Origin of the sequence: Salinisphaera sp. Q1T1-3 (assembly GCF_003602005.1) — a bacterium.
Taxonomy (GTDB): Bacteria; Pseudomonadota; Gammaproteobacteria; order Nevskiales; family Salinisphaeraceae; genus Salinisphaera.
This window is the reverse complement of sequence record NZ_QZWD01000015.1, coordinates 1-57,671: the sequence shown is the minus strand read 5'-3', so window position 1 is coordinate 57,671 and position 57,671 is coordinate 1. Positions and strand designations below refer to the sequence as shown.

At 65.6% G+C, this 57,671-nt stretch carries 51 protein-coding genes and 1 pseudogene (1 of these 52 running past the window's edge); 17 read left to right on the top strand and 35 right to left on the bottom strand.

Annotated features, from left to right (window positions below; translation table 11 throughout):
* From D3260_RS13560 to katG, 5 genes are all read left to right on the top strand, one after another.
* On the top strand, positions 1-534 hold the 3' portion of the coding sequence (locus D3260_RS13560; RefSeq protein ID WP_120099144.1) for a uroporphyrinogen-III synthase. Its footprint begins 306 nt before the window's first position; 534 of the gene's 840 nt are visible here — the last part of the coding sequence; its start codon lies beyond the left edge, outside the window; the stop codon is at positions 532-534.
* 10 nt (positions 535-544) lie between these two features.
* Entirely contained in the window at positions 545-1,033 is a 489-nt protein-coding gene (locus D3260_RS13555) for a DUF3429 domain-containing protein (RefSeq protein WP_233544080.1), read from the top strand.
* A gap of 4 nt (positions 1,034-1,037) precedes the next feature.
* Positions 1,038-1,889: an alpha/beta fold hydrolase gene (locus D3260_RS13550; protein ID WP_120099143.1), complete on the top strand. Its 852-nt coding sequence runs from the start codon at positions 1,038-1,040 to the stop codon at positions 1,887-1,889.
* Between the two features lie 86 nt (positions 1,890-1,975).
* Complete coding sequence (locus D3260_RS13545; RefSeq protein ID WP_120099142.1) at positions 1,976-2,434, top strand: Fur family transcriptional regulator; 459 nt, start codon at positions 1,976-1,978, stop codon at positions 2,432-2,434.
* A gap of 87 nt (positions 2,435-2,521) precedes the next feature.
* Positions 2,522-4,768 carry a catalase/peroxidase HPI gene (gene katG / locus D3260_RS13540; protein ID WP_120099141.1) on the top strand — a complete coding sequence of 749 codons (2,247 nt, stop codon included), beginning with the start codon at positions 2,522-2,524 and terminating at the stop codon, positions 4,766-4,768.
* 153 nt (positions 4,769-4,921) lie between these two features.
* Here katG and D3260_RS13535 read toward each other — a convergent pair whose 3' ends face one another.
* The 4 genes from D3260_RS13535 to D3260_RS13520 all read right to left on the bottom strand — a co-directional run bounded on the left by D3260_RS13535 (position 4,922) and on the right by D3260_RS13520 (position 11,705).
* Positions 4,922-6,286 carry a 3-oxoacyl-ACP reductase gene (locus D3260_RS13535; protein ID WP_120099140.1) on the bottom strand — a complete coding sequence of 455 codons (1,365 nt, stop codon included), beginning with the start codon at positions 6,284-6,286 and terminating at the stop codon, positions 4,922-4,924.
* 408 nt (positions 6,287-6,694) lie between these two features.
* Positions 6,695-7,933 (bottom strand): alpha/beta fold hydrolase, encoded by a 1,239-nt coding sequence (locus tag D3260_RS13530; protein ID WP_120099139.1) that lies wholly within the window; start codon positions 7,931-7,933, stop codon positions 6,695-6,697.
* Between the two features lie 4 nt (positions 7,934-7,937).
* Positions 7,938-9,200 carry a serine hydrolase gene (locus tag D3260_RS13525; RefSeq protein ID WP_120099138.1) on the bottom strand — a complete coding sequence of 421 codons (1,263 nt, stop codon included), beginning with the start codon at positions 9,198-9,200 and terminating at the stop codon, positions 7,938-7,940.
* Between the two features lie 3 nt (positions 9,201-9,203).
* Entirely contained in the window at positions 9,204-11,705 is a 2,502-nt protein-coding gene (locus tag D3260_RS13520; RefSeq protein WP_120099137.1) for an acyl-CoA dehydrogenase, read from the bottom strand.
* A 137-nt stretch (positions 11,706-11,842) separates the two neighbouring features.
* Between D3260_RS13520 and D3260_RS13515 the strand changes: the two genes are divergently transcribed.
* Positions 11,843-12,559, top strand: a complete 717-nt coding sequence (locus D3260_RS13515; protein WP_120099136.1) for a TetR/AcrR family transcriptional regulator — start codon at positions 11,843-11,845, stop codon at positions 12,557-12,559.
* A gap of 66 nt (positions 12,560-12,625) precedes the next feature.
* Here the strand turns inward: D3260_RS13515 and D3260_RS13510 are convergent, their stop codons facing one another.
* The 4 genes from D3260_RS13510 to D3260_RS13495 all read right to left on the bottom strand — a co-directional run bounded on the left by D3260_RS13510 (position 12,626) and on the right by D3260_RS13495 (position 17,250).
* On the bottom strand, positions 12,626-14,452 hold the full coding sequence (locus D3260_RS13510; protein ID WP_120099135.1) for a long-chain-acyl-CoA synthetase: 1,827 nt from the start codon (positions 14,450-14,452) through the stop codon (positions 12,626-12,628).
* A gap of 117 nt (positions 14,453-14,569) precedes the next feature.
* A complete protein-coding gene (locus D3260_RS13505; protein ID WP_120099134.1) occupies positions 14,570-15,319 on the bottom strand; it encodes a hypothetical protein in 750 nt (249 codons plus the stop codon).
* 73 nt (positions 15,320-15,392) lie between these two features.
* Complete coding sequence (locus D3260_RS13500; protein WP_120099133.1) at positions 15,393-16,646, bottom strand: DUF445 domain-containing protein; 1,254 nt, start codon at positions 16,644-16,646, stop codon at positions 15,393-15,395.
* A 106-nt stretch (positions 16,647-16,752) separates the two neighbouring features.
* Positions 16,753-17,250, bottom strand: a complete 498-nt coding sequence (locus D3260_RS13495) for a GbsR/MarR family transcriptional regulator (RefSeq protein ID WP_120099132.1) — start codon at positions 17,248-17,250, stop codon at positions 16,753-16,755.
* Between the two features lie 205 nt (positions 17,251-17,455).
* Between D3260_RS13495 and D3260_RS13490 the strand changes: the two genes are divergently transcribed.
* A complete protein-coding gene (locus D3260_RS13490; protein ID WP_120099131.1) occupies positions 17,456-18,109 on the top strand; it encodes an HAD-IA family hydrolase in 654 nt (217 codons plus the stop codon).
* Between the two features lie 9 nt (positions 18,110-18,118).
* Here D3260_RS13490 and D3260_RS13485 read toward each other — a convergent pair whose 3' ends face one another.
* From D3260_RS13485 to D3260_RS13475, 3 genes are all read right to left on the bottom strand, one after another.
* On the bottom strand, positions 18,119-18,439 hold the full coding sequence (locus D3260_RS13485; protein ID WP_120099130.1) for a hypothetical protein: 321 nt from the start codon (positions 18,437-18,439) through the stop codon (positions 18,119-18,121).
* Complete coding sequence (gene crcB / locus D3260_RS13480; RefSeq protein ID WP_370456307.1) at positions 18,436-18,840, bottom strand: fluoride efflux transporter CrcB; 405 nt, start codon at positions 18,838-18,840, stop codon at positions 18,436-18,438. Before crcB ends, D3260_RS13485 begins: the two co-directional genes overlap by 4 nt.
* Positions 18,841-19,001: 161 nt before the next feature.
* On the bottom strand, positions 19,002-20,063 hold the full coding sequence (locus tag D3260_RS13475; protein WP_120099180.1) for a YeiH family protein: 1,062 nt from the start codon (positions 20,061-20,063) through the stop codon (positions 19,002-19,004).
* A 97-nt stretch (positions 20,064-20,160) separates the two neighbouring features.
* Between D3260_RS13475 and D3260_RS13470 the strand changes: the two genes are divergently transcribed.
* From D3260_RS13470 to D3260_RS13460, 3 genes are all read left to right on the top strand, one after another.
* Positions 20,161-21,054 carry a LysR family transcriptional regulator gene (locus D3260_RS13470; protein WP_120099129.1) on the top strand — a complete coding sequence of 298 codons (894 nt, stop codon included), beginning with the start codon at positions 20,161-20,163 and terminating at the stop codon, positions 21,052-21,054.
* A gap of 118 nt (positions 21,055-21,172) precedes the next feature.
* Positions 21,173-21,949, top strand: coding sequence for a hypothetical protein (locus D3260_RS13465; protein WP_199671510.1), 777 nt, complete (start codon positions 21,173-21,175; stop codon positions 21,947-21,949).
* A gap of 273 nt (positions 21,950-22,222) precedes the next feature.
* The gene (locus D3260_RS13460) at positions 22,223-22,957 is read left to right on the top strand and encodes a DsbA family protein (protein WP_120099128.1); all 735 of its coding nucleotides are present in this window, start codon (positions 22,223-22,225) and stop codon (positions 22,955-22,957) included.
* A 128-nt stretch (positions 22,958-23,085) separates the two neighbouring features.
* On the opposite strand, the gene D3260_RS13455 is transcribed toward D3260_RS13460, so the two are convergent.
* Together D3260_RS13455 and D3260_RS13450 are read right to left on the bottom strand one after the other, a co-directional pair.
* Positions 23,086-24,603 (bottom strand): DUF3482 domain-containing protein, encoded by a 1,518-nt coding sequence (locus D3260_RS13455; protein WP_120099127.1) that lies wholly within the window; start codon positions 24,601-24,603, stop codon positions 23,086-23,088.
* Positions 24,587-25,996, bottom strand: a complete 1,410-nt coding sequence (locus D3260_RS13450; RefSeq protein WP_158583542.1) for a DUF2868 domain-containing protein — start codon at positions 25,994-25,996, stop codon at positions 24,587-24,589. Before D3260_RS13450 ends, D3260_RS13455 begins: the two co-directional genes overlap by 17 nt.
* A gap of 185 nt (positions 25,997-26,181) precedes the next feature.
* Between D3260_RS13450 and moaA the strand changes: the two genes are divergently transcribed.
* Positions 26,182-27,207 carry a GTP 3',8-cyclase MoaA gene (gene moaA, locus D3260_RS13445; RefSeq protein ID WP_120099125.1) on the top strand — a complete coding sequence of 342 codons (1,026 nt, stop codon included), beginning with the start codon at positions 26,182-26,184 and terminating at the stop codon, positions 27,205-27,207.
* Here the strand turns inward: moaA and tsaA are convergent.
* Positions 27,192-27,977, bottom strand: a complete 786-nt coding sequence (gene tsaA, locus D3260_RS13440; RefSeq protein ID WP_199671509.1) for a tRNA (N6-threonylcarbamoyladenosine(37)-N6)-methyltransferase TrmO — start codon at positions 27,975-27,977, stop codon at positions 27,192-27,194. The genes moaA and tsaA overlap by 16 nt on opposite strands.
* 243 nt (positions 27,978-28,220) lie before the next feature.
* On the opposite strand from tsaA, the gene ybaK reads away from it, so the two are divergent.
* Complete coding sequence (gene ybaK, locus D3260_RS13435; RefSeq protein WP_120099124.1) at positions 28,221-28,694, top strand: Cys-tRNA(Pro) deacylase; 474 nt, start codon at positions 28,221-28,223, stop codon at positions 28,692-28,694.
* Here ybaK and D3260_RS13430 read toward each other — a convergent pair.
* The 4 genes and pseudogenes from D3260_RS13430 to D3260_RS13420 all read right to left on the bottom strand — a co-directional run bounded on the left by D3260_RS13430 (position 28,669) and on the right by D3260_RS13420 (position 31,364).
* Positions 28,669-29,007: a hypothetical protein gene (locus D3260_RS13430; RefSeq protein ID WP_120099123.1), complete on the bottom strand. Its 339-nt coding sequence runs from the start codon at positions 29,005-29,007 to the stop codon at positions 28,669-28,671. The genes ybaK and D3260_RS13430 overlap by 26 nt on opposite strands.
* A 20-nt stretch (positions 29,008-29,027) precedes the next feature.
* Positions 29,028-29,545: pseudogene (locus D3260_RS18155) on the bottom strand (hypothetical protein); the annotation flags it as partial.
* 203 nt (positions 29,546-29,748) lie between these two features.
* Entirely contained in the window at positions 29,749-30,684 is a 936-nt protein-coding gene (ligD, locus tag D3260_RS13425; RefSeq protein ID WP_120099178.1) for a non-homologous end-joining DNA ligase, read from the bottom strand.
* A 62-nt stretch (positions 30,685-30,746) separates the two neighbouring features.
* Complete coding sequence (locus tag D3260_RS13420) at positions 30,747-31,364, bottom strand: DNA polymerase ligase N-terminal domain-containing protein (RefSeq protein WP_120099122.1); 618 nt, start codon at positions 31,362-31,364, stop codon at positions 30,747-30,749.
* Between the two features lie 282 nt (positions 31,365-31,646).
* Between D3260_RS13420 and D3260_RS13415 the strand changes: the two genes are divergently transcribed.
* Positions 31,647-32,090 carry a nucleoside deaminase gene (locus D3260_RS13415; RefSeq protein ID WP_120099121.1) on the top strand — a complete coding sequence of 148 codons (444 nt, stop codon included), beginning with the start codon at positions 31,647-31,649 and terminating at the stop codon, positions 32,088-32,090.
* Positions 32,091-32,107: 17 nt separating this feature from the next.
* Here D3260_RS13415 and D3260_RS13410 read toward each other — a convergent pair whose 3' ends face one another.
* From D3260_RS13410 to D3260_RS13400, 3 genes are all read right to left on the bottom strand, one after another.
* Positions 32,108-32,422 carry a hypothetical protein gene (locus D3260_RS13410; RefSeq protein ID WP_120099120.1) on the bottom strand — a complete coding sequence of 105 codons (315 nt, stop codon included), beginning with the start codon at positions 32,420-32,422 and terminating at the stop codon, positions 32,108-32,110.
* Between the two features lie 202 nt (positions 32,423-32,624).
* Positions 32,625-33,434 carry an HAD-IIB family hydrolase gene (locus D3260_RS13405; RefSeq protein WP_158583541.1) on the bottom strand — a complete coding sequence of 270 codons (810 nt, stop codon included), beginning with the start codon at positions 33,432-33,434 and terminating at the stop codon, positions 32,625-32,627.
* Positions 33,435-33,498: 64 nt separating this feature from the next.
* A complete protein-coding gene (locus D3260_RS13400) occupies positions 33,499-35,628 on the bottom strand; it encodes an ATP-dependent helicase (RefSeq protein WP_120099118.1) in 2,130 nt (709 codons plus the stop codon).
* A gap of 230 nt (positions 35,629-35,858) precedes the next feature.
* On the opposite strand from D3260_RS13400, the gene D3260_RS13395 reads away from it, so the two are divergent.
* Positions 35,859-37,049 (top strand): amino acid aminotransferase, encoded by a 1,191-nt coding sequence (locus D3260_RS13395; protein WP_120099117.1) that lies wholly within the window; start codon positions 35,859-35,861, stop codon positions 37,047-37,049.
* A 548-nt stretch (positions 37,050-37,597) separates the two neighbouring features.
* Here D3260_RS13395 and D3260_RS13390 read toward each other — a convergent pair.
* From D3260_RS13390 to upp, 3 genes are all read right to left on the bottom strand, one after another.
* Positions 37,598-38,986 (bottom strand): GntP family permease, encoded by a 1,389-nt coding sequence (locus tag D3260_RS13390; RefSeq protein ID WP_120099116.1) that lies wholly within the window; start codon positions 38,984-38,986, stop codon positions 37,598-37,600.
* 517 nt (positions 38,987-39,503) lie between these two features.
* Complete coding sequence (locus D3260_RS13385; RefSeq protein ID WP_233544076.1) at positions 39,504-40,796, bottom strand: uracil-xanthine permease family protein; 1,293 nt, start codon at positions 40,794-40,796, stop codon at positions 39,504-39,506.
* Positions 40,797-40,812: 16 nt separating this feature from the next.
* Entirely contained in the window at positions 40,813-41,445 is a 633-nt protein-coding gene (upp, locus tag D3260_RS13380; protein WP_120099115.1) for a uracil phosphoribosyltransferase, read from the bottom strand.
* Between the two features lie 328 nt (positions 41,446-41,773).
* Here upp and D3260_RS13375 point away from each other — a divergent pair, with 328 nt between their 5' ends.
* Positions 41,774-42,193 (top strand): GFA family protein, encoded by a 420-nt coding sequence (locus D3260_RS13375; protein WP_120099114.1) that lies wholly within the window; start codon positions 41,774-41,776, stop codon positions 42,191-42,193.
* 37 nt (positions 42,194-42,230) lie between these two features.
* On the opposite strand, the gene D3260_RS13370 is transcribed toward D3260_RS13375, so the two are convergent.
* Together D3260_RS13370 and fdhD are read right to left on the bottom strand one after the other, a co-directional pair.
* On the bottom strand, positions 42,231-43,250 hold the full coding sequence (locus D3260_RS13370; protein WP_120099113.1) for an NADP-dependent oxidoreductase: 1,020 nt from the start codon (positions 43,248-43,250) through the stop codon (positions 42,231-42,233).
* Between the two features lie 122 nt (positions 43,251-43,372).
* Positions 43,373-44,227, bottom strand: a complete 855-nt coding sequence (gene fdhD / locus D3260_RS13365; RefSeq protein WP_120099176.1) for a formate dehydrogenase accessory sulfurtransferase FdhD — start codon at positions 44,225-44,227, stop codon at positions 43,373-43,375.
* 200 nt (positions 44,228-44,427) lie between these two features.
* Here fdhD and D3260_RS13360 point away from each other — a divergent pair, with 200 nt between their 5' ends.
* Entirely contained in the window at positions 44,428-45,375 is a 948-nt protein-coding gene (locus D3260_RS13360; protein ID WP_120099112.1) for an AEC family transporter, read from the top strand.
* Between the two features lie 69 nt (positions 45,376-45,444).
* Here the strand turns inward: D3260_RS13360 and D3260_RS13355 are convergent, their stop codons facing one another.
* Complete coding sequence (locus D3260_RS13355; RefSeq protein ID WP_147418199.1) at positions 45,445-46,203, bottom strand: hypothetical protein; 759 nt, start codon at positions 46,201-46,203, stop codon at positions 45,445-45,447.
* Between the two features lie 631 nt (positions 46,204-46,834).
* On the opposite strand from D3260_RS13355, the gene D3260_RS13350 reads away from it, so the two are divergent.
* Positions 46,835-48,730, top strand: a complete 1,896-nt coding sequence (locus tag D3260_RS13350; RefSeq protein WP_120099110.1) for a protease pro-enzyme activation domain-containing protein — start codon at positions 46,835-46,837, stop codon at positions 48,728-48,730.
* Positions 48,731-48,916: 186 nt separating this feature from the next.
* Here the strand turns inward: D3260_RS13350 and D3260_RS13345 are convergent, their stop codons facing one another.
* From D3260_RS13345 to D3260_RS13315, 8 genes are all read right to left on the bottom strand, one after another.
* Positions 48,917-49,924 carry a 2-hydroxyacid dehydrogenase gene (locus tag D3260_RS13345; protein ID WP_120099175.1) on the bottom strand — a complete coding sequence of 336 codons (1,008 nt, stop codon included), beginning with the start codon at positions 49,922-49,924 and terminating at the stop codon, positions 48,917-48,919.
* Positions 49,925-50,463: 539 nt separating this feature from the next.
* Positions 50,464-50,766, bottom strand: a complete 303-nt coding sequence (locus D3260_RS13340) for a helix-turn-helix domain-containing protein (protein WP_120099109.1) — start codon at positions 50,764-50,766, stop codon at positions 50,464-50,466.
* Entirely contained in the window at positions 50,756-53,101 is a 2,346-nt protein-coding gene (locus D3260_RS13335) for an FdhF/YdeP family oxidoreductase (RefSeq protein ID WP_120099108.1), read from the bottom strand. The genes D3260_RS13340 and D3260_RS13335 overlap by 11 nt, the downstream gene beginning before the upstream one ends.
* Positions 53,102-53,255: 154 nt before the next feature.
* Positions 53,256-53,399 carry a hypothetical protein gene (locus D3260_RS17540; RefSeq protein WP_158583539.1) on the bottom strand — a complete coding sequence of 48 codons (144 nt, stop codon included), beginning with the start codon at positions 53,397-53,399 and terminating at the stop codon, positions 53,256-53,258.
* Positions 53,400-53,453: 54 nt separating this feature from the next.
* Positions 53,454-54,818, bottom strand: a complete 1,365-nt coding sequence (locus tag D3260_RS13330; protein ID WP_120099107.1) for an OFA family MFS transporter — start codon at positions 54,816-54,818, stop codon at positions 53,454-53,456.
* 123 nt (positions 54,819-54,941) lie between these two features.
* Positions 54,942-56,207 (bottom strand): gephyrin-like molybdotransferase Glp, encoded by a 1,266-nt coding sequence (glp, locus tag D3260_RS13325; RefSeq protein ID WP_233544075.1) that lies wholly within the window; start codon positions 56,205-56,207, stop codon positions 54,942-54,944.
* 232 nt (positions 56,208-56,439) lie between these two features.
* Positions 56,440-57,042 carry a molybdenum cofactor guanylyltransferase MobA gene (mobA, locus tag D3260_RS13320; protein ID WP_158583538.1) on the bottom strand — a complete coding sequence of 201 codons (603 nt, stop codon included), beginning with the start codon at positions 57,040-57,042 and terminating at the stop codon, positions 56,440-56,442.
* 80 nt (positions 57,043-57,122) lie between these two features.
* Positions 57,123-57,671 (bottom strand): HNH endonuclease (locus D3260_RS13315; RefSeq protein ID WP_199671508.1); only part of this gene is annotated, 549 nt, incomplete at its 5' end.

Sequence of the window (57,671 nt, the reverse complement as noted above, 5' to 3'; positions counted from 1 at the left end):
ACGCGCGGGCCCAAGCCGGTGCGCGAGCTGCGCCCCCGCGGCATCGGGAGCGATCTGCCGGCCACCGAGCCCACGACCGCCGGCGTGATCGCAGCCCTGGCCGGCCAGGATCTGAGCGGCCGACGTGTGGGCATTCAGCGCTACGGCACCGAACCGAACACTCCGCTCATGGATGCCGTCGCCGAAGCCGGCGGACAGGCCCTGCCGGTCGCGCCCTATGTCTATGCCGACGAGGCCGAGGACGACGATGTTGCCGGCTTCATCGATGCCATCGTCGGCGACCGACTCGATGCCGTGGCGTTCACGAGTTCGCCGCAGGTCAAGCGACTGTTCAAGGTCGCACGCCAACGCGATTGCGCCCCGGCACTGACCGACGGGCTCAAGCGGCTGTGTGTTGCAGCCGTCGGCCCGCTGATTGTCGATACACTGGCAAGCTATGGCATCGAAGCCGATCTGGTGCCGGAAACGAACTTTTTCATGAAACCGTTGGTCCGCGCCCTGTCGGCACACTTCGCAGACCAGCCCGCAGCCTGAGCCGTTTCCCATGGAACAACCCAAGTCATCGCAGAAGCATTTCCTCGGCCTGACGGTCGCGCCCTGGCACATGGCCTTCGCCCTCGGGGCGCTGGCGGTCCTGCCGTTCGTGCTCGGTATCTATTACGCCTACTCGCACGGGCCTTTCTTCGCCTCGCGTGCATTGACGTGGCTGCTGGCTTATCTGGGGGTCATCGTCGGTTTCGTCGGCGGCATTCAGTGGGGCCGCATGCTTGCGCGCAACGCCGCGCCGCCCCAGGACATGGTGCTGGCCATCGTCCCGCCGCTCGTGGCCTGGGCCGGCCTGTTGATGAACAGTCCCTGGTCGCTGTTCCTTTTGCTCGGCGCGCTCATCCTGGGCTGGCTGGTCGACGAACACGGCTATCGCAGTGGCTGGCAGGGCTGGCTGTTTCTCCAGCTGCGGCGCGTGCTGACAGCCGCGGTCATCCTCTGCCTCATCATCATCAGCTGGCGCGTATTGCGCGGCGGCGGCATCTGAACCGATGACCGCGGCCGCGCCGGCCGTCCGACTGACGGCCGTCGATGGCGGCGTGTGTCGGCTGACCTATCTGGCCGGTGCCGCTCCCCATCGGGCACCGGTGGCCCTGCTGCACGGCATGTTCACCGACCGCCGTTTCTGGCTGTCGGACAAGGGCATCGGTCTGGCCGCCTATCTGGCCACCGCCGGTCATCCGGTCTATATCCTGCAACGGCGGGGCCTGTCCGACAGTCCCCGCAGCCGTGTCCGCTGCGGCCTTGACGAGCATCTGTATCACGACGTGCCGGCACTTGCCGCGCGGATCCTCGCCGAGCAGGCACGCGCGGCGACCTGGATCGGCCATTCCTTCGGCGGTGTGCTCGCTGCCCGGGCCGTGGCCGAGGTACTCCCGGAAGACGCGGTCGCCGGACTTGTGCTCATCGCCAGCCAGTTCGAATGCGGCAAGCGGCTGCTCGACTGGCCGGGCAATCTGCTGACCCGCGCGATCACCGCCCTGGCCGGGCGTCTGCCGGCACGCCTGGTCGGCCTCGGCCCGGTCGACGAGCCGGCGGCGGCCGTGCACGACGCCTGCACCTGGGTCGAGACCGGCCGACGCGCACCGATACTGAAACAGTCGCTGAGCCGGATCACAGTGCCGGTCCTGGCGATCAGCGGCGCCGCCGACCGGGTCGATCCGACGCCTGGCTGTCGGCGGTTTGTCGCTCATATGCGCAGTCGCGAGCTCACCTTCATCCATGCCGCGCGCCACTCCGGACTTGCCCGGGATTACGATCACGCCGGTGTCGTCGTCTCCCACGACGCCCGGCGCGAGATCTGGCCCCGGATCACCACGTGGCTCGATGCGCCACGCGCTTGAGCCTCCGAACGCACGCCAGGCCGTGCCGGCAGGCGAGCGGCTGCTTTCTTGACCTGGTCCAGAAAATGAACCACCATCGCTTTGCAATGAAACCCAAGACGACAGAAGAACTCCGGGCCGCTGGGCTCCGTGTCACCCGCCCGCGACGCGCCGTTCTGGACTGGCTGGATGACAATCCGCATGCCACGGCAGAACAGGTGCACGAAGGCGTGCGTCCCATGCTCGGCTCGGTATCGCGCCAGGCGATCTACGACGTGCTTTCGGCCTGTGCGAGTGCCCATCTCATCCGGCAGATTCGACCGGCGGGCCATCCGGCGCGTTTCGAGCGTCGGGCCGGCGACAACCACCATCATCTGGTGTGTCGTTGCTGTGGTGATGTCTTCGACGCGGAATGCCACACCGGCCACGCCCCCTGTCTTCACCCCACGCACGATCAGGGCTTTCATATTGATGAAGCCGAAATCGTGTTCTGGGGCATCTGCCCGTCGTGCCAGCCGCTCCAGGCCAGCGCGACGCCGGATGACGACAGGGCGGATGTGCCATGAACGGATGGCCGATGGTCGTGTCCGATCCGGGCATGTTCTGCACGTTGTCCATTTCTGACTGAAATCTCTGATTTGGCAGGATTTGTTATGAGCGAAGAAGTGAAACTGGAAGGCAAGTGCCCGTTCGGTGGTGATCGCATTGGCGGCGCGAACGGCACCGGCCCGAATGCCGACGAACTGTGGTGGCCGAACCGCCTGAAAGTCGAGACCCTGCACCAGGATCCGCCCGAAGCCGATCCGCTGGATCCCGACTTCGACTACGCCGCCGCCTTCAACAAGCTGGATCTCGAAGAGATCAAGGCCGATATCAAGGCGCTGCTGCGTTCCTCGCAGGACTGGTGGCCGTCGGACTACGGCAACTATGGCCCGCAGATGATTCGTATGGCCTGGCATTCCGCCGGGACGTACCGCATCGCCGACGGTCGCGGCGGTGCCGCGCAGTCGATGCAGCGTTTCGCCCCGATCAACTCGTGGGAAGACAACGGCAACATCGACAAGTCGCGTCGCCTGCTCTGGCCGATCAAGAAGAAATACGGCAAGTCGCTGTCCTGGGGCGACCTGATGATTCTCACGGGCAACTGCTCGCTCGAGATCATGGGCTTCAAGACCTTCGGTTTCGGCGGCGGGCGCATCGACGCCTGGGAACCGGATCGGGCGACCTACTGGGGCCCGGAGACCGAAATGCTCGGCCGTGATCGCTGGGAAGGCGAGCCGTACGACGAGCACTACGATCTCGAAAACCCGATGGGCAACTCGGAGTACGGGCTGATCTACGTCAACCCGGAAGGCCCGGCCGCCAACAACGTGCCGATCGACTCGGCCCGCGAGATCCGCATGACGTTCGGCCGCATGGCCATGAACGACGAAGAGACCGTGGCGCTGATCGCCGGTGGCCACGCCTTCGGCAAGTCCCATGGCGCGGTCAAGCCGGAAAACGTCGGCCCGGCCCCGGAAGCCGCCCCGATGCAGGCCCAGGGTCTCGGCTGGATGAACGCCGCCGGTACCGGCTTTGCCGAGTACACGATGACCAACGGCATCGAGGGCTCCTGGACGCCGAACCCGACGCAGTGGGACAACTCGTATCTCGAGAACCTGTTCAAGTACGACTGGGTCCAGACGCATGCCCCGTCCGGCGCCACGCAGTGGAAGCCGGCCGATGAAAACGCGCCGAAGACGCCGGACGCGCATCGTCCGGATGTCAATCATCCGTTGATGATGATGACCTCGGACATCGCGCTGAAGGAAGACCCGTCTTATCGCGAGATCTGTCAGAAGTTCCTGAATGACTTCGATTATTTCGCCGATGCCTTCGCGCGTGCCTGGTTCAAGCTGACCCATCGCGACATGGGGCCGAAGAACCGCTATCTCGGCCCGGAAGTCCCGGCAGAAAACCTCATCTGGCAGGATCCGGTGCCGGAGCGCGACTATGAGCTCATCGACGACAGCGATGTCGCCGAGCTCAAGACCAAGATCCTGGAATCCGGCCTGAGCGTCTCCGAGCTCGTCGGTGTGGCCTGGGGTTCGGCTGCCTCGCACCGCATCTCGGACAAGCGCGGCGGCGCCGACGGTGCCCGCATTCGACTGGCGCCGATGAAGGACTGGGCGGTCAACAACCCGAACGAAGTCACCCACGTCGTCGAGACGCTGGAAGGCATCAAGTCGGACTTCGACGGCGCACAATCGGGCGGCAAGAAGGTCTCGCTGGCCGATCTGATCGTGCTGGGTGGCTGTGCGGCGGTGGAAAAGGCCGCCAAGGATGCCGGCATCGACACCCAGGTGCCGTTCACGCCGGGCCGGACCGATGCCACCGACGAGCAGACCGACGTCCAGAGCTTCGAGTGGCTGCGTCCGATGGCCGACGGTTTCCGCAACTATCGCGACGACTCGGTTCGCTACAACGTCTCCCCGGAACAGGTCTTCCTCGACCGGGCTGGACTGCTGGGCCTGACCGCGCCGGAATGGACCGTGCTGACCGGCGGCCTGCGAGTGCTGGACATCAACGCCGGCGGCTCCAAGGACGGCGTGTTCACCGATCGGCCGGGCGTGTTGAGCAACGACTTCTTCACGAACCTGACGACGATGGACTACTACTGGCACAAGGCCGACGACGACGGGCTGCACTTCGAGCTGCGTCGTCGTGACAACGATCAGCAGGCGTTCACTGCAACGCGCTGTGATCTGGTCTTCGGCGCCAACAGCCAGCTGCGCCAGATCTCCGAGGTCTATGCCTCGGACGACGGCCACGAGAAGATGGTCCGCGACTTCATCAAGGCCTGGAACAAGGTCATGATGCTGGACCGCTTCGACGTGCATAACGTCGATCTCGCGGCCTGATCGATGCAGGATGCGACATCGCCCCGCCGGGCGGTGTCGCCACCGGCGCCTGCGCAGCACGCGCCGAGATCAAAAAAGCCGGCCATCCGCAAGCGATGGCCGGCTTTTTCATGGGCGCCGCTGCAACGCCCCCGTGACGAGTGACGAGGCCGCTCAGGCGCCGATCAGGCTCTGGCCACAGACACGCAGCACGTTGCCGGAGATGCCGCCGGCCGCCGGGGTCGCCAGAAACGTGATCGCCTCGGCGACATCGCGCGGTGTGCCGCCCTGACCAAGCGATGACAGACGCCGCCCACCCTCGCGAACACCGAACGGCATCTCTGCCGTCATGCGCGTCTCGATGAAGCCTGGCGCCACGGCGTTGAAGGTCACGCCGCGGTCTGCTGCCATCGTCGCGCGTCGCTCGACGAAACCGATCAACCCGGCCTTGGTCGCCCCGTAGTTGGTCTGACCGCGGTTGCCGGCGATACCGCCGATCGAGCACAGACAGATCACGCGCCCATCGGAGTTGATGACCTGCTCGTCGGTCAGTACCGCATCGACGGCCAGAATGGCCTCCAGATTGATCGCCAGCACCATGTTCCAGTAGTGCTCGGGCATGTTGGCCAGCGTCTTGTCGCGCGTCACACCGGCGTTGTGGACGACGATATCCACGCCGCCGAATTTCTCGTTCAGAAAGTCGGCGATGCGACGCGGCGCATCGGTGTCGGTGATGTCCAGCGGCAACGCCGTGCCGCCGAATCCGCCAACGGTTTCGATCAGTGTCTCCTCGTCCTGCGGGATATCCAGACACACGACGTGCGCACCTTCGGCAGCCAGCCGTTCGGCCGTCGCGGCCCCGATGCCCCGTGCGCCGCCGGTCACCAGGGCTGTCTTGCCAGACAGCGGCTGGGTCAGCGGCAGCTCGGCCGGCATCTTGCCTTTGGCCGTCACGGTGATCGCCTGGCCATCGACGAACGTGCTGTAGTCGGACAGAAAGAACCGCAGCGGCCCGGCCACGCGGCTCTCGGCCCCCGAGGCGACGTAGATCAGATTGACGGTCGAGCCGAACTTGCCGATTTCCTTGGCGAACGAGCGCGTGAACCCTTCGACCGCCCGTGCGGCCGCGGCCGCCGCAAGCGTTTCCTGCGTTTCCGGCTGGCTCGCGAGCACCACGACCCGGGCATTGCGATTCAGGCGCCGCGCGACCGGATGGAAGAAGTCGTACAACGCCTTGAGGTCGGATGCCGAGGTCATGCCGGTCGCATCGAAGACCATGGCATCGAACGTTAGCTTGTCGTCGCCGGCTCCGGCCTCGGCGCCGACGAGTGCGGCCCCGGTCGTTGCCAGCGCAGCACCAACCGCTTCGCGGGCGGTGGCATGCGCCCCGTGACCGACCAGCACGCGCTGGCCTTCCAGAAACGCCTGCTGGTACGTGCCGTCGGCGCGTGCCAGCTCGGTCGGCGTGGGGATACCCACCGATTGCATGACCTTGCGCATGGCCGGCTTCGAGGCCGCATTGACCAGATAATCGCTCATCGATAACTCCTCGTTTTTAGGGCATATTGTCAACGGATCGGCATCCGGGGCCGGCCGGCGACCACGTCGGTGTTAGGGCCTGTCATTAATCCGGCACCAAAACAGCTGACGACCTCAGCTGTTTTCAACGCCATTGAAAGAAACGCCGGCACTCGTCCGTCTTTTTATCTTCAATGGCTTCACGGCCGTTGGCCGTGGCGCGCGTGCTGTCGCACACGCGCGTTATCACCCCGAAAAATCATCTATTTTTAGGCCGGGTCAATAACACGCACCGACGTGGCGCAACCGCGTAATACAACGGCCGATCGTTTGACGATACCCCCGGATTCCTCTGCCGATCCAAAAATCGATAACGCCCTGATGCTGCCGAATCACGCCGACCGCTGCCTGAATCGCCGGCCCGATGGCTCACTTGGTCCGTGCACGGCGGCCGGCCGACGTGGCCGGGCGGTCGTCCAGCCATTGCCGAAGCACGTCGTAGACCGCCTCGTCGCCGAGCAGGTCAAAGTGGTGGCGTCGCGCGAACACGCGCGCGGTGATATCCGGCGCCGCGCCGGCATGGCGACGGTCGGTCGCGCTGTCGATGCCGACCAGCAGGTCACCAAAACAGCGATCACGGACATCACCGCGCCGCTGACCAAGGGTAGCCGCGAGCAACAGATAAGCCGGCCGATGCGCCTCGATACGCGCATCAGCCGGCACGCCACCGCCGCGCAGATCCTGAATACCGGCGCTGCGGGCCTGCCCGATCGCCGCGAACGGGCGTGTATAGGGTGTCCAACCCAGGGCACCGGTGGTCGCATGGGCCAGTCGCGCCAGCGGTGCGCCCCGATGCGGCGAGCCGAGACACACGAAGGCATGACAGCGCTGTGGCCAGCGCAGGCCAGACGCTGTCGCCTGAGCGAACGCGTGATGCGCGACCAGGCCACCCATGCTGTGGCCCACGAGCACGATGTCATCGAGCCGGCCGGGCCAGGCCGCCAGGAGAGCTTCGAGCTGCACGGCCAGTTCGCGGCCGTTATCGGCGATCGCCCGGCCGGTGTTGTAGCGCAGGCGCAGCGTCGTGGCATTCCGATCGACGGCCAGCCGATCACCGATATCCGGCTCCTGACCGCGTCGCCACTGGCGGTCATTCATGCCCAGCCCATGAATCAGCAGGACGAGCCGGGGCCGCGCCGAGGCGAGCCGCGCGGCCAGAGCCGGCCGGTCGCCCGTCGGCAGCGCATCATGCGATGCGTCGTGGCAGGTCATGGTCAATGCCAGCTCGTTGCCGCTGGCCGCCAGATAATCGCCACAGGCGCCGTTGAGCGCGCTCTGGAAACCGAGCGAGACATCGTGCGGGCCCGGCCGGGCCGGCCACGGCGCCACGGCACGGGTGAGACCCACGCCCGTCCGGGCAATCGCAAAACTCAAGGCACCGATGTCGCGCACCTGGCGATAAACCAGGCCCCGCACCGGGCGAGCGATCGCGACCGTCGGATTCCACGCGGCGCCGGTCTCGCTGACCGCGTCGTGTACGCCGGCCACGATATCCACGGTGCCACGATAGACATCCGCCGCCACGCCGATGCCGCCCCGCAGCCAGAGGCCGGCGGTGGCCAGTGTGCCCGGCCCGGTCGATTCGGCAGATGATGGGCGCTCGTTCATGGGCTCAACCGGCCGCGCCACAGTGTCGGTTGATCGTCGCGAGCAACTTCGACAGCGCCAGCAAATGCCCGCCGAGCACGGCCTTGCCCGTGGTCAGCAGACCACAGGCGATATCGCGGGACGGATCGGCCCAGCCGAGAATATTCATGAAACCGAGATGACCGTAGCTTTCGCCCGACATCGGTCCGTACAGACCGATCGGCGTGGTACCGAGCATCAGGCCTTCGCTGTAACGAAGCGGCACCTTGAGCATGGGGTCGGGCCAGGCATGACCGACCGCGCGTCGAGCCCGGGCCACGGTGGCCGGCGCGAACAGGCGCTGTCCCTCGTAGCAACCATCGTCGAGCAGCAGCTGGTAGAAGCGGGACAGCTCCTCGGCGGTGGCGTAAAGGTTGCCCGAGGGGATGACCGCGTCCATGAACATGTCGCGATTGGAGATATCCACCACGTCGTCGAACGAGACGCCGAGGGCGGCACGGGCCCAGGCCGAGATCGGCCAACGGACCGGCATGCCCGCCACGTGGTTGACGGCCACCCGGCCGCGCGAGCGCCCGTCGAGCCCATAGGTGAAGTAACGCATGCCGAGCGGGCGGCGCAGGCGACTGTTCAGATAATCGGTCAGCGGCGCGCCGGTCACGCGCCGGATGACTTCGCCCAGCACGAAACCGCCGGTCATGGCGTGATACACCGGCCGCCCGTGCCGGCCGCTCGCCGGAGCCGCACAGATTCGCTCGATGCAGCCGTCCCAGTCGGCCAGGATTTCCGGCCCCTGGCCGGCAATCGGGAACTGCGGGAATCCGCCGCGATGCGACAACACATCGGCCAGCGTGATCGCCGATTTGCCCTCGGCGGCAAAGGCCGGCAGATAGCGGGCCACCGGGGCATCGAGCGATACACCGCCCTCCTCGGCCAGCTTGTGCGTCAGCAACGCGATGATGGCCTTGGATGCCGAGAACAGACAGACCGGCGTATCCGGCAGTGCCGGTCGGGCATCCTCGGCCGGCGGACGCTCCGGGGCCAGCCCGCGTGCATAACCGATCGAGCGATTCAGCACGACGCGCCCCCGATAGCGCAGACAGAACGTCAGCGCCGGATGCACACGCGTGCCGTAGAACGCCTCGACGGCGGACCAGATGGCCTCGATGCGCTCGCCGGACAGCCCCGTGCGCCACGGCGCGACCTCCATGTCCCGATCGACGTGCACCCAGGGCGCCGGCCCCGCGTCGGGCAGACGAATCCGGCGTGTACCGGGCAAGCCCCAGTCCATGTCTCAGGAGACCTTGCGCAGGGTGTCGGCTTCTTTGTCCTCGGCGCGTCGGGCCGCCTCGGAGTTCGGGTTCATCAGATATTCCTTGGAGAAATCGTCGGTGAGCAGCACGTCGTAACGCAGTCGATCGTACTCGCGGATAGCCTCGGCCTGGGCCTCGTCGAGCCGCCCCCTGGTCACGGCATCGGCCAGCTGTTCGGCGATCGTCTCGCCCACGATCTCGCCCTTCTTCACACCGCGCAGGAAATCACCGTAATACGGATCGACGTCCTGCAGCTTGTCGAAGGCCGCCATCAGTCGGCCGGTCGGATCGTTCTCACCGCGACCCACGAAGATGTCGTAGCTCATGCGCTTGCCGAAGGGCGAATCCAGTGACATCGAGGCCATCTGATCGCACAGCCGCGCGTTGATTTCGTCGGTCGGCCCGGCGAAGCGACGGCCGGTCGGCAGCGCCACGATCGACAGCAACGGCCGCAGCCGAGCGATCGGATAGTTGCGGATGAAATCGTGGAAGGCTGCTTCGATCTCATGCAGGTGATATTCCAGTGCCCAGGTCGCATGCACCGTGTCCTGTTCACTGGCTTCGTTGTCTTCGCAGGCCTTGAGCGTGGCCGAGGCCATGTACAGATGCGACAACACATCGCCCAGCCGTGCCGAGGTCGACTCCTTGAGTTTCAGCGCGCCACCGAGACTGCCCATCGCCAGGTCGGCGGAAAACGCCAGCGCGGCCGAGAAACGCTCGAGGTGACGATAGTAGTCGGCCATTTCGCCCTCGACCGGCGCCCGGGCCAGGCGCGCCCCGGTGATACCGAGCGTGAATGCCCGCACCATGCGGTTGATGGAAAACCCGATGTGAGCGAACAACAGCTTGTCGAAATCGCGCAGCCCCTGCTTGAAGTCGTCGCTGTGCGCGGCCTCCATCTCCTTGAGCACATAGGGATGGCACCGGATCGCCCCTTGCCCGAAGATCATCAACGAGCGCGTCATGATGTTCGCACCCTCGACCGTGATCGCCACCGGCAGGGCCTGGTAGGCCGCAGCCAGATAATTGCGCGGTCCCATGATGATGCCGCGCCCGGAGTGGATATCCATGGCGTGGTTGATCACCGTGCGCATCATCTCGGTGGCGTGGTACTTGATCATCGCCGTCACCACGCTCGGGGTGCAATGATCCACGCCCGAAGCGGTCAGATTACGCACATTCTCCAGGATGTAGGCATAGCCGCCGATCACCCCGAGGCCTTCACGCACACCCTCGAAGTTGCCGATCTCGGTACCGAACTGGCGTCGGATACGTGCATAGGCCGAGGTGATGCCGTACATGCCCTTGCCGGTCGCCGTGGACAACGCCGGCAGCGAGATGCCACGGCCGGCCGACAGGCATTCGACGAGCATGCGCCAGCCCTTGCCGGCCTGTTCGGGCCCGCCGATGATCGCATCGAGCGGCACGAACACGTCCTCGCCGTGGATCGGCCCGTTCATGAACACCGCACCGGGATAATGGCGGCGCCCGATGTGCACGCCGGGCGTATCGGTCGGCAGCAACGCGGCCGTGATGCCGTACTCGACCTTGTCGGGATCCCCCAGCAGGCCGTCCGGGTCCTTGAGCTTGAACGCCAGGCCCATGACCGTGGCCACGGGTGCCAGCGTGATGTAGCGCTTGTTGAAGGTCAGGCTGATGCCGAGCACGTCCTCGCCGTCGATCGTGCGCTTGCACACGATGCCGCGGTCCGGCATCTGGGTGGCATCGGAGCCGACTTCCACGCCGGTCAGGGCGAAACAGGGAATCTCCCGGCCGCTGGCCAGCCCCGGCAGCCATGTGTTCTGCTGGGACTCGGTACCATAGTGGACCAGCAACTCGCCCGGGCCGAGCGAGTTCGGCACCATGACCGTGACCGCCGCGGTGAGTGAGCGCGTGGCGATCTTGGCGACCACACAGGACTGGGCATAGGCGGAGAAGCCGAGCCCGCCCTTGTCCTGCGGAATCAGCATCGCGAAAAAGCGATTGTCGCGGATGTATTGCCAGACATCCTCGGGCAGATCCTTCAGTTCGAAGTTGACCTGCCAGTCGTCGATCATCGCGCAGAGCGTCTCGGTCTCGTTGTCGAGAAAGGATTGCTCGGCGGTGGTCAGCTCGGTGAGCTTGAAGTCCAGCAACTGTTGCCAATCCGGCCGACCGCGGAACATTTCGCCTTCCCACCAGACCTCGCCGGCGTCGATGGCTTCCTTTTCGGTCGCGCCCATCTCGGGAAGAATCTTGCGAAAGAGCGTGTACAGGCGCTTACTGACCAGAGCACGGCGCAGGGGCACGAGATTGAACAGTACAGCCGGAATCGCGAACAGCACTCCGACGAGCGTCACACCGATCGGCCCGAGCACGCCCACGCCCCAGAGGGCGGCGATGACCGCGGCCGTGACGGCCGTGAACACGACCCGCGACACACCGCGATACAGCAACGTCCAGTACAACGCGATGAGTATCAACGCAGTAATCAGTCCGAACATGATGACCTCTTAGAAACGCGGCAGGCGCGGCGCTCGGTCGCCTCCAGTGGTCGGCCGATTGCGAAACGCCCCTTTTCAAAAAGATTGGTTTTCAGATAATACCAAGGCATCGATAGCCGTCAAGCAGGAACCCGATAGTGTCCGACTCCTCTCGACATACCGGTGGGAACACCACCTCTCGCAGTCGCCGCCGCGGATACCGCGGACTCTCCGCGGAAGAGCTTCGAAAGCAGCGACATCAAAGACTCATATCCGCGGGCACCGCTCTTTTCGGCGAGCGTGGCTACGCCGCGACACCGATCGAGGCCGTCTGTAGCCAGGCCAAGGTCTCCACACGCCATTTCTACGAGCAGTTCGGGGGCCGCGAGTCGATCCTGCACGCGGTCTATGACGCACTCGTCGCGGAAATGGAATCCATCATCCGCAATTCGCTGACCAGCGGGCGGGAAACGCTCACCCAGCGCGTGGCCGACACGATCGAGTCGAGCGTCTTCTTTCTGCTGGACGACCCCCGGCGCGGGCGCATCGTATGCATCGAGGCCGTGGGCGTATCCGAGGCGATGGAAAAGAAAAGGCGCGAGACCACGCATGCCCTGGCCGAGATCATTCGGCGCTATGCCGAGCTGATGGCCGACGCCGGTACGCTGCCGCAGCGCGACTATCGCCTGCCGGCAGTGGCGCTGGTGGGCATGTTCAACGAACTGGTCGCCGAATGGCTCACCGAGCAGACCGGTCTGTCCGCCGCCGAGATGGCACGCGAGGCCAAGATCCTGTTCCGGGCGATGATCTTCGGCGCCCAGCACTACGAGGCGACCGACGGCAGCGCGCCGCCGCTGGACGAGAACTCCGCCTGAGGGCCGCTGCCGACTCGATATCGCACCGGGGCCGGCTGCGATATCGAGCCGGCCGAATGGCCGGCGTCAGAGTGTGAGTTCGCCGGCGTTCAGGCGGGCACGCGTGGCCTCGTCGATCGGGGTGTAATCCCGGCCCGAATCGGCGCGCATGTACACGATATCGCCGCTGGCCGGGTCGTAGCCGTCTTCCTTGAGATCGACCTTGCGGTACTTCAGGGTGCCGGTCATCTCCTGCTCCGGCTTGATCCGCGCAAATACCGGCACGGCGTAGGCCGGCAGCGTGTCCTGGAGGTGTCGGGCGAGACCGGTCCAGTCGAATGCATCGGCATCCCCGGTCGGCGTGATCGCGACCATGCCGGCCCGGCCGTCCGTGCCGGGCACGGCCACCCCGTAGACCACGGCTTCGGATACGCCGGAGAACCCGTTGACCGCGTTCTCGACCTGCGTGGTGGCGACATTCTCGCCCTTCCAGCGAAACGTGTCCCCCAGGCGATCCGCGAAGGCGATATGCCGCATGCCCTGACGCCGCACGAGATCGCCGGTGTCGAAATAGCAGTCACCATCCTTGAACACGCCGTGATAAAGCTTGGCCTTGCCGGCTTCGGGATCGGTATAGCCCTCGAACGGCGCGAAATCCGTGACCTTGTTCAACAACAGCCCGACCGACCCGCGCGGCACTTCGCGCATGCGACCGGCCTCGTCAGTGACCGGTTTCTCGGTCTCCGGGTCGTAGTCGACGACCGCATAGGGCAACGGACAGAAACCGGCCGTCCGTTCCACGTTGAAGCCGTTGACGAAGACCAGGTTGCCCTCGCTCGCGCCGTAGAATTCGCAGATGCGCGCGATACCGAAACGCGATTTGAAATCGTCCCAGATATCCGGGCGCAGCCCGTTGCCGATGACCGCCCGCACCCGGTGGTCGCGATCGCCGGCCGCCGGCTCGGCACTCAACAGGTAGCGACAAAGCTCGCCGATATACGAAAAGACGGTGGCCTCGTGCCGACGGATGTCTGCCCAGAAATCGGAAACCGAAAACCGGGGTGCCAGACAGAACGTGGCACCGGCACACAGCACCGAGGCCCACGACACGGTCAATGCGTTGTTGTGATAGAGCGGCAACGGGCAATAGAACCGGTCGTCCGCCCCCAGCCGGAGCCCGAGCAGGCCCAGGCCGGCGCCGCCGCGCAGCCAGCGCCGATGGCTCATGCGTGAGGCCTTGGGCATACCGGTGGTGCCCGAAGTGAAGATATAGAAACAGGTATCGCTCGAGACGATCTGCCGACCGCCGGGCAGGCCATCGGTTTCGGGCCGCGCCGCAGCTTCCGCGCTCAGATCCGGATACGCGCTTGCCGGCGCCTTCCCCTCGCCCGCCGGCATGCGCCAGATCCGCGCCAGACCGGCGACAACCGGCGTCTGCGCGATCTCCTCGAAGGCCTCGGTCAACTCGTCCCCCACAATCAGTGCCTTGGGCTCGACCGTCCCCAGGCTGTGGGCCAGCACCTCGCCGCGTTGCTTGGTGTTACACATGGCCGCCGGCGCCCCGAGCTTGGCGAGCGCGGCGACCAGGATCAGCGTCTCGGCCCGGTTGTCCATCAGCAACGCCACGACATCGCCGTGTGTGATGCCGGCGCCGGCCAGCGTCGCGGCCAGCCGGTCGGCCTGGGCGTTGAACTGGCGATAGGTCCAGACCTGGCCGTCGAAGACCAGCGCCGGATGCGCAGGACGCCGCCGGGCATGCGCCTCGACCAGGGTGGCAATGGTCAGCCGATCGTTGAAACGGGACCGCACGAGCATGGCGATGCCCCGAACCACAGCACCCAGCCGTTCGAACTGGCCCGCGTTGGGCTTGAGCACATCCCAGGCGTTGACGGTCTGACGTTCGGCCTCGCTCATGAGTACTCCTCCGCAGGAAACGGCCGCAGCCCGCGGCCACGACCGAAAAGATATCTTTTTCTGTCGGGCCAGTGTCGCGCCGACAACGGCTGGCGTCCAGTGCAGGGCGCAGGCGTCTCAGTAAGGCATATGTCTTGCGCTCAGGGCTTCGGCGGCCGGAAAGCAGTCGCGCCACAGCGCCCGACCCAGCGGGCTCAGCGAGACCGAATGCCGCCCCACCCGGGGATACAGGCGATGCTCGTGGCGTATCGTGTCCATCGCCCGACGGACGTGCGTATCGGCGAGCAACAGTTCGTAGTCGGCGGCCAGGTCATCGCGCTCGGCGCCGATCGTGGCCAGGCCGAGATCCAGCAGCTGTGTCATGTAGTACGGCGTGTACTCACGCAACAGTACGCCCGCTGCCTGGCCGAGAGAGGTGGCATTGCGCAGGTGCATGACACTGATCGTGCCGCCGGCCGGCAGGCGACTGCCACCGATATGACACAACGGTGCGGCCTGGCGCGTGGCCAGCACGCGCAGCATCCCGACTTCATCGGGCACGAGCCGACCGAGAATGCGTCGATAGAGATCGTCCCGGGCCAGATCCGGATCGACACTGCGCCCGCGCACCAGGAGATCGGCGAGCATTCGCGACGGCGATTCCGGCGGGATGTAGGCCGCCTCGTCGTCGGCGATCGCGGCAGACTCGTGGCCGGCGTCGAGCGCATCCAGGCGCTGCTTGAGCTCGCTCAACGCCCGACTCTCGGCGTCGTGCACGCGTCGCACCGCGCTGCCGGCCAGCGGCCAGTCCTCGGCATCGCGCCAGACGTCCCGCAGCCGGTCGAACGTCCTCGTGGCGCCGCGTCTGACGGCCTTGCTGTCGGTCATGCGCTCTCCCGGATGTGCTGGCGTGACGGCATCAGCTTCCGACGACGCACGACATGTGTGCAAGCCGATCTCGTCAGAAAAGCGCCCCGAAGCGCTCGGCGAACACGTCGTAGAACACCACGATCAGCTGGAACCAGCCGACCGCCATGCCGAGCGCTGCACCGACCGCGACGAGAATCCATTCGTCCTCTTCGAAGGCCGGTCGCAGCATCGCCTCGAACTGGTGCGGCGTGAGCCCGCGCAGGCGCTCGGTCAATGTCTCGCGAATCCGCAGCACGCGGCGCAGATACGGTTCGGCATTGGCCACCACGTCGGGCATCCGCGCGATCGTCTCGGCCTCCGCCTCAGCCTTGATCTGTTCGTAATCGAGGGCACCGAGCGTCCAGCCGACGCCCGGTCGCGAGACGGCCAGCGCCTCGTCGATCGCCTGGTCCACCTCGGCACGCACCATGGCATGCAGCTTGTCGGCGTACGGCCCGTGCAGCAGCTCCTCGATCAGGGCACCGGGCGTGAGCACGCGTTCGGCCACGAGCCGGCCGTAATCCTCGGCGACCTCACTCTGTCGTCGGAAGAACAGCCCCTGGATACGCCACGGCCCGATACGACGCGCGCGTCGCGGCGAAAAGATCATCTTCAGTGCCAGCCAGTTGGTCGCCCAGCCGACGAGCAGACCAAACAGCGGCAGCAGCCACCAGCCGTGCCAGACCAGCCAGGCGGCCATCTGCACCAGCCCGAACATGAAGCCGAACACCAACCCGGACCGGGCGATGAATACGAACTCGGCGTGCCCGGTCTGCAGAAAGATCTGGTTGAGCAGCTCTTTTTCCCGCACCAGCGCACGGACGATCATGCCGTCCAGATCGAACAGATACGTCAGATTGGCCCGCATGTCGTGATTGACGGCCGCCACGATGCGCCCGGTCCGGACCTTGAGCCGGTGCTTGATGCGAGCCTTGACCACGCTCGGCAGATGCGACCAGAGCCAGGGGTGATGGCGCATCATGATCGATTCCGCCATGGCATCGATCTCGCGGCGCATGGGCCCATCGAGCACGGCACCGATTTCCTCGCTGTCGATGCGCGAGAAGATCTCGTGCTCGTTGATCAACGCATCGGTAAGCGTATCCACGGCAACGCCGGTCATCTTCGAAGCCTTGCGCGGCACGATGCCCTGCCAGCCGAGATAAGGCCGCAGCACGCCCCGGAACTCGATGGGATAGAACATCATGCGCAGCGCGACGAGATTGGTGGCATAGCCCACCACCGCGCTAATCACCGGCAGTGAGGCATATCGCCAGACATCGCCGCCGAGCCAGCCGAGATCCATCAGACGCGCCGCGGCGGAAGAATGCGCCGTCTGTCTCGTCGACGAGGCGGCCTCATGGCGCGTGCCGAGTTGCTGGCAGGATCGAGCAGGCGGCCATGGCGGGCGACTACGACTCGTCCCGGCTTTGCAGCCGCTCGATCAATGCCCGGGTCTGGGCTCGGGCCGTGGTCACGAACGAGCGCATGTCGGCCAGCCGGGCCTGGGCATCGACATGGGCATCGTCGATCTCCCGCTCGGCCTGGGACAACGACTCGCCAAGCGCGCCCATGCGGTGCTCGTAGTTTTCCAGCACACGCACGTAATGCCGCGGCGCGAGCTGATAATAGTCCTGTCGGTCGCCCGGCATCGCCGTGGCCTCGAGAAAACCGAGATCCCGGAGCAGGCGCGCGTTGGTGCTGATGCTCGCGCGCGAAACGGCCAGCCGCCGGGCGAGCACGCCGAGCGTGGTCGGCCCACCGTGAATGATGAAATATCCCAGAATGCGGCCGGCGATGCGCGGCAGCCCGTCGCCCTGCGCGGACAGCCCCATGCGCTCGATGAACGCGCTGATCGCGCGCCCATCCGCCGCCGACGTCTCGAACGCCGCATCCCCCGAATCGTTCATACCGATCCTGCCATGACCTTCACAGGTTTCAGAGCGTTCAATGCTAACCGGTTTGCGCCCCTCGCGTCGCTCGTGGCGCCCTCGATGCCCGCGCCTGATCGCGTCCGCACACCGACCGCCGGCGTCCCGAATCGCGTAGACTTAGCGAACGTGTCCGGACCGGCCGAACGGGCACCGAGGCCATTGCGACAGGTGCTGACCCACGATGACACCGCCCATCGCCGCCATCATTTACGACTGCGACGGCACGCTGGTCGACAGCGAAGGGCTCAACGCCCGAAGCTTCACCGATCTGATCGCCGCCGATCACGGGCTCGCGCTCGACCCGATCGCCGTCGAGGCCGAATTCCGCGGGCGTCGATTCGCCGAGATGTGCGACACGCTTGCCACGCGCCACGGGCTGCAATTCGATCCCGACTTCGTGCCGCGTTATCGCACCCACACGGCGCAGCTCTTCGAGCAGTCGCTACAGCCGATTCCCGGGGTCGCCGCCGCCATCGAAGCGCTCGGCACGCCCCGCTGCGTGGCCTCATCCGGCCCGCCGGACAAGATGGCGGTGGCGCTGCGCGTCACCGGTCTGGCCGGCTATTTCGGCCGCCATGTGTATTCGGCCTACGACATCGATGCCTGGAAACCGGCGCCCGATCTGTTCTGGCATGCCGCCGCGGCGCTGGGCGTGGCACCGGCAGCCTGTGCGGTCATCGAGGACAGCGATGCCGGCGTCGAGGCCGGGCGGCGCGCCGGCATGCCGGTCTTCGGCTTCAACCGCGCCGGCGGCATCGGCGCCCATCCGGACGCCGACCTGACCCTGTTTACCGACTATGCCGATCTACCCGGGCTGATCGCGGCCCGGCGCTGAGCCACCCGGTCAGTCCGCGTTGCCGAACTGCCAGTAGTCGATTGCACGACGCACGCAGAAAGCGGTGACACCGGCGTCCTCGACGGCACGCAGCAACACATCGGTCTCGCCGCCGTCGAGTACGAACATCAGTTCCTCGGGCTCGTCGGTCGCCTCGAAGAAGTGTGCCGAATGCGGATGACCGTTGGCACCGACGCCACCGGCGTCATCGCGACGCGTGTAGCGTGTGATGTCGTTTTCCTGCGCGATGTCGACGATCGCATCGAGCACGCTCTGGCCGTGATGTCGGCGCGAGCGCGGCGCGATGAAGATGACTTCGAAACCTTTCATGAGGTCGCCCCCGTGAGATGTCGCACCCCGACGAAGCAGGCCATGCCGAGCGCGACCATCACCAGGGAACCGGCGACATGCGCGGCAATACCGGCCAGCGCCCAGAACAGACGGCCGTCCTGCAGCTGCGCATAGATTTCGGACGAGAACGTCGAGAACGTGGTCAACGCCCCCAGAAACCCGGTCACGACGAGCAGCCGCCAGAACGACGACAGCTGTGGCATGGCCGTGAACGCGGCCACGGCGATACCGATGAGAAAAGCCCCGATGAGGTTGGCCACGAGCGTGCCCGGCGGCATCTGCGGCAACAGGCTGTTGAGACCGAGCCCCAGCCCCCAGCGCACGTTGGCGCCGATCGCCGCACCCAGCGCGATGGCGAGTATGGAGTAGGTCACGGGCATGGTCTTGTCCTCTTCGTATTCGGCCCCGCTTTCGGACTCGGTGGTCTGGCCATGCGGATGTGTGGTGCCCGGCGCATAGACCGACTCCGTCGTGCGACGCGGTTCGGACGCGTCCGATTGCTCTGGCGTCATGAGCGACAATCGATGAATGAAAGCCGCCACTATAACGTGCCGGCCCCCACCAGCCAGAGTGCCCCGCCAAGCATCAGCACGCTCAGCCACGCCGCGGCGACCAGCCCCAGGAACAACGGCCGCCATCCGAGACCGATCACGGCCTGGAGCCGCGTGGACAGCCCCATCGCTGCCATCGCGGTGGCCAGCAGGCCGGTATCCAGGGTCTGGAGCCCGGCATGAATCGGCCCCGGCAACGAGATCATCGAGTTCAGCCCGACCACGGCCACGAACAGGAGCACGAAGACCGGAAACGGCGTGCGCCGGCTCGATGTCGCGCCGCCCTGCGCGCGACGGCGCCACCACAACGCCAGCACGGCACAGGCCGGTGCCAGCAGCGCAACCCGGCCAAGCTTGTAGAGACTGGTGTCGACACCGGCCTGTTCACCGAAGGCGAAACCGGCAGCCACCGCCTGGGCCACCTCGTGGATCGATCCGCCGGCCCAGGCGGCATAGACCGGTTCGGCCAGATTCAAGCCGTGCGCCAGCACCGGATAGCCGAACATCGCGATCGTGCCGAACACGGTGACGACCGCAATGGCACAGGCGACATCCTGCTCGCGGCCGCGAATCACCCCGTCGACCGCCACCACGGCCGAGGCACCGCAGATGCCGGTACCACCGCCGATGAGCGTGCTCAACGTATCGGGCAATCCCAGCAGCCGCCCCAGCCCGATCGACAGCGCGATCGTCGAGCCCACGCCCACCCCGATCAGCGCCAGGCCGGCGGGCCCGATCGACAACAGATCCGGAAAACCCAGACGAAAACCGAGCAGCACGATGCCCGCGCGCAGCAGCCAGTGCAGCGTCCAGCGTATCCCCGGCTCGACCGCCGCCGGCAGCGACAGACACAGCCGCACCAGCACACCGAGCAGGATGGCGACACTCAGCGCACTCAGCGGGACAACCCGGTGGATGGCCGGCCAGGCCGCAAGCCCCTGGGCGACGCCGGCCATCGCCAGACAAAGGATCAACCCGGGCGCCAGCCGAACGAGCCCGCGAGCGCGATGGCGGCGGCCCGCGGCCGCCGTATAGTCTGCAGAACCCGACATGATGATCTCCGACATGCGATTGCCGGTGATCATGGGCGCGTCATTTGTTCAGTAAAATCGATTTATATTGAATTTATCGTTCGGTTTTTTTATACAAATGTCGCGACGCCACTTCACGCTTCGACAGCTCGATATCTTTGCCGCCGTCATGCAGACAGGCCAGGTCCGGCGCGCCGCGGCGACCTGTCATATCGGTCAGGCCGCGGTCAGTCAGGCCCTCCGGGAACTGGCCGACACCCTTGGGGTGACGTTGTTCGTCTCACGCGGGCGGCTGCTCGAGCCCACGTCGAACGCCCATCGGCTGCTGGCGCTGGCCAGTGGCCCGCGCGCCGAGCTATCGGCCCTGGCCGAGCGGCTTCGCGGCGAGCCGGATGCCGCCTTCGTCGGGCCGGTCCACCTGGCGGCCTCCAGCACCATCGCGCGTTATCTGCTACCGGCCCTGCTGGCCGACCTGGTCGCGCGGCACCCGGCGCTGCGTCCGACATTGTCGTCGGGCAACAGTGTCGAGACCGAAGCCCGAGTCGCCGCCGGCGCGGCCGATATCGGCTTCATCGAGGGGCCGACAACACGGGCCGACATCCTGGCCTGCCACTGGCGTACCGACCGGCTGACGCTTATCGGCCCGCCCTCGGCGCCAGCCACACTGGCTGGCGCCGATCTCGCGCACTGGCCCTGGGTCGCCCGCGAGGCCGGCTCCGGTACACGCACCGTCTTCGAGCACGATCTGGCCCTGGCCGGCATCACGATCCCGCCGGCCACGCTCGTCGTCGACGACAGTGGCGCCCAGGTCCGAGCGGTCGCGGCCGGGGCCGGACTGGCCTGTGTCAGCCGGGCCGCTGCCGCCGCCGCCGCGGCGGCTGGCGACATCCGGCTCGTCACGCTCGCCGGTCAGGATTTCGCCCGGCCGCTCTGGTCGATCCGGCGGGCCGGTGCCGATCCCGAACCGCTGGCGAACCGGCTGCTCGCCGCGCTGGCCAGCCCGTCCGCGTGAGCCCGGCGTCAACCGTATCTTTGCGCAGGTTATGACCCACATCAGTCAACTCGCGTTCAGCGGAATGCGATAGCGTCAATTCGGTAAAGGGAGACCGAATCCAAGGAGATTTCCAAACATGTTGCCCAAGAACAAAATGATCGCCAGCGCCACCGTTGTCGCACTGGCACTCGGCAGCAACGCCGCCTTCGCCGCGAGCGAAACCGCTGACAACAGCGCCACGACACAGACCAAGACGACGGCCGGCAGCCAGAGTCAGTCGCAGGGACTGTACTCGGCCGACCAGCTCATGGACGCCTCGGTCTATACGACGAGCGATAACAAGAAGGCGATCGGCGAAATCGACGATGTGTTGCTCGGCAACGACATGAGCATCCAGAAGTTCGTGATCGAGACCGACGGCAAGTTCGGTCTCGGCGCTGGCAAGAGCTTCGTCGTCTCGCCAAGCGATCTGACCGTCGAGACGCTGAAGTCCAAGCACGAGAGCAAGCCGGAATACCGGGTCACGCTTAATCTGACGAGCGAGCAGCTGTCGCAACAGCCGGTCTACAGCGATTCGTGGTGGTCCAACGCACAGTCGCAGGCCAGTGATGCGTGGCAGAACACCAAGAACTCGGCCCAGAGCGCCTGGACACAGCTGAAGTCGACCACGTCCAACATCATGAGCGGCGCCCAGGATCAGGCGGACGACGCACAGGATGCGACCTCGAATGCGGCAGACAACGCCCAAGACGCGACCTCGAACGCGGCGGACGAGGCCAGCGATACGGCCGGCAATGCGGCCGATTCGACGGCCGACTCGGCCAGTGACGCGGCAGACGCGGCTCAGGACAAGGCCAGCAACGCAGCCGATGAGGCCAGCGACAAGGCCGACCAGGCGACCGACAACAACTAGTCGCCGGCGACAGGACGATTTGTCCTTGATGCGTTAGGGCCTGTTGACACGTCGCACGTGAACAGGCCCTGAAAAGGGGCCATCCGGCCCCTTTTTTTCGTCTGATATCGGCCAACTGCCTGGTACCACCACGCTCCTTTGTTCGTGGCGCGAGCCGATGGCCGACCAAGGCCGTTGCCCGGCCAGTCGACGAATCCGTGCCTGACCCGAGCAGGCGTAGCCGCTATGATGCCCGGCGACGTCACTCATCACGCAGGCAACAAGGGGATTTGCATGAGTCCGCAGCAAAATCGCGGTCAGTCGAAGCTTTTCGGCGCCCTGTTCATTCCGGCGCTGCTCATCGGCGCGTTCATCGTGATCGCGATCCTGGTCATGAGCTTCACTGGGTCGGAGCGCGCCACGCCGCGTCCCGGCGACGGCCCGACAACGGTCGATGCCGGTGTGATGAACCAGCTTCGCAACCAGTACGACAAACTGGCCGAGGCGAAAGGCAACCCGAACGCACCGGTCACCATTCGCGAATTCGGTGATTATCAATGCCCGGCGTGCGGCGCGTTCGAGCCCACCGCCGAGCGCATCCGCAAGGAATACGTCGACACGGGCAAGGTTCGTTTCCTGTTCTACGATTTCCCGTTGCCCATGCACCAGCACGCCCAGGCCGCGGCCGTGGCAGCACGCTGCGCGGCCGCCCAGAACGATTTCTGGCCGTTCCACAATCGTCTCTACCAGACCCAGGGCCAATGGTCCGAGCAGAACGATCCGACATCGATGTTTCTCGACCTCGCTGTCGAAACCGGGTTGGACACGAACAAACTCAAGGCTTGCATGAACAAGGAAACGCCGCTGGCCCAGATCAACGCCGAACGTGACGCGGGCCAGGCGGTTTCCCTGCGGGCCACACCAACCGTGATGGTCGGCGATACGCTGTTCGTCGGCGGGCCGTCCTACGACAAGCTCAAGACCGCGATCGACGAGGCGCTGGCCGCAGCGGGTAACAACGGGCAATAACCGCCCTCATGGACCGGGCGGGCGCCATGCCACGCCCGGCCCTTCGGTGCACGCCGGAACAGCGATGACGGACCGGCGTGATCACGCGCCCCGGACCGCCAGCACCGGTGCATACGCGGCACCGATCGTTACGACTGCATGGCCTGTTCAATTTCGGCGAGCGTGGCCTCGATGGCCTTGCGGGCCTGCACATCGCGCTCGCCCTGTTCGGTATTGCGCTGGGCTTCGCGAAACCAGCGTGCCAGCAATTTCTGTCGCGATGACTCGAGCTGGCGCACGATACTTTCGGCCTCGTCGGCGCTGCGCTGGTGGGCGAGCCGGCCGTCGCCGCGTGCGGCGTGAGTCCGTGCCATGATCGCGCGGTAACGCACGAGCATCACGTCGAACAGAATCCAGGCGAAGTTCGGATTCTTGGGCGGCCCGAGGCTGAGCTGGCGCCCGCCGAAGGCGCCGGGCCGGCCGACGGACAGGTTCAGCGTCGGCAGGGCATCGCCCTTGAACCAGGCCAGTGCGCCGCCGACCCCGCCCCCGATCAGCGTAGCCAGCCCGAGCGTGTGGCCGGCGGTGGCCACATCGAGCCAGGTCCCGCCGGCGGCCCCGGTCGCGGCCCCGGCGAAAGTGAGCTGACGTCGATTGAGGCCGAAACGGCGCCAGGTTTCGTCGTGCGACAGATCCAGCTCGTCAGTCATCAGCTCGGCGGCCTCGGCACGCGTGTGGCGATGACGGTACAGGGCAAGCAGATCGTTGGTGGTTTCGCGCTCGAGCTCGGCAATTCGTTCGAAATAACGCCGATTGGCCTCGGTCAGGGCTTTCTTGCGCGCGGCTTCGGGCGCACCGTCGTCAACGTAGTTGGTGTGCTCGCGTAGCCGCAGCACCGTACCCAGAAAACGCAGGATACGTTCGGCCGCTTCGTCGCGCCGTTCTTCCCATTCGGTGTCCAGCAGGGCCAGCGTCGCATCGAGATGATTGCGATCGCGCTCGTCGATCTGATTGAGTGCGGCCAGCAGATCACGCCGTGCGGCAAAACGTGCCTCGAAGGCATTGAAGGTGCGCACCAGATTGAAGGCCTTGCCGAGCTCGTCCCGCCAGAGGGCTTCGTTGGTTTGCGTACTGCGGCTGGCGTCGTCCGATTCGGCGTGCGGGTTGAGAATCGCCAGGCGCGGGCCGGCAGACAGGCGCAGGATCTCGATCTCGGCCAGAAACGCATCGTGCAGCCGCACACCGGGGTCCACGACATAGACCACGCCGGCGCCTTCGACGATGGGCGCCAGCAGCCGGCATTCATCGACGAATTCATCGCTGTCGCCGTAGCGCGCCACGAAACGCGCTAACGTGTCCGGCCCCGGCCCGCGGGCGTCGTCGGCGCCCATGGCCCGGATCGTGCGCAGGGCCTCGATGGGCTGCTGAAACCCCGGCGTATCAATGAAACGCAGCCGCTCACGCCCATCCAGCACCAGCGAAAGCCGCTGGCAGCGCGTGGTTTCTCCGGGCTCGGCCGATATCCGGATGACCGCGTCGTCATCCTCTTCCAGCAGCGTAGCCAAGACCGCGGACTTGCCCATGTTGACCTTGCCCACGACGGCGAATGTGGGCGCGTCTTCGGCCACCCAGCGCGTCGGCTCGCGCCTCTCAGACAGTCGGGTCATAAGCCGTGATCTCGGTGGCCGGGTCGCGCAGCCCGTCGATGAAAGTGGTCCAGCGTGCCAGATGCTCGTCGTCGGGCGCGCTCGGCGTCCCGGCCTCATCGGCCACGACGAGCCAGACCATGGGTACGGCTTCGCCGACCGTGTCCCGAACGCGGGCGTGCAGACGCGCGGTCTGGCGCGGCGAGAGCATCCAGTCCGCGGCGATCAGCACGACATGGGGCGGGTGCGCCGCCAGCGCGGCATCGGCTGCTGCCTCGGCGTCGTTATCGAGTACCGAGACCCGTTCGGTGGCCGTCGGATTCAGGCGCAGTCGGCGCAGCATGAAACCGCGCACGGCTTCACCGTCGATGCCGTGACCGCCCACATCCAGCACCAGCGCACCGTCGGCATGGGCCTCGGCCACGGCCCCTCGGCTCACGCCGGCCAGTTCGCGCCAGACACGCCGATGCCGCGGCGCCTGGAAATCCAGCCCGGCCAGCGCCATGCGTTCGCGCAGGGCGAACCAGACCAGCAGCACAAGACGGGGCACCACGCCCCAGACCAGCAGCGCCATCAGCAGGAAACGCCACCAGGCGCCGGCCACGGCGCCACCGGGCGGCGTCGCCCCGCTGCCGCCCATCAGCCGGCTGGCCTGAATCGCGGCATCGCTCGGCACGGCCCCGGGCCACAACGCCGCCCACGGGCTCGACAGCCAGGCCACCGCACCGTGAATGAGCACATCGTCATCCGGGGTGGCCTCCCAATAGAAGCGTACGTCGAAGACCAGCAGCGCCACGACGAAGGCACCGACCGCGCCGACCACATAACCCAGCCCCGACCACTGCGACAACGCCGAAGCCCGGGCGGCGACCGCACGCCGGGCTGCCTTCGTGTCGGAAAAAGCGGCACGCCAGCGTTGCCCGGCTTCCGGACGCCGCCGCGACAGGCCGCGTAAAAGCACGCGGATGAGCCACGGCGAACGCGCGCGCCGGGTGGCAACAAAGCGCAGGCACAACAACACCAGAAAACCGAGCCAGGGCACGATCAGCGTCAGCCCGACGAAGATCACGACATGCACGCGCTGATCGCCGCCGAGACACAGCCCCCAGACCAGAAGAGCCCCGAGGATCATCATCCCGATGAACAATATCCAGCGGGCCAGACCCATCACACCGTGCCAGCCCTCGCTCGGCCAGTCCCGGTCGCCGCGCTGGCGGCGCTGCGACAGCCACAGCCGCAGCCCCACCCGGCGCCGGCGGGCCTCCGACAGATCGGCGATGCGCGGGCCGATCTCCTCGGCGAACACCCGACGGTCACGCTCGCGCACCGCCCCTTCGCCCTGGGCCAGCAGCGTCTCGAGATCCAACAGGTCGGACAGCCGCCAGCGCGTACCGAGAAAAGACAGACTTTGCATGTCGGCCATTCTAGCGATGTGTGGCGTCTTCACACGACCACACCGTGCGATGTACACCGATTTCATATCATTGCATCTCGCTATCAACTCTTGCATATAACGAGAATATTTCAATCGCACCCGCAGAGAACCGCCGCCCCGGTGTTAGGCTATGAGCAACGCATACGCTGAAGACAGGTCGTCTCATCGTGACTACCGACACCCGCGGTCGGCCATTGCGCGATCTGCGCATCTCGTTGACCGATCGCTGCAATTTCCGCTGCACTTACTGCATGCCACGCCATCTGTTCGGCGCCGAGCATCTGTTTCTGCCCAAGCGCGAACTGCTGGATTTCGATGAAATCACGCGGCTGGCCCGGATCGCGGCCGGCCTGGGCGTGACCAAACTGCGCCTGACCGGCGGCGAACCCCTGCTGCGTCGCGATCTGGATGTGCTCATCGCCCGTCTGGCGGCAATCGACGGCATCGAGGACATCTGCCTGACCACGAACGGGTCATTGCTCACGGCCGAGCGTGCCCATGCGCTGCGCGAGGCCGGCGTGAATCGCGTCACCCTCAGCCTGGATGCGATCGATGATGACCGCTTCATGGCAATCAACGACGTCGGCTTTCCGGCCCACAAGGTCCTCAAGGCCATCGACAACGCTCGGGCCGCCGACCTGGGCCCGGTCAAGGTCAACTGCGTGATCCAGCGCGGCGTCAACGCCGATCAGATCCTGCCGATGGCCGAGGCGTTCCGGCATACCGACGTTGTACTCCGCTTCATCGAGTACATGGACGTCGGCACGTCCAACGGCTGGCGGATGGACGATGTGGTCACCGCCCGCGAGATCGTCGATACCCTCCGAACCCGCCATCCGATCACGCGACTGGCCGCCAACGCGCCCGGCGAGACCGCCAACCGCTGGCGTTACGACGACGGTGCCGGCGAGATCGGCATCATTGCCAGCGTTTCGCAGCCGTTTTGCGGCGGCTGCACGCGCGCTCGTCTGTCGGCGCTCGGCGAACTCTACACCTGCCTGTTCGGCGTGCACGGCCGCGATCTGCGCAGCCCGCTGCGCCAGGGCGCCAGCGACGCCGAACTCGCCGCGTTGCTGAGCGGCATATGGCACGCCCGTGACGACCGTTATTCGGAAATCCGGGGCGAGCAGACCGCGGCCGGCCGCCAGAATCCGGACAACAGGGTCGAGATGTCCTACATCGGCGGGTAAATCCCCCGGACGGTGACCGTCGCGCGCGTGTCATCGACCGCGAACCGGACATCGACATCGCGCAACGCCATCCCGTAGACCCGCGCCCCGGCATCACGCCGATAGGCCGGCCGCGGGTCCTGGGCACATACCTGTGTGACCAGGGCGTGCAGCCCGTTCGGGTCGACCTGCCCGGCCAGCAGACGCTCGGCCTCGGGTGTCCAGTGCACGGCCAGGGATCGTGGCGGCTCGGGTGCCATCGTCGCCTCGGCCTGGGGCACAGCATCGACCCAGGGCAGATACGGCTTGATATCCACGATCGGCGTGCCAGCCACGAGATCGTGTCCGCCGATCAACAGGTGCGTCCGGGCCGGCTGCAGGGCCGACAGCCCCGGCAACGACCAGGGCGGCCGCGCCGGGGTGGCGGTGGTCGCGATATCGTGCAGGGTCACACAGGACAGCCCCAGGCGATTGGGCCGGTGCGTGCTGCGTGTGGCGAACACGCCGACCCGGCGATTCCCGCCGAGCCGCGGCGGCCGGACCCGCGCACGCCAGCGCGTCGGGCTCCGATCGAAAACGAACGACAGCCAGATATGGGTATAGGCCGCAAGGCCCTCGATCGCCGCCGGGTCATCGAAGGGTGCGACTAGGCTCACAACGCCCCGCGCCGCCGGCACGAGCCCCGGCTGGCGTGGCACACCGAACTTGTCGGGATAATCGCTGGCCGCGATGCCGATGACCTGCAATCCGGCATCACGCGTCTCGGTCGACGGGTTTTCTGGCGACATCATGACGGCTCGAGCGCACCGGCCACGATACGCCTACCGCATCAGACCGACGGGTTCATCCAGACCTCAGTCTAGGGCCTGTTGATGTGTCGTGCGAGTCCGCGCCAAGCGCTGTTCTGCGGCAAGACGAGGCGCCGCAGGCACCGCGCAGTCATGCTGCGCTGTCGGGCCAACAAAAAGCGGGATGGCCGTCCGGCCGGTCCTCCGGGTATCCTCCAGCGCCCGCCGCGCCTGTCTCGAGCCACCATGACGCCTGCCATCCGACTGCTCGCATCCCGCGGCATCGCGCACGATGTCATGCGCTACGAGGCGACGCCCTCGGACGACGAGTACGGCGTGGCCGCGGCCCGCGCGCTGGGGCTGCCCCCGGATCGCGTTTTCAAGACGCTCGTCGCGACAACCGACCGCGGCGATTACGTGGTCGGTCTCGTGCCGGTCGACACACGACTGGATCTGAAGAAGCTGGCCCCGGCGGTCGGTGCGAAGAAAGCCAGCATGGCCGAGCCGTCGGCAGTCTCGCGCGTGACCGGCTATGTCCTGGGCGGCGTCAGCCCACTCGGACAGAAGAAACGCCTGGCCACGATTATCGATGCCAGTGCCCGCGATCTCACACGAATGCACATCAGCGGCGGCCGACGCGGCCTGGAGATCGCACTGGCCCCGGCCGATCTCGTCGCGCTCACTGACGCCCGCTTCAACGAGATCGCGCTGCGCGATTGAAGCGTATCAGCGCCTGGCCGGCGTTCTGACCGCGTCGGCCGATATCCGACCACGGGCAGTCGCGCTGGCCGAGCGGCCGCAGGATATTGCCGATATGCCAGCGCCGGGGGCCAAGATCCGAGTCTCCCAGTTCGTCCCGGGCCAGCGGCCTGGCGATCGGCGCGTCCGATCGCGGGCGGACGGCATACGGGGCGACAGCCGTCTGATTCGGGGCGTTGCGCGCGATATCCGGATCGAGCCGGCCTTGCCGTTCGGCCTTGGCATGCGCCGTGGTGAAATCATCCGGCGCGGCATCGGCGATCCGATGCGGCACGGGGACGTGCAGCCCGACGAACCCGAGGTCATCACATACGCGACCAACCCGATGTCGGACAGCGCATCGCGTATCGCACGGGCGACCGCCACGACCGGGGCGAAACACTGGCCGTCATCGGGCGGGGCCAGGTCGCAGATGAGTCGGTCGGGATGGCCGGGCGTATCGTAGCGGGCCGCCGGCACATGGAACGCGATCGTGCCCTGGCCGGCCAGATAGACCCGCGCATCGGCCGAATCGGCCAGCGGCTGGCTCATCTCGCGGCCGGCCTTGCGCGCCACACACGCGCGCCAGCCAGCCCGGGTCGCGGTCCGCGATCGATTTCTGGATGAAGTCGACGCCCGGCCCGCAATACCGTCGGGCAACGATGCAGCCTGGGCGGCCGGTCGGCCAGATGCGACAGCAGCACGTCGGCGATGCGCGCGTGATAATCGACCAGATCGCCCTTGGTCAGGCCGGTATCGGGGGGGAAGAAAAGCCAGGGCGTGTCGTCACGATATAGGCAGCCGCCTTGTCCCCTGCCGAGCGCATCAAGCAAGGCTGGCAACGCGGCGTGACGTGGCCGGCCGAGGCTAACCCGACATGAGCGCGCCGCGCACGGCGAGGCGCAAACTCGGGCACATCGCCCATGGCGTGCTCAAACATCAATCGCCCTATCGATCCAATCGCGCTATGGCCAGCTGATGGGTCTTGGTTTCACAAGATGGTTCCGGTCCCGATGGTCGACGCTGACCGTCACAGTCAGTGTTCCCGTGCCACGTCAGCCGCATTCTTGTCGTCGCGTTCGCCGATATAGGCCGGATGACGCAGCTTGCCGTCGGCCGTCCATTCGGTGAAAGCGATCGCGGCCACGCGCTCCGGTGTCACCCAGTGAATATCATCGCCAGCCGGCGGCTCGTCGAAAGGCGACGTCTGGCGCTCGATCGCAGCGAGCACCGAATACAGCCGCTTCAACTCGGCCTCACTGAAGCCGGTCCCGACCCGGCCGGCGTAGCAGAACCGATCCCCGGCGTAATAGCCGACCAGCAACGCGCCCAGACCTTCTCGCGTGCCCTGCGGCTCGGTATAGCCGCCGATGACCAGCTCCTGACCGGTCTGGACCTTGAGCTTGAGCCAGCGTTTGGAGCGACCGCAGCGATACGGGCTCTGAGCCTGCTTGGCCAGGATCCCTTCCCAGCCTTTCCTGCGGGCCTCGGCCAGCAGGGCCTTGCCGTCGCCGTTGCGATGGGGGGTGAATCGCAAACCGTCGGTATATTCCAGCGTCTCGTGGATCAGCTGCTTGCGCTGACGCAGCGGCACGCGACGCAGGTCATGATCGGCCATCCAGGGGCTGTCGAAGACATAGAAATGAACGGCGATGCCCGATGCCCGGGCGGCTTGCGGATCGGCGATACCGGCCCGCTGCTGCAGGCGCACGAAACTGGGGGTCTGGCCCTCGAAGGCCACCACCTCACCATCGAGCACGAAGCGTTGACACGGCTGGGCCGCGAACAACGCGACCAGTTCCGGGAAATGCGCGTTGCGCTGCTTGCCGTTGCGCGTGTACAGCTCGACGCTGTCACCGTCGCGAAAGACCATCAATCGAATGCCGTCGAGCTTGCGCTCGAAGATCCAGTCGTCGTGGGAGAACGGCTCGTGGTGCAGCGTGGCGAGCATCGGCTCGAACGTACGGGGCATCGGTGCCTTGCGCACCTTGGCCCAGTCGTCCTGCGACAGATGTGCCTTCAGGCATTCGGCGCTCACGGTTGATCGCCCTCCTCGTCCGCGATCTGCTGCGTGGAACGCCCCGTCAGGACCGAGGCATCCGCCGTGGAAACCGGGTTGCGACGGGCATCGGCCGCATCGTCGTCCATCTTGACCAGCAGCCACTGCCGTTTGTCGCCTTCCGTACGGAAATGCGTCAACGCGTAGCCGCCGGTCAGTTTCGTGCCGTGCAGACGTACGGTGAGATGTCCGTCGGCCCAGGCCTCGGCCAGCGATTTCACCCGCCCATTGTCATCGGCGCCCCGGGCGTTGTCGAACGGCCCGATGTCCCAGACCATGACGGTGCCGCCGCCATATTCGGCATCCGGGATGACGCCTTCGAAATCCGCGTAGTCCAGCGGATGATCCTCGGTCTCGATGGCGAGCTGCTTGTCGCGTGGATCGGTCGACGGCCCCTTCGGCACCGCCCAGGATTTGAGCACGCCGTCGATCTCCAGACGAAAGTCATAGTGCTGCGACGAGGCATCGTGCTTCTGGATGACGAAGATCGGCGCCGCTGCCTCGTCGTTGCGCGGCGCCTCGTCGCCGGCAGGCTCCGGCGTGGCCTCGGCACGACGCTTGTTGCGATACGTCTGGAGTGGGTCGCGAGCCATGGCAGTGCTCTCTCGGCCGGTCGATGGACTTTTGTATCGTGCATTCGGCCCAGACGCTATCCGGTCATCCCCGCACGCGCGCCACCCCGCCGATGGCGCGCGGCTTCCGGCCGTGTCCCCCGCCCGGGCCGGGAAGGGCCTGGTACGCGCCCGCGCCTGTGCCAGAGCGCCGATCGCCCGATGGCGCGTGGCGCATGGCGCGCCTGATTTGTGGCCTGCGGCACTCGGCGCGATCCGTAACAGGCGATAGACTGCGCGGGCATCCCGTCACGAGTACGCCTCATGAATCATGCCCATTTCATGCACGCCGCTCTGGAGCAGGCCCGTCTTGGCCGCGCGGAAGGCGGCATTCCCATCGGCTGCGTGCTGGTACGCGACAACGAGATCGTGGCCACCGGCCGCAACCGGCGCGTGCAACAGGACAGCGCGGTGCTGCACGCCGAGATGGACGCCCTGGAAACGCTGGGCCGTCGGCCGGGCGCCTGGTACGACGATGTCACGCTCTACACCACACTTTCGCCCTGCCCGATGTGTGCCGGCGCGATTCTGCTCTACGGCATCCCGCGCGTGGTGATCGGCGAGAACACGTCGTTCATGGGCGACGAGGCCCATCTGACCGCCCGCGGCGTGTCATTGACGGTCCTCGACGATGCCGACTGTCGTCAGGCGATGACCGAATTCATGCGTGACGAGCCGCGCCTCTGGTTCGAGGACATCGGCCGCTGACCACGAATCGGCGGCGCCTACAGGCCGTAAAAGGCGTGGATGAGATCGTAGATCACGTCGAAGACGATGATCATCACGAAGATGATCGCGATCTTTCGAACATCGGCAAACGTCTGATCATCCACCGGGGCCAGGATCGAGGCGAACGCGTCCTTTTTGCCCTTGAGCAACGCCAGATACAACTCGTGGTTGGTCGCGGCCTGACGGAACCGGGCGGCCCGGCGCTCGGGCGGCGCCTTGCGAAAGATCGCATACAGGGCGTTGAGCAGATACCCGAAGATCAGTATCTCGATCGCCAGCAACAGCAAGAAGATGATCCAGACGCGCGACATGTGTCCTCCCGTGCGTGTTCTTGGCCACCGCCCTGCCGGGCCCGGCCGGACGCTACCGTGTTTTTCTACCGTCTTTTTGGCCCCGATCGTGCCCTGCGGCGCCCGATCGCGGATTGCGATCCCACGATAATCGAAAAACGAGCCGATGGGCCGTGAAAGTGCACATGACAGATGTCGCCGGGTGCCCGTTGCCCGGTGCCATTCAAACGGTCGCGGCGATCTCGGCCAGCAAGGCTTCCAGCTCGCCCGAGCCCGGGGCGCCGAGACGGCGATCGGCCGCCGCCGTCACCCGGGCGTTGGCCGCTCCCATGGCAAAGCCGGTGCCGGCCGTCGACAGCATACTGATGTCCGAGTCGGCATCGCCGAAGGCGATCGTATGCCCTGTATCGATCGACAGATGTCGACAGAGCTGGCGCAACCCGTCGCCCTTGCTCGCATGCCGCGCGTGGATGTCGTGGCATTCGCTGCCCGACCAGTTCATGACCAGCCCTGGCTCGGCCGCCACCGCGGCCCGGACGGCGGCAAGCGCCGGCAGATCGCCATCGCACAGGATCTTGAGCGCCCGCGGCGGCAGCGTGGCCGGTGTGAGCGAGGCCGCCCGCCGGCTCGGCACGGCATGACGCCCGGCGGCCTCGTTGTCGATGCGCCAGTCCGGGCCGAAGGCCTGCCAGTCGTCGACGGTATAACAATGGACACAACCGCCGGCGTCGACGAAATCAGCCAGGGCGCTACCCAGCCCCGCCGGCAGCGCGATATCCGTGGCCGAGATGCGTGTCCCGTCCGGCGCATTGACCAGCGGACCGTTGTAGGACACGAGATAGAGCGGCAGGCCGATCGCCTCGGCCAGATCGAGCAACGAGGCACGCTGGCGCGAGCTGGCCAGCGCGAGCGTGATGCCGGCCTCGTGCAGCCGGGCCAGCGCCTGGATCTGCGGCCGGCCGAGCGGATAGCCCGGACCGAGCAATGTACCGTCGATATCGAAGACCGCCAGGCGAACGGGATGATCGAGCATGGGATGACACACGGAAACGAAGGCCGTCAGTGTCGACGCCGCAGCCCGACCCGGCAAGCCCCGATCAGTCCCAAAGAGCGCGCACGCTCGCGGCCAGATCATGTGTGGCCGCTGGCCTGCCGCCCAGTGCGGGCCTCGCCTGTGGCGTGGCCGGCGTGATGTCGCCGGCCACGACCGGCTCGAAACACGCCAGCACGCCGGGCGTGAGAAAACGGCTCGCCGCACCGTAGACATGGCGATCGCCGTAACGGGGCTGCTCCGGCACGTAATAACGCAGCGGCGAGATGAGTGCGAGCTCGTTCTTCGCCCGCGTCATGGCGACATAGAGCAGACGCCGCTCCTCCGCCAGCCCGGCCTCGGTCCGGGTCGCGAATTCGCTGGGAAACGTCCCGTCGGCCACATGCAGCACGTGCACCGAATCCCATTCCTGGCCCTTGGCGCTGTGGACGGTCGACAACACGAGATAATCCTCGTCGAGCAACGCATCGTCGTTGTGATCGCCGGTGGCCTGCGGCGGATCAAGCGTCAGCTCGGTCAGAAACGACGGCGCATCGCCGTAGCGGCCGGCGATGCGCACGAGATCGTCGATATCGGCCTCGCGCGCCGTGGTCGGCGCCTCGTAACGATCCGCGACCGCGGCCTTGATCCACGTCGCCGCCGGCGCGAGCGCGACCGGCCAGGCCGTCGGGCGCGCGGCCAGGCGGGCCACGATATCGATCAGGCCACGCCAGGCTTCGCGATCGGCGCGCGGCGGGCGGAATGCCGCCAGCGCGGTGAGCCGGTCGTTGGCGGCCGCCAGCGCGTCCATGGCCTGACGGGCCGTGCCCGGCCCGACACCCGGCACGAGCTGCATCGCGCGCCAGGCGGCGATCTCGTGTCGCGGATTGTCGGCCCAGCGCACGAGCGCCAGGAAATCCTTGACGTGTGCGGCCTCCAGGAATTTCAGACCACCGTACTTGCGAAACGGTACGTCGCGCCGGATGAGCTCGATCTCCAGCTCATTGGCGTGATGCCCGTTGCGAAACAGCACCGCCTGCTGCCTGAGCGCCACCCCCGTCTCGCGTCGAGCCAGCACCGCGTCGGCGACATAGCCGGCCTCGGCGGTACTGTCGAGAACCGTGACATGGCGCGGCCGACAGCCGGCACCGCGTTCGGAGAACAGCCGCTTGGCATAGGCGCGCGACGCGTCGTCCATCAGCGTGTTGGCAGCATCCAGAATCGCCTGTGTCGAACGATAGTTCTGCGACAGCGTCACAGTGTGTGTGCCGCAGAAGCGCTGCCCGAAATCCAGGATGTGCTCGACGGTGGCCCCGCGGAACCCGTAAATGGCCTGGGCATCGTCACCGACGGCCGTCACTCCGCGTCCATCGGGTTTCATCGCAGCAATCAGCCCCGCTTGCAGATTGTTCGTATCCTGGTACTCGTCGATCAGGACATGATCGAACCGCCCCCCGATCTCGGCGGCCAGAGCCGGAACCTGCATGACCTGCGACCAGTACAGCAGCAGATCGTCGTAATCCAGGGTCGCCCGATCATGCTTGCGCATTGTGTAATCGGCGAACAGGCGCTTGAGATCATCGTGATGATCGACACACCACGGGAACCGGTTCGCCAGGACATCGACCAGCCGAGCCTGCTGGTTGATCGTGGCTGAATAGATCGCCAGACACGTGTCCTTGCGGGGGAATCGCTTGGCGCGGGCCGCCAGCCCGGCATCGTGACGCGCCACATCCATGAGGTCGCCGGCATCGCCGCGATCGAGGATCGAGAAGGCCGGCTCCAGCCCGAGACGGGGCGCGTACTCACGCAGCAGCCGGGCGCCGATCGCGTGAAAGGTACCGGCCCAAGGCAGCCGCACCGCCGGGGCGCGGCGATGCGACGTGCGCATTGCCGCAGCACAGATGGCATGCGCACGACGCGTCATCTCCCCGGCCGCACGCCGAGAGAATGTCAGCAACAGAATGCGGCGCGGATCGACCCCGGCCAGCACCAGATGGGCCGCGCGATGACTCAACGTCTGTGTCTTGCCACTGCCCGCCCCGGCCAGAATGAGCAACGGGTCCGCATCCCAGCCGTGTGGCGCGACCAGCCCGAAGGCGGCCGCCTCGCGCTGCGCGGCATTCAGGCCGTCCAGATGCGGCGCCTCGACAGCGGGCGCACGCGGTGACGGCAGAACTGATATCTCTGCACTCATGACGCTAACGTGTCACGCGTGGTGGGTCAGATCGTGACCCACCGGCGCCTCCGCTCGCCTTACCCGAGGCGATCATCCTCGTCACCGGCGCGACGGCCCGACCCGGTGACCTCTTCAAGGGCGCCGCGTCGGCGCCGGCCGTCGGCAACGATCCCGGCAAGCGGTTAACATGGGGATGTTTTGACCGAACCGGGCAGATACGCTGCCCTTCATGCGACAAGGCGATATCCATGTTCGAACCGATTGAGCGAGTTCCCGGCGACGCCATCCTCGGCCTGATCCAGCAGTTCAAGGACGACCCGAATCCGAACAAGGTGGATCTGGGCGTTGGCGTCTACCGAGACGAAAGCGGCGTGACGCCGATCATGCGGGCCGTCAAGGCGGCCGAGAAACAGCTCATCGACGACGAACAGACCAAATCGTATATCGGCTCGCACGGCGACCCGGAATACGGCGCAGACGTCCTCAAGCTGGTGCTGGGCGCCAACAGCCCGGTGCTGGCCGCCGATCGTGCCAGTGCCACCCAATCGCCCGGCGGCACCGGCGCCCTGCGTCTGGCCGCGGACTTCATCGCATCACAGCTCCCGGGCAAGTCGATCTGGCTGTCCGAGCCGACCTGGCCGAACCATCTCGGTGTCTTCTCCGCGGCCGGTATCGAGATCAAGCGCTACCCCTACGTCGATGACCAGAACCAGCTGGATTTCGCGGGCATGCTCGCCGCACTGGAGAACATCCCCAAGGGCGATGTCGTGCTGCTGCACGCCTGCTGCCATAACCCGACCGGCTTCGACCTGTCGCGCGACCAGTGGCAGAACGTGCTCAACGTCCTGCGCGAACGAGAACTGCTCCCGCTCGTCGATTTCGCCTATCAGGGCTTCGGCAACGGGCTGGACGAAGATGCCTACGGCCCGCGCCTGCTCGCCGAGAACCTGGACGAAGTCCTCATCACCCAGTCCTGTTCCAAGAACTTCGGGATCTATCGCGAGCGCACCGGCTGCTTCATCGCCGTGGCGAAAGACACCGAACAGATGGAAAACGTCCGCTCGCAGCTGGCGATCACTGCGCGTGAGAACTATTCCAACCCACCCGGCCACGGCAGCGCGATCGTCGCGACCATCTTCAACTCGCCCGAGCTCGATCAGATGTGGCGCGACGAACTCAAGGTCATGCGTAACCGCATCAACGACCTGCGCAAGCAGTTCGTGGCCGGGCTCGAACCGCACGGTCTTGCCGACCGGTTCGCCTACGTGGCGGAACAGCGCGGCATGTTCTCCTACACCGGCCTGACCAAGGCACACGTGGAAAGACTGCGCGACGAGCACAGCATCTACATGGTCGGCTCCGGACGCGCCAACGTGGCCGGCCTGAACGCCGACAACATCGAATATGTCTGCAACGCGATCGCCCAGGTCGTGAAGTAGTCATCAGGCCACATCGGCCGTGACTCGTCACGGCTTTGCATGGTCCCGAAGCCGCCGATTCATCATCGGCGGCTTTTCTTTTGTCCTGATGTGACTTGGGCCTGTTAACACTTCCGCGTGCATCGCGCCGACGCTCATTTTTTTGCAAGCCAAGGTATCGGGCGCGTACGGCCGTCATTCTGGCGTCGCGAACGACAACGCCGGATTGCGAAAAAATGACCGCCGTCTCGTCGGGTGGCGCCCCAAAACCGACAATGCGGCATTGCACGGCTTGACCTTGGCATGACCGGGGCCGGTGCTGCGCGCCTTGCCTGGCCGGTTTTGGGGCGGCAACGCGGTCACGTGCGACGTGTTATTAATCCGGCACCCAAACAGCTGACGACGTCAGCTGTTTTCAACGCCATCGAAAGATAAACGCCGGCACGTGTCCGTCTTTTTATTTTCAATGGCTTCACGGCCGTTGGCCGTGGCGCGCGTGCTTGCGCACACGCGCGTTATCAACCCGAAAAATCATCTATTTTTAGGCCGGGTTAATAACAGGCCCTTGTTCAGGCCAGCACGTACAGCCCCCAGCACAGTCCGAAGGCCATCAGGGATATGCCGGTGGAAATGACGGTCCAGCTCTTGAGCATGGTCGCCGTGTCCACCCCAAGAAATCGCGACACCAGCCAGAAGCCGGAGTCGTTGACGTGGGAATAGCCGATTGCGCCGGCGCCGATGGCTACGACGATAGCCGCGGTCTGGATGGCATCGATATCGGCACCGGCGACCGCGCCGGCCATGATGCTGGCCGCCGTCGTGCCGGCCACGGTCGCCGAGCCCTGAGCGATGCGCAACGCCGCAGCGATCACGTACGCCGCCACCAATAACGGCAGGCCAACGTCCTTGAGGCTGCCGGCCAGCGCATCGCCGATACCGCTGGCGATGAGCACGCCGCCGAACATGCCACCGGCGCCCGTGATCAGAATGATGCTGCAGACCGGCGACAGTGCATTGTCGATCACGTTCGAGGCCCGTTCGAGCCCGCCGCTCGCCTGGCCGCGCATCAGCAGCAGGTAGATCGCCACACAGGTGCTGATGAGCATCGCGATCGGGGTTTCGCCGACCAACAACAGGATCTGCAACAGCGTGTTGTTTTCGGACAGCACGTCGGTCTTGATCAGCGTCGCCAGACCGGTATGCATGAAAATGAGCGCCAGCGGCAACAACAGCACGAACAGCACGACGGCAAAGGCCGGCGGGTCGGTCACCGCAGCCGAGCGATCGTCGCCCATCAGGTCAGGCACCTCCTGGAACGGCTGGCGAGCGGACACGAAATGGGCCAGACGATAGCCCATGACGTACCAGGTCGGCAGACCGACCAGCAGTGCCACGAGCAGGACCAGCCCGACATCCGCATTCAGAAAAACCGCCGCCGCCACCGGGCCGGGATGCGGCGGAACCAGGGCATGCATGACCAGGAACGCGCCCGCGGCCGCCATGCCGAGCACCAGCAGCGAGACGCGCAGTTCGCGGGCCAGCGAATAGATGATCGGCAGCATCACGACGAAGGCGGCATCCAGAAAAATCGGAAAACCGAACAACAGACAGGCGATGGCCAGTCCGAGCGGCGCCCGCGCCCGTCCGAAGCGCGCAATCAGCGTGTCGGCCAGCACCCGGGCCCCGCCGGTCACGGCCACCACACGCCCGAGAACCGCGCCGAAGCCGATCAACAGCGCCACGCTGCCAAGCGTCGAGCCGAAGGCATCCAGCAGGGTCGGCAACAATCTGGGCACCGGTATCCCGGTGCCCAGCGCCGTGCACAGGCTCACGATCACCAGCGCGAAGAACGGATGCAGACGCAGCCGGATGATGAGCACCAGTAGCGCTGCGATGGCCGTGGCCGCTATGAGTAATAGAACGGGCGTCGACAGGGTCGCTTGGGCGGCCTCTTGCATGATCTCCTCCGTGGGCACGCGATAAGCGGGGCGGGTGACGACCGGCTTCGTTCAAATGTTGAACATAGAAACCGAGCGCACCCAAGGTATCGCGTCAAACGCCGCACGAAGTCTTTTTCACACTAAAGTCTAGGGCGTGTTGAGGTTGCGTGCGCGTCCGCGCCAAGCGCGCCCTGAAATTGACGATGGGGCGGCAAGACGCGGCGTAGTGCGCGCCGTGCAGCCATGCTGCACCCGCGGGCTACAACGCTGGATTGCCGTCGTGTTTTTGATTTTGGGCGCTTGTCCCTTCGGGTGGGGCCGCCCATGAAAAATCGACGATGGGCGCCCTGCGGCGTTGCGAGCCTTGATCGTGGCACGCCACGATACGGCGACTCGCGCCTTGCCGGACACACGGCGGCCTCTCGACGAAAAGGCGCCCGAACGAAACACCCACAGGCCCTAGCGTATCGGCAGATCGCCCACGATCATGCCGCGACCGGTTGAGCCGGGTGCCAGCGACCGGGCACACGGCACGTCACTCGTGGGCCTGCGGGTCCCGATTTTTTTTCTCTTGCGCCGAACCGCCCGGCAGAACGAGATTCAGCATCACACCGAGCACGCCGGCCAGCGCGATGCCCTGGAGCTCGAAACGCCCGGCCGATAGATGCAGACCGCCGATACCGCAGATGAGGATCAGCCCGACGATCGCCAGATTGCGTGGCGTGGTCAGATCTTCGCCGGATTCCACCAGGGTATTCATGCCCACGACCACGATCGCACCGAACAGCAGCACGATAATGCCGCCCATGACCGGCGTGGGAATGGCCGCGAGAAACGCGCCAAGCTTGCCGACGAACGAGAACGCGATCGCGAACAGTGCCGCCCAGGTCATCAATGCCGGATTGGTCGCGCCGGTCAGCGTGACCGCACCGGTGACCTCGGAATACGTGGTGCACGGCGGGCCCCCCAAGGCACCGGCAAGCCCCGTCGCCAGACCGTCACCGAGCATCGTGCGGTGAATGCCGGGGTCGACGAGATAGTCACGGCCGGTGACCGAGCGAATCGCCACGATGTCGCCGAAATGCTCGATGGCGGGGGCGATCGTCACCGGCAGCATGAAAGCGATCGCCTGCCAGTTGAAGGCCGGCGCGACGAACGTCGGCATGGCGAACCAGGGCGCCTGTCGTACCGAAGAGAAATCCACGAGACCGAACGCCAGGCTCGTCAGATAGCCGGCAGCCACGCCGAATATGATCGGCAACAGCCGGAAGAATCCTCGCCCGAGCAACGAAACCGCCAGCGTGGTCGCAAGTGCCACGCCGGCCACGAAAAGCGCCGGCGCGCGGGCGACGAGCTGGTTGTCGCCACTGCTGTCGAGGCCGGTGGCCAGATTGATCGCCACCGGCGCCAGCACGAGGCCGATGACCATGATCACCGGCCCGGTGACTACGGGCGGCAACAAACGCGTGACGAACCCCACCCCGCGCCAGGCGATGAGCGCCGCGATCGCGATATAGACCCCGCCGGCCGCGATCAGGCCACCGAGCGTGGCCGCGACGCCCCAGTGCGCCACCCCGTAGATGATGGGCGCGATGAAGGCGAAGGACGAGGCCAGAAACACGGGCACCCGGCCGCCGGTCACGACCTGGAAGATCAACGTGCCGATGCCGGCCGTGAACAACGCCACATTGGGATCGAGCCCGGTCAGCAACGGCACGAGCACGAGCGAGCCGAAGGCCACGCACAGCATCTGCGCGCCGAGCAGGCTGTCCCGCAGGCGAAAGACGTAATCCTGCGCGCGTGCCACGCCTCCGATGGTCTGGCTCACGATCGTGCCTCGTCGGTTATTTCGTGCCGTACATGCGATCGCCGGCGTCACCCAGCCCCGGCCGGATATAACCGTGGTCGTCCAGGCGCTTATCAAGGGCCGCTGTCCATACCGGCACGTCCGGATGCGCGGCCTTCATGGCTGCCACGCCTTCCGGCGCGGCCAGCAGGCACAGAAAACGGATATTGGTCGCCCCAATCTTCTTGAGATGTCCGATCGCCGCGATGGCCGAATTGCCGGTGGCCAGCATCGGGTCGACCACGATCACCGGCCGCCCGTCGAGGCCCTCCGGCATCTTGCAGTAGTATTCGACGGCTTCCATCGTCTCCGGATCCCGATACATGCCGATATGGCCGACCCGCGCCGACGGCAAGAGTTCGACCATGCCTTCGAGCAGACCGTTGCCCGCCCTTAGGATGGACACGAAACAGAGCTTCTTGCCGGCCAGCACCGGGGCATCCATCGTCTCCAGAGGCGTCTCGATCTGCTCGGTCGTCAACTCCAGATCACGCGTGATCTCGTAGGTCAGCAGATGCGCGACCTCTCGCAGCAGGGAACGGAATTTCTGGGTCGATGCACTCTTGCGGCGCATCAACGTCAGTTTATGCTTGATCAGCGGGTGATCGACGACGGTCAGATGAGAATCCATGGCTATCCTGTGAGCTCGACTGTGTAGGCACGCGCGGCGCGCTCATGCTACTACGCTCGCCTTGCCGATCGAATCCTTGCGGCCACGACCACCTGGCCGTGGCCGCGCGCGACCCGCTCGTGGCGAGAGCGCATGCAGAGATCGGCTTTGGCCATGGCCTGACAGCGGCGCGCCGCTGTCAGCCGCACGCCAGAGCGGTGTACCCGACAAATCCATTCTGGAGACCATCGGCTCTTGCACACCCGATATCGACGATGCCGGCATGTGATTTGCCATGGCCCCGCCCGGTGCGCACGCTTGACGCGTGGCGTGTGAAACGAGATCCGTGATGCCGAATCACGACACCTTGGCCGGCAGCTGCCTGTGCGGGGCCGTGCATTACCGTGTGACCACGGTCGTCGAGGCCTTCTACTACTGCGAGTGCGCCCAGTGCCGCAAACTGACCGGTGCTGTCGCAGCGGCCAATCTACGCTGTGCGCCGGCTCCCCTCGCATGGCTACGCGGCGCGGCGGCGCGACGCACGTTCCGCGCCGCGGACGGGCGTGATTTCAGCCGCGTGTTCTGTCTCACGTGCGGCAGCGCGCTGCCTTGGTACAACCGCGACGCGACAGCGTTGCTGATTCCGGCCGGCTCGCTCGATACGCCGCCACCGCGCAACATCGAATCCCGGATCTTCAGCGCCGAACGGCCGTCGTGGGCGACCATGGCGGACGGCCTGCCGGCCCACGACGCGTTCGACCCGGGCTGAGCGACAGCCCGGGTCGGCCGTTCGCTGGCGTCCCCGATCAGACCTTGAGCACCAGCTTGCCGAAGTTCTCGCCGGTATAGAGCTTGCGCAGCGTCTCGACGAAGTTGTCAAAGCCTTCGTCGATATCTTCCTTGTGTGCCAGCTCGCCCGAGACGATCCATTCGGCCATCTGCGGATAGGCCTCGTCGTAGCGATGGATGTAATCGAGAATGATGAAACCTTCCATCTTGGCGCGATTGACCAGCAGAGAGAGATAGTTGGTAGGCGCATCCTCGGCACCACCCACACCGTTGGTCTTGTTGTATTGCGAAATCGCGCCGCAGATCACGACACGCGCGCCCACTCGCAGATTGGCCAGCGCTGCGTTGAGAATCTGCCCGCCGACGTTGTCGAAGAAGATATCCAGACCGTCCGGGAAATGCGTTGCGATCGCCCGATCGACGTCTTCGCTCTTGTAGTCGATGGCGCCGTCGAAGCCGAGTTCGTCGGTCAGATAAGCACACTTCTCGGCCCCACCGGCAATGCCGACCACGGTGGCGCCCTTCTTCTTGGCGATCTGGCCGACCAGTGCACCGACCGCGCCGGATGCCGCCGAGACCAGCACTCGATCCCCCTCGGCGAGTTCGCCGACTTCGAGGATGCCGAACCAGGCGGTCATGCCCGGCATGCCGAGGGCGCCGATATAGGTCGGCAGATCGAGCTGGGATGCATCGACCTTGTTGACCTGTGTCCCCGGCATCACGGCATGTGTCTGCGCGCCCATGAGACCGGTGACCCTGTCGCCTTCGGCGAAATCCGGATGCCGCGAAGCCACGACCGTGCCCGCGGCAAACGCTCGCATGACATCGCCGATGCCAACCGGCTCGATATAGGACTTGCCTTCGGCCATCCAACCCCGCATGGCAGGGTCGAGCGAGATGTATTCCACGGCCACCGCGACTTCGCCGTCGCCGGGCGCATCCAGCGTTTCCGTGGTCAGCTCGAAGTCATCCTGCGCCGGCAGGCCGTTCGGCCGACGGATGAGACGGAACTGGCGGCTTTCGAGATTGTTCTGCATGGCGACTCGATTGATTGATGCCTTGTCTGGACAATGTTGGGACCGGGTGCCGGCCTTACAACCGGGAGGTAGTACAACCAAACTCGGCCCGACAGCGCGCCCCAAGGACAACGCGACCGTCATCACAGACTCGTGGCAATCCGATGGGCGCCGGCATAGATATTGAATCGTGCGTCGCGCAGGAAACCGACCAGCGTGACATCGAATTCACGCGCCAGGTCGACAGCATGAGTACTCGGCGCGGATACCGCACAGACGATCGGAATGCCGGCCATCACGCTCTTCTGCAACAGCTCGTAGCTGGCGCGACTGGACAACAACAGGATCCGATCGGACAGCGGCAATGCATCTGCGCGCAGAGCGCGACCGACGAGCTTGTCGAGCGCATTGTGACGGCCGATATCCTCGGCGACATCGAGCAGTGTGCCGGTCGAGTCGAAAAGACCGGCGGCATGCAGTCCGCCGGTCGAGGCGAAGACGCGCTGGGCGCGCTGCAGCGTCGGCGGCAGGGACAACAGCGTGGCGGGCTCAAGCGGTGCGGCCTGACTCGCCGACGACCACGATTCGTCGGGGGTGATCGGCGTGAAGCTCGGCTTGCCACAGACGCCGCAGGCGCTCGTGGCCACGGTGCTGCGCGCCATGCGCCCGAGCCGCTCGCGGGCCGCCGGCCGCAGCATCACCCGCACGACATCGCCGCTTTCGGGCGCATGCTTGAGATAGACGATGTCATCGCCGGTCTGGACCACTCCCTCGGCGTGCAGCAGGCCGGCGGCAAGCGCTGTGTCATCGCCTGGCGTGCGCATCGTGATCAAGGGCGCCGCACCGGCGATGTGGATCTCGAGTGCCCGTTCAACCGCGAGCGTATCGTCGGCGGCGTGGAAACTCCCGTCGCGATAGACCTGTATGGCGACCGTACGCCGCGGCGCATCCGCGGCATCGGCAGCGCTCGGGGGCGGTGTGACATCGGGCTCGGACATGGCCGCAAGCATATCGCGAGTGGCCGGGACGATGCCCGACCGACCTGTATCGCCTTTCGGCAGGCGTCTATAATTTCGGCTCCGCGTCCAGATTCGGCCGGTGCCGCGCCGTCGCTGCTCCGGGCAGCGACATGCCGCGACGCACGCCCTGCGGCTCACCCGACCGGCCCGCGGACCTCATTCATCGCCACGGGCATTGCATGAATCTGACCGCCATTTTCGTCCAGACGCTGGACGTCACCCTGCCCGTATTCACGCTGGTCTTCATCGGCATCGCCATGCGGCATGCGAACTGGATCGACGATCGTTTCGTCTCGGCCGCCTCGACCATCGTGTTCAAGGGCAGCATGCCGGCATTGATCTTTGTCTCGATCGTCGGTGCCGATCTCGGCGACGCGCTGCGCCCCGGCATGCTGGCTTATTTCGGCGGTGCGACGCTGGTGTCATTCCTGGCGATATGGGCCTGGGCCCTGTGGCGCGTACCGATCGCCCAGCGCGGGGTCTACACACAGGGCGCGTTTCGCGGCAACTGCGGCATCATGGGCCTGGCCCTCGCCCAGAACATGTACGGGAATTTCGGGCTGTCCGCCGGGAGCGTGCTCGTCGGCGAGGTCATCCTGATCTATAACGTGCTCTCGGTGATCGTGCTCACCTGGTATCAGCCGGACCAGAGCGCCGACTGGCGCTCGATCGGGCGAGGCGTGGCAACCAATCCGCTCATTCTGGCCACGGTTGCCTCGATAGCGGTGGCGGCCTCCGGGCTACCGATGCCTCAGTGGATCATGACGTCCGGCCAATATTTCGCACAGCTGACCCTGCCGCTCGCGTTGATCTGCATCGGCGGCGCATTGTCGGTGCGCGCGCTCTACGACGCCCGCGGGATCGCGGTCTCGGCCAGCGTCGTCAAGATGCTCGTGCTTCCGACACTTGCGGTGGCCGGCGGCTGGTGGCTGGGCTTCGCCCCGCGCGAGCTCGGGCTGATGTTCCTCTACTTCGCCTGCCCGACGGCGGCGTCGAGCTTCATCATGGTCGAGGCGATGGGCGGCGACGCCCGGCTGGCGGCCAATATCGTCGCGTTGACCACCCTGGCCGCCAGTCTGACCATGACGCTCGGTGTCTTTGCACTACGCATGGCCGGCTTGATCTGAACGCTGCGACGCCGCCGGCGCCCGGCCATCGGGCCGGCGACGCGGGAGCGCAGGCCGGCCCGATTTTTTTCAACCGCCGACGGCTGCCCGGCCTGTCGACTGCCGGGATTGCCAGCCGATCAGCAGCAAGATGAGGCCGAGTGCGAGCACAGCCCAACCGGCCGGCTCCGGCACATCGTTGGTCACGGCGGTATGGGCGCGTGCCCCATCGACGAGCGCCAGGAATCCGCCGTTGTCGGTCAGGCCGCCGATCGTGCCCGAGAGAAAGGTTTCGAACATGGCGTCCAGATCGTCGCCCAAGCCGAAGTAGTTCAGCAGTTCACTGTCCTGCTGTCCCGACCCGCTGCCGGTGAAGCGCACGTCATCACCGAAGCCGGTACCACTCAGTGCCAGCTGTTGCGGCCCGTCGAACACGCTCGACCACAGTACGCCGGAGGCGATCGGTGTATCGGCCAGTGTCCCATCGGCCCCGGTGGCATACGCGTCCCCGGTGATCTGGAAATTACTGCCCAGCGCGTCGAAATCCCATGTCCCGGAGCTGGCGTCGCGCCGAAAGCCAGTGTTGAACGTCAGCGCACAGCCGAAGCAGGCCAGTGAATCGGCGTGCCCGTCGGGCGCATCGGCACCTTCCAGAGTGATGCTGTCGAACCCGATCAGCGAACCGAACAACGGCCGCGACCCACCGCCGTACGTCAGCTGCCCCCGCTGTGCCACCTGATCCGACTGACCGAAAGCGAGAAAGCTCGCCGATGCCGTGTCCGCCATCAGAGCCCCCAGCCCCAACAGTATGCCGATGCCGATGGTTTTCCAATGTACCGATCGTTTCATATCCATGAATCCCTGACCTCTCCCGACGTTAAAACGGCATCGAAGCCGATCGATCGCACACGATCGCCGCGACACCCCCTGTGCCTACGGAACGCAATACCGGTGCCAGAAGCGCCATGAATCAGTGACTTCGAAGAGCCGAAAAAGAAAAGCACTTCCCTGGTGCAAAAAAAGCCCGATCAAGCCCCATCTGTCGATTATTCTGACAGGCCAGACCGAGTGAAAAACATTTCATCCATCACGAGTCGAAGCGGAATCAAAATCTTACGATCAGAGCGGTATCCATGCCGTAAATTCGACCGTCGGAAATTATTACATATTAAAAATTATCAAACTTGCAACAGAATGCCCCATATCTGCCACATGATACAGATTAGCGCCTCAAAAAGAGGCAGCCTCGGTGGCTATTGCGAGCAGATCGTCGAGACAAGCCACGCCAGGAACAGGGCACCGAGGCGCGTCGCGAAGGAAAACCACTGATGACAAAAGACTTGTATTCAGGATCAACACCAAGACCAGCGGCCCAGGTGAATTACAGGCGGCTCGGCAGCCGGAATGGAGCGATTCTTGCCACCGTCCTGTGGAATCGTGGATCAGCCACGGTTTTCATCAACGTTCTCAGGGGGAACACATGCTATCGACCACAATCAGGGGATCGCGGGTACTCGTTGCGGCAATAGTGGCCTGCACATCGGTTTCGGCATTTGCCGATGCTGAGCGGATCGGCCCCGTGGCTGCCGATCAAGCGATCAGCACGACCGTGCTATTCCAGGCCCGGGATGAGGCTGGCCTGGCACGATTCGTCCGCGAGGTCTCGACGCCGGGGCCGCACTATCATCACTTTCTGAGCACCACCGATTTCCGCCAGCGCTTTGGCGCGACAGCACAGGACATCGCCCGTGTCATCGACTATGCCCGGGCCAACGGGCTCACCGTGACCAAACGGTACGAGAACGGGCTGGCGGTTCAGTTCTCGGGACCGGCCGCCAGCGTCGAACAAGCCTTCAATGTCGAGATCGCCAACTATGCCGCGCCGGATACGGACAGCCCATCGATGCCGTTCTACAAGCCGGCTCGGGCGCCGTCGCTGCCGGCCGCCTTCAGCGACAGTCATGTGCTGGCTGTGGCCGGGCTGAGCAATCAACGTCACGCCCGCTCGATGGCAACCGACGTTCGTCATGCAGCACACGTCGAGGGCCGGGGCGGGCGCTTTCGGGCAGACCTGGACACGTCGAACGAGCCGGGCGAGCTGACGGTCCAGGACGTCGCCCGGCTGTATAACGTCGCGCCGTTGTACCGGCAGGGCCTGCGAGGCGAGGGCGTGACCATCGGCATCGCCACCTATGCGAGCTTTCTGCCCTCGGATGCCGAAACCTATTGGCAGCGCATCGGGCTGGAAACCAAGCCGGATCGCATCACACAGATCGCGGTCGCCGGTGGCGGCGAGTACGGTGATGACGCCGGTACCGGCGAAACCACGCTGGACGTGGAGCAGTCGGGTGGGCTGGCGCCGCAGGCGGATATCCGTGTATACGTCGCCCCGAACACGGACAGTGGCGAGCTGGCTCTGTTCAACCGGATCGTCTCGGACAACGACGTCGATGTGCTGTCCTATAGCTGGGGTATCAGCGAAGTCGGCTCCCTGCCCTCGGTTTTCGGCACCGGCGCCGATGCCTCGGCACAGGCTCTGAACCAACTGTTGATGGAAGCCGCGGCCCAGGGCATTTCCACCTTCGTCGCGGCCGGCGATGCCGGCGGTTACGACGTCAACGACCAGCGCAATCCGTCTCTGGCCTATCCGACGATCGCCAAGGTGGCCTCCGTCGACCTGCCGGCCGCCTCACCCTATGTGACCGCCGCCGGGGGCACGACGCTGCCGTTCAGCGCCCGCTATCGCTGTGCTCGCAACCCCGGCGATGTCGTACCGGTTCGGGTGAATGCCGAGCAGGCCTGGTCGCTGTCCTACTTCTCGGCACTTTCGCAGTTATGCGGCGCGGCCACACCGGCAGACTTCGGCATCTTTCCTGAAGGCGGCGGTGGCGGCGTGAGCAGCCTGTTTCCCGTGCCGTTCTATCAACAGGGCGTGGACGGTATCCGCAAGACGCCTTACAACCAGGCACTGGTCGACTTCGACAGTCTGATCTTCTACGGCGCCTTGCCCGGTGGATTCGCCGGACGCAATGTACCGGATATCTCGATGAACGCCGATCCCTATACGGGTTACACCGCGTACGTGACCCTCGACGGCGGCATGACCAGCGGTGGCGGGGGCACCAGTTATGTGGCGCCGCAGTTGGCCGGGATGGCAGCCTTGTTCAATCAGGCCACCGAGGCTCGCCTGGGCCTTCTCAACCCGATCCTCTATCGGGCACTGCGTGACACCGGCTACGCGACGAACAGCCCCTTCCGGGATGTGACCGCCGGCAGCAACTGGTTCTGGCAGAGCCGCACCGGCTACGACCCCGCAACGGGCATCGGCACGCCTGACGCGGCCCGGCTGCTCGAGGCGATCCAGACGACGAACTGATCTCGACGCTCGGCGTCGAAACCGTCGATTCGGACCGACGCGACCCAGGGCGGCGTGCCGACACGGCGCCCTGGGTCGACCGCTCGGGGCCCGTTCCGCTCGGTCGCGGCCATGGGCGCCAGCAGGCGCCGACGCCCATGGCAGAAGGCGCCTGTCTGTTGATTCCTGCCCGACCGGCGCGGGATCTCAATCCGCGCCGGATAGACGATTGCTGCAGACGCGCCCGGCGAGAAAATCCGCCAGATTCGCCAGCGTGGTATCGGCAATCTCGTTCATGGCCTCCGCGGTGAAAAAACCCTGATGCCCGGTAATGAGCACGTTAGGAAAGGACATCAGCCGGACAAAGACATCGTCGTCGATGAATTCATCCGAGCGATCGGCAAAGAACAGCGGCGCCTCCTGCTCGTAGACATCGATCGCCAGCGCCCCGAGTCGACGCGACTTGAGCGCTTCGATCACGGCCACAGTATCGATGAGCGCGCCGCGGGAGGTGTTGACCAGCATCGCCCCGGATTTCATCCGGGCCAGCGCGCGCTCATCGATGAGATGATGCGTGCTGTCGAACAATGGGCAATGCAGGCTGACGACGTCGGACTCGGCCAGCAGCCGATCCATATCCACCACGGTGCCCAGCCGTTCGAAATCCGCCGCGGGCGCCGGATCGAAACCGAGCACTCGGCAGCCCATGCCGTGGAATATCGCAGCCGTCGCACGGCCGATCCGGCCGGTGCCGACAATACCCACGGTCTTGCCGTGGAGCGTCATGCCGAGCAGGCCGTCCAGCATGAAATTACCTTCGCGCACGCGGTTGTAGGCCCGATGCGTGCGCCGGTTGAGCGTCATCGTCAGGGCCAGCGCGTGCTCGGCCACCGCCTCGGGCGAATAAGCCGGCACCCGGGCGACGAACAGTCCGAGTTCATCGGCCGCCTCGAGATCGAGATGGTTATAACCGGCACAACGCAGCAGCACGGCCCGAACCCCGAGTGCGGCGAGCTGCGTCAGGATGTCTCGGTCGAGCTTGTCGTTGACGAACACACAGATCGCATCCGCGCCCTCGGCGAGCGCGACCGTCTGTCGATCGAGTTCGGCACTCAGAAACGTGAACACGACCTCGTCGTCACACGTCGACGCCGACCGACGCGCTTCGAAAAAACGTCGGTCATAGGGCTGGCTGCTGAAAAAACTGAGTTGCATGGTCTTCCGCCGGATCGAGAACATGGGCCTGCACGATCGCCCTACCCGGTCCACTGGCCGGGTATCGACGACACAGACACGAGACTACGGCGACAGCCCGGTGGCGTCATCCGACAAGGTGAAACAGGCCAAATACGGCCCGGCTTGACCCAGGGCCTGCTAACACGTCCCGCGTGTGCCGCGCCCAAAAACCGGCCAGGCAAGGCGCATGGCGCCGGCCTTGGGCATCTCCCAAGGTCAAGCCGTGCAACGCCGCATGGCCGGTTTTGGGCGGCAACACGGTCACGTGCGAAGTGTTAACAGGCCCTAGTCATGCATCCCCCGCCGTCGATCTCTGTTCGCGGGACGACGACCAGACGTGCAACTCCAACGGCGAGCAGGGCGCACGGGCCCTCAACCTGTCCGACCAATACACGATGCCGTATCGCGTCCGCCCAATCCCGGGGCGCCCGTGCCTGCTCGACAACCGCCCATGACCCGGCTGCTGTGATACGCCGAACATCTCGGCGCGCCGAGAGCAGGCACGGCCTGACACGCCTCTAACGCAGCGAAGGCCGCTCGTCGGTCGGCACCAGACGCAGCGCCGGGCTGGCCCCGCCGGCCGATTCCGCCGTGATCCAGCCACGAGTCTCGAGATCGGTGACAGCGCGCCGGATCAGGGCATGCTCGATATCCAGGCGCTGGGCCAGCAGTGCCGTGTTCACGCCCTTGCCGCGCCCGGGATCGTACTGTGCACAAACCGCCAGCAGCACGATACCGGCAAGCGGCTCGAGATCGGGATGGGCCGCCTGAAGCGCTTCGAGATCGCGCTCCAGGCTGTCTATTCCGTCCTCAGGAGGCAAGTCGGGGCGCGGCTTCCATCGCCTCCAGCCGGATCGCGATGGATTTCGAGGCCGGCGTGTGGCTGAAATCGCCCTTGTGATCGAGCGGAATCAACGGATTGGTTTCCGGATAATAGGCCGCGGCACAGCCGGACGGGGTGTCATAGGCCACGATCTTGAAACCGTCCGCACGACGGGTCACGCCGTCCTCCGATTCCCCGAACAGATTGACCCACTGACCGGCCTCGAAGCCCAGACGCTGTATATCGTCCCGGTTGAGAAAGATCACCTGCCGACCGTCCTCGATCCCGCGATAACGATCGTTGTAGCCGTAGACCGTCGTGTTGTACTGGTCGTGCGAACGCATCGTCTGCAGGGTCAGCCAGCCGTCGCGCTTGCCCAGGCGCTGATGCATGACTTCGTCCGGCAACGCCTCGTCGGAGAACTCGGCCTTGCCACTGCCCGTATTGAAGGTGCGCTCGGCAATCGGGTTCCCGAGCCAGAAGCCGCGATGCTGACGCACCCGCTCGTTGAAGCGCTCGAAATGGGGTATGACTTCGGCGACGTGGTCTCGGATGACATCATAGTCTTCCCGCATGGCCGCCCAGTCGACGGCTTCGCTGCCAACGAGTCGCTCGGCCAGATCCGTGAGAATCGACACTTCGGAACGCAGGGCGGCATCAGCCGGCGTGTTGATCCCGGCCGAGCCGTGGACCATGCTCATCGAGTCCTCGACCGTGATCAGCTGGGATGTGCCGGCGCTGTTGCGATCCACCTCGGCCCGGCCGAGACACGGCAGAATCAGGGCCTGTTCGCCGGTTACCAGATGGCTGCGATTGAGCTTGGTGCTGATGAAAGCCGTCAGGCGACAGTTGGCCATGGCCTTTTCAGTGACCAGGCTGTCCGAAATGGCCCGGGTGAAGTTGCCGGCCAGGCCGATGAAGACCTTGCCCGGCGCATCGCGCATGGCCTCGACGGCGGCGACCGAGTCGACGCCCCATTCCCGCGGCATCGGCCGGTTGTATTTCTTTTCGAGTGCATCGAGAAACGCCGTCGACGGCTTCTCGAAAATGCCCATCGTACGGTCGCCCTGCACGTTGGAATGACCACGCACGGGTGACGTGCCGGCCCCGGGCTTGCCGAGGTTGCCCCCCAGCATGAGCAGGTTGATGATTTCGCGAACGGTCGGCACCGAATGCTTGTGCTGGGTAATGCCCATGGCCCAGCAGATGATCGTTGCCCTGGACCGGGCATAGAGTTCGGCGGCCTCTTCCATTTCCTTTCGCGACAGCCCGGACTGGGCTTCCAGCGTCGCCCATTCGGTCGCCTCGACGCGGGCCCGGTAGGCATCGATATAGGCGGTGTGTTCGGCCAGGAATTCGTGATCGAGCACCGACTCGCCGGCGGCATCGCGTTCGAAAAGCGCTTTGGCCATGCCGCGCAGCGCTGCCATGTCGCCGCCCAGTTTCGGGCAGAAATAATGGTTGCTGATGCGATGACTGCCGTTGTGCATCATCTCGAAGGGCTTCTGCGGATCGGCGAACTTCTGCAACCCGCGCTCCTTGAGCGGGTTGAAGGAGACGATATCCGCACCGCGCTCGGCCGCGTCGCGCAGCACGCCCAGCATCCGCGGATGGTTGGTCCCCGGATTCTGGCCGAAGACGAAGATCGCCTCGGCTTTTTCGAAGTCCTCGAGCTGCACGCTCCCCTTGCCGGTACCGAGCCCGTCGCCCAGCGCGACGCCGCTGGCTTCGTGGCACATGTTCGAGCAATCCGGCATGTTGTTCGTGCCGTAAAGGCGCGCGAGCAGCTGGAATACATAGGCGGATTCGTTGCACGCCTTGCCGGAGGTATAGAAGATCGCGTCATCCGGCGTGGGCAACGCCTTGAGTTCATCGGCGATCAGATCCAGCGCGTCGTCCCACGTCACCGGCTCATAGTGGTCGGTCTCGGCGTTGTAGCGCATCGGCTCGACCAGACGACCGGCATCCTCGAGACTGTAGTCGTCCCAGGTCTTGAGCTCGCTGACCGAGTGCTGGGCGAAGAAATCACGCGTCACGCGGCGGGAGGTCGCCTCCCAAGTGATCGCCTTGACGCCGTTCTCGCAGAATTCGAAGGACGAACCGTGTTTCGGGTCACCCCAGGCACAGCCCGGACAGTCGAAACCATCGGGCTGGTTGATCTTGAACATCGCACGGGTGTTGGCCCACGGCTCACCGCTGTGCAGCAGATGCTTGCTCACAGCCTTGAGCGCCCCCCAGCCCCCGGCCGGATTGTGGTATTCCTGAACGCGGGCATCGTGCTCGCCGCGCGGCGGCTTCGTATTGGTCGGCGATTCCGGTCGGGACTCGGACATGAGGCTACTCCTGAAAAGCGGGGGCAGCGGTCCGTCACCGGCGCGACCGGCGACGAACCGCGTCCGTATGGTCTCCAATGTCGATCAAAACGCGCGTCGGATCAAGCCTTGCCGCCCCAACGGATACGCACACGACGCGCCTGGCCCGAGCCGCTCAGCCGGTGAACAGGGCGACCGATTTCCACACGGTTTCGATGAATCCCCAGGCGGCCGGAATCGTGACCAGGGCCCAGAGCGCACCGACCTGCCAATTCGGAGTATCGGTCGCGCGGTCTGCGGATCGGGGCTGTGCTGTCATGTGATGTCTCCTCGATGGGCCGGGCACGAGTACCGATTTCCGGCAGGCCGGCGCTCAGGCCACCTCATTGATCTCACCTGCATAGTGGTGCTTGTCAGCGACCGGGCGCACCAACAGATTGCAGATCAGACCGAGCCCCAGGAGCGCCACCATGATGTAGAGCGTCGTGGTATAGGCATCGGCCGGCGGCACGCCGGCCGCGATACGCCCTTCGCGCAATTCGTTGAGCAGTACCGGGCCGACAACGCCGGCCGCCGCCCAGGCCGTGAGCAGACGGCCGTGGATGGCACCGACGTGCATGGTGCCGAATATATCCTTGAGATACGCCGGTACCGTGGCAAAGCCGCCGCCGTACATCGAGACGATGACGCAACAGGCCAGAACGAACAGCACGATACTGCCACCGGCGGCCACGCTCGGGACAACCGCGTAGAGCAGCATGCCGAGGATGAAGAATACAGCGTATGTCGGCTTTCGGCCGATCGTGTCGGAGGTGGACGCCCAGAAGAAACGCCCGGCCATGTTGAAGATCGACAACACCCCGACGAAGCCGGCCGCGGCTGCAGCCGAAGTCCCGACCATTTCCTGGGCCATCGGCGAGGCCTGCTCGAGCAGTGCGATGCCGGCGGTGACGTTGAGAAACAGCACCAGCCAGATCAGATAGAACTGCGGCGTTTTCATGGCCTGATTCACGTGAACGTGATTACGCGTGATCATCTTGTTCTGCTTGCGATCCGCGGCATCGGGATCATGTCCGGCAGGCTGCCAACCCGCGGCCGGAATACGCACGATGAGCGCGCCGATCATCATGAAAATGAAGTAGATCACGCCCATCGTGATGAACGTGGCGCCCACGCCCGCCGACGTCGGCGATGCGAAAAATGCCATCAGGTTGGTGGCCAGCGGCGAGCCGATCATGGCCCCGCCGCCGAAGCCCATGATGGCCATGCCCGTCGCAAGCCCGGGCCGATCCGGAAACCACTTGATCAACGTCGAGACCGGCGAGATATAGCCGATGCCCAGACCGATCCCGCCGATCACCCCGTAGCCCAGATAGATCAGCCAGATCTGGTGCCACCAGACGCCGAAGGCAGCAACGATGAATCCGCCGCCGAAACAGGCCGCGGCCAGTGCCATCGCCTTGCGCGGGCCCACCCGCTCCAGCCACTGGCCTCCGAAGGCAGCCGCCAACCCTAGCGCGGCAATCGCCAGCGAGAAGATCCAGGCCAGCGTGGCCTGATCCCAGTCGGCTGCGGCAGACTCGTTCACGCCGATGATCCGGGTCAGCGGAATCTTGAATACCGAGAACGCATACACCTGCCCGATGCACAGATGAATACACAGGGCAGCGGGCGGCACCATCCAGCGGTTGAAGCCCGGTCGCGCGACGATGCGCGACTTATCGAAAAAACCGGCCATATCCTGATCCTGCGCGACGACGAGGCTGTCGCAGACGATAGCAGCCGGATCCGGCTTACAAAGCCGTGTTCGACTAAAGTCCGGTCTTCATGATTATTGCGCACAACCCGATTCGATCGCCGCTCACGACGGCGACCCCCAGATCGTCTGTGCGAAGGGCTCGACGACAACTTCGCTGCCGGCCGGCACGTTCGCCGCATCGGCGGGCAACACGATGAAGGCATCGGCACGGCTCATCGAATGCATGACGCCCGACCCCTGATGTCCCAGTGCCGTGACCCCGGGCGAATCGGTGGCGTCGTTGATGCACGCCCGCAGGTAGTGCGCGCGGCCGGGCCGCTTGGTCAACGCGGTCGTGGTCGGCAACGTGGTGCGGACCGGCGCGGCCGGCGAGCCACCGGCCAGTTTCACCAGGGCCGGACGCACGAGCTGGATGAACGTGACCGCGGTCGAGACCGGATTGCCGGGCAGCCCGAAGAACAGCGCGCGGCCCACACGGCCGTAAGCCAGCGGTTTGCCGGGCTTGATCGCGACGCGCCAGAAATCGATATCACCGTATTCGCCCAGCAGATCGACCACGTGATCGGCCTCCCCCACCGAGACGCCGCCGCTGGTGATCAACGCATCGCAATCGCGGGCTTTATCGAACGCCGTGCGAAGCGCGGCTCGATCGTCCGGGATCGCGCCGAGATTAACACCGTCCATGCCCAGTTCGGCAAGCGATGCGGCCAGACCGTAGCGATTGCTGTCGTAGATCTCACCAACGGCCAGCGACCCGTCGATCGGGCGCAATTCATCCCCGGTGGAAAAGAATGCGACCCGCGGACGACGATACACGGCCACCCTCGCCCGGCCGACCGAGGCCAGCAGCGCGATATCGGCCGGCCGCAGATACTGGCCGGCCGGCACGACGACATCGCCGGCGCGAATATCCTCACCGGCGTGGCGCAGATTCTCACCGCGTGCCGGACAAGGCGAGACCGCGATCCGGCCGTCGGTCTCGACGGACGTGTTCTCCTGCATGACAACTGCATCCGCCCCGGCCGGCACCACGGCGCCGGTCATGATGCGCACACACTGCCCCGGCCTGAGCGTGGCCTCGCTGGGATGCCCGGCCAGGCTCCGGCCGACCAGCTCGAAGCATGCCGTCGTCGACGACTCGGCCTCGAACGCCAGGGCATAGCCATCCATCGACGCGTTGGTCGCGCTCGGAACATTGACGGTCGCGACCACCGGCTCGGCCAGAACCCGATGCAGCGCATCCGGCAAGGCGATTTGCGCCGATGCCGCAACCGGTGTGATCGTATCGATGATACGGTCCCGGGCCTCATCGACCGGCATCGGCGGCCGACCGTGCCCGCTCGCGGCCGTTCCGGAATCGTCTGTCATGCGCTGCTCCTGCCGACCGATTGCATGGACGCCCGACGGCTCGTCGAACGCCGTGACTGCCCTACGACAGCGATATCAGTCTAGCGAACGCAGCGCGATGCGTCGTCCGGCGTCAGCAACACGGCGTGATGCCGACCGGCCCCGTCGGTCGGCGATATCCGGGGCATCGGTGGGCACGATCCCGGAACGGCCCCGCGATCGCGCCACCGAGCACACCGTCGTCTCGGGCCGATCAATGATCCGTCAGATCGCACATACCCGCCAGCGCGTCTGCCTGGGCGGGGGTGTTGACGTTGGTGAACGGGACATCGTCGGGCCAGTCGACGACGCGCCGGCGCGCTGCCGATTGCCAGTCGGTGACGCGCCGCACACCGCCGGACAACGCTGCCCGGATGGCATCGTACTGCGCGGATCGCACCAGTGCATGCAACGGATGCATTCCCGACGGCGAGCGGGCCACCGCCATATCCACGTCAGCCCGCAGTGCAGGCGCCAATCGAAACAGCAGATCGCGCGGCAAGGCCGGCGTATCGACCGGCACGAAGAGCATATACGGGGTTCGACAGGCCGCGAGCAATGCTGCGATACCGGCCAGCGGGCCGCATCGCTCTGCGTCCTCATCCGGCACCACCGGCCAGCCGAGCCCTTGATAGCGCGTCATGTTGCGATTGGCGCTGATCATCACCTGCCCGCACTGCGGGCCAACACGTTCGAGCGTCCACTCGACCAGACTGCGACCGGTCAACGTATACCAGCCCTTGTCGCTGCCGCCGAGCCGACGACCTTCGCCGCCGGCCAGGATCCCGGCCGTGACCTGTTCACGCGTGATCGACACGAATCCGCCCCGCTCGCACACCCTGAGCGGCAAACGTCATTCTCATCATGTCCCGCCGTGTCACGCCCCGATCAGGTCGCTCAAGCAGGCAAACGAACACGTCGCGGTGCAAGACGCTCGAGAAATGCCTGTTGGTCGGCGAGAATCCGTCGGTTCGCCAGAATCAGCCATTCCGCCAGATTGGGCTCATACGGGAGCGCGAGCAGTTTCATACCGGCCTGTTCCGGGGTGCGATCGTCCTTGTATCGATTGCAGGGTTCGCACGTGGCCACCACGTTGCGCCAGGAATGCATGCCTCCTTTCGAGCGCGGAACGACATGCTCGATCTGCATCTGGTTGAAGGCCAGTCGAGTGCCGCAATAGAGACACAGACCGCCGTCGCGGTGAAACAGCTCACGACGCGTCAATACCGGTACGAGATTACGAGCGAATCGGTGCGATCGATCCCGCACGGCAATGATCGAGTCGATGGCCAGCTCGCTGCGGCCCCCCGTTTCCCGCGACCGACCACCGCGCAGGTGAATCTTTTCAGTACCCGCTTCCCAAGCGATCTTGTCGGTGAAATAAAGACTGACCGCCTCCTTCCAGTCGACCCACTCGACCGGGAGACCACCTGCATCGAGCTTGAG

What these genes read in the sequence shown, in the direction of transcription:
- crcB (WP_370456307.1), bottom strand. Translation starts at nt 18,840, where the DNA reads ATGCCCGTGACCTACTCCATACTCGCCATCGCGCTGGGTGCGGCGATC.
- D3260_RS13465 (WP_199671510.1), top strand. Translation starts at nt 21,173, where the DNA reads ATGTTGCCCAAGAACAAAATGATCGCCAGCGCCACCGTTGTCGCACTG.
- D3260_RS13530 (WP_120099139.1), bottom strand. Translation starts at nt 7,933, where the DNA reads ATGAACGAGCGCCCATCATCTGCCGAATCGACCGGGCCGGGCACACTG.
- ybaK (WP_120099124.1), top strand. Translation starts at nt 28,221, where the DNA reads ATGACGCCTGCCATCCGACTGCTCGCATCCCGCGGCATCGCGCACGAT.
- D3260_RS13470 (WP_120099129.1), top strand. Translation starts at nt 20,161, where the DNA reads ATGTCGCGACGCCACTTCACGCTTCGACAGCTCGATATCTTTGCCGCC.
- fdhD (WP_120099176.1), bottom strand. Translation starts at nt 44,227, where the DNA reads ATGTCCGAGCCCGATGTCACACCGCCCCCGAGCGCTGCCGATGCCGCG.
- D3260_RS13505 (WP_120099134.1), bottom strand. Translation starts at nt 15,319, where the DNA reads ATGACCGACAGCAAGGCCGTCAGACGCGGCGCCACGAGGACGTTCGAC.
- D3260_RS13355 (WP_147418199.1), bottom strand. Translation starts at nt 46,203, where the DNA reads ATGAAACGATCGGTACATTGGAAAACCATCGGCATCGGCATACTGTTG.
- tsaA (WP_199671509.1), bottom strand. Translation starts at nt 27,977, where the DNA reads ATGATGTCGCCAGAAAACCCGTCGACCGAGACGCGTGATGCCGGATTG.
- D3260_RS13460 (WP_120099128.1), top strand. Translation starts at nt 22,223, where the DNA reads ATGAGTCCGCAGCAAAATCGCGGTCAGTCGAAGCTTTTCGGCGCCCTG.
- D3260_RS13420 (WP_120099122.1), bottom strand. Translation starts at nt 31,364, where the DNA reads ATGGCTCGCGACCCACTCCAGACGTATCGCAACAAGCGTCGTGCCGAG.
- D3260_RS13410 (WP_120099120.1), bottom strand. Translation starts at nt 32,422, where the DNA reads ATGTCGCGCGTCTGGATCATCTTCTTGCTGTTGCTGGCGATCGAGATA.
- D3260_RS13375 (WP_120099114.1), top strand. Translation starts at nt 41,774, where the DNA reads ATGCCGAATCACGACACCTTGGCCGGCAGCTGCCTGTGCGGGGCCGTG.
- D3260_RS13395 (WP_120099117.1), top strand. Translation starts at nt 35,859, where the DNA reads ATGTTCGAACCGATTGAGCGAGTTCCCGGCGACGCCATCCTCGGCCTG.
- ligD (WP_120099178.1), bottom strand. Translation starts at nt 30,684, where the DNA reads ATGCCCCGTACGTTCGAGCCGATGCTCGCCACGCTGCACCACGAGCCG.
- D3260_RS13330 (WP_120099107.1), bottom strand. Translation starts at nt 54,818, where the DNA reads ATGGCCGGTTTTTTCGATAAGTCGCGCATCGTCGCGCGACCGGGCTTC.
- D3260_RS13400 (WP_120099118.1), bottom strand. Translation starts at nt 35,628, where the DNA reads ATGAGTGCAGAGATATCAGTTCTGCCGTCACCGCGTGCGCCCGCTGTC.
- D3260_RS13490 (WP_120099131.1), top strand. Translation starts at nt 17,456, where the DNA reads ATGACACCGCCCATCGCCGCCATCATTTACGACTGCGACGGCACGCTG.
- D3260_RS13500 (WP_120099133.1), bottom strand. Translation starts at nt 16,646, where the DNA reads ATGGATCTCGGCTGGCTCGGCGGCGATGTCTGGCGATATGCCTCACTG.
- D3260_RS13390 (WP_120099116.1), bottom strand. Translation starts at nt 38,986, where the DNA reads ATGCAAGAGGCCGCCCAAGCGACCCTGTCGACGCCCGTTCTATTACTC.
- D3260_RS13545 (WP_120099142.1), top strand. Translation starts at nt 1,976, where the DNA reads ATGAAACCCAAGACGACAGAAGAACTCCGGGCCGCTGGGCTCCGTGTC.
- D3260_RS13475 (WP_120099180.1), bottom strand. Translation starts at nt 20,063, where the DNA reads ATGTCGGGTTCTGCAGACTATACGGCGGCCGCGGGCCGCCGCCATCGC.
- D3260_RS13415 (WP_120099121.1), top strand. Translation starts at nt 31,647, where the DNA reads ATGAATCATGCCCATTTCATGCACGCCGCTCTGGAGCAGGCCCGTCTT.
- glp (WP_233544075.1), bottom strand. Translation starts at nt 56,207, where the DNA reads ATGACAGACGATTCCGGAACGGCCGCGAGCGGGCACGGTCGGCCGCCG.
- D3260_RS13455 (WP_120099127.1), bottom strand. Translation starts at nt 24,603, where the DNA reads ATGACCCGACTGTCTGAGAGGCGCGAGCCGACGCGCTGGGTGGCCGAA.
- D3260_RS13450 (WP_158583542.1), bottom strand. Translation starts at nt 25,996, where the DNA reads ATGCAAAGTCTGTCTTTTCTCGGTACGCGCTGGCGGCTGTCCGACCTG.
- D3260_RS13405 (WP_158583541.1), bottom strand. Translation starts at nt 33,434, where the DNA reads ATGCTCGATCATCCCGTTCGCCTGGCGGTCTTCGATATCGACGGTACA.
- D3260_RS13335 (WP_120099108.1), bottom strand. Translation starts at nt 53,101, where the DNA reads ATGTCCGAGTCCCGACCGGAATCGCCGACCAATACGAAGCCGCCGCGC.
- upp (WP_120099115.1), bottom strand. Translation starts at nt 41,445, where the DNA reads ATGGATTCTCATCTGACCGTCGTCGATCACCCGCTGATCAAGCATAAA.
- D3260_RS13345 (WP_120099175.1), bottom strand. Translation starts at nt 49,924, where the DNA reads ATGCAACTCAGTTTTTTCAGCAGCCAGCCCTATGACCGACGTTTTTTC.
- D3260_RS13485 (WP_120099130.1), bottom strand. Translation starts at nt 18,439, where the DNA reads ATGAAAGGTTTCGAAGTCATCTTCATCGCGCCGCGCTCGCGCCGACAT.
- D3260_RS13360 (WP_120099112.1), top strand. Translation starts at nt 44,428, where the DNA reads ATGAATCTGACCGCCATTTTCGTCCAGACGCTGGACGTCACCCTGCCC.
- D3260_RS13555 (WP_233544080.1), top strand. Translation starts at nt 545, where the DNA reads ATGGAACAACCCAAGTCATCGCAGAAGCATTTCCTCGGCCTGACGGTC.
- D3260_RS13495 (WP_120099132.1), bottom strand. Translation starts at nt 17,250, where the DNA reads ATGAACGATTCGGGGGATGCGGCGTTCGAGACGTCGGCGGCGGATGGG.
- D3260_RS13525 (WP_120099138.1), bottom strand. Translation starts at nt 9,200, where the DNA reads ATGGACTGGGGCTTGCCCGGTACACGCCGGATTCGTCTGCCCGACGCG.
- D3260_RS13550 (WP_120099143.1), top strand. Translation starts at nt 1,038, where the DNA reads ATGACCGCGGCCGCGCCGGCCGTCCGACTGACGGCCGTCGATGGCGGC.
- D3260_RS13350 (WP_120099110.1), top strand. Translation starts at nt 46,835, where the DNA reads ATGCTATCGACCACAATCAGGGGATCGCGGGTACTCGTTGCGGCAATA.
- D3260_RS13510 (WP_120099135.1), bottom strand. Translation starts at nt 14,452, where the DNA reads ATGAGCGAGGCCGAACGTCAGACCGTCAACGCCTGGGATGTGCTCAAG.
- D3260_RS17540 (WP_158583539.1), bottom strand. Translation starts at nt 53,399, where the DNA reads ATGACAGCACAGCCCCGATCCGCAGACCGCGCGACCGATACTCCGAAT.
- D3260_RS13370 (WP_120099113.1), bottom strand. Translation starts at nt 43,250, where the DNA reads ATGCAGAACAATCTCGAAAGCCGCCAGTTCCGTCTCATCCGTCGGCCG.
- D3260_RS13520 (WP_120099137.1), bottom strand. Translation starts at nt 11,705, where the DNA reads ATGTTCGGACTGATTACTGCGTTGATACTCATCGCGTTGTACTGGACG.
- katG (WP_120099141.1), top strand. Translation starts at nt 2,522, where the DNA reads ATGAGCGAAGAAGTGAAACTGGAAGGCAAGTGCCCGTTCGGTGGTGAT.
- D3260_RS13535 (WP_120099140.1), bottom strand. Translation starts at nt 6,286, where the DNA reads ATGAGCGATTATCTGGTCAATGCGGCCTCGAAGCCGGCCATGCGCAAG.